At 70.3% G+C, this 55,969-nt stretch carries 56 protein-coding genes and 1 riboswitch (2 of these 57 cut by a window edge); of the genes, 30 read left to right on the forward strand and 26 right to left on the reverse strand.

Annotated features, from left to right (window positions below):
- Both QLQ12_RS00790 and QLQ12_RS00795 read right to left on the reverse strand, forming a co-directional pair.
- Positions 1–99: the 5' portion of a putative bifunctional diguanylate cyclase/phosphodiesterase gene (locus QLQ12_RS00790; RefSeq protein WP_282756371.1), read on the reverse strand. It extends 2,181 nt beyond the left edge of the window; the window shows 99 of its 2,280 coding nt (coding positions 1–99); the start codon lies at positions 97–99; the stop codon falls past the left edge of the window.
- Positions 100–153: 54 nt separating this feature from the next.
- The gene (locus QLQ12_RS00795) at positions 154–1,431 is read right to left on the reverse strand and encodes an aminotransferase class V-fold PLP-dependent enzyme (protein ID WP_282756373.1); all 1,278 of its coding nucleotides are present in this window, start codon (positions 1,429–1,431) and stop codon (positions 154–156) included.
- 16 nt (positions 1,432–1,447) lie between these two features.
- Positions 1,448–1,562: riboswitch (SAM riboswitch) on the reverse strand.
- Positions 1,563–1,634: 72 nt separating this feature from the next.
- Between QLQ12_RS00795 and QLQ12_RS00800 the strand changes: the two genes are divergently transcribed.
- Together QLQ12_RS00800 and QLQ12_RS00805 are read left to right on the forward strand one after the other, a co-directional pair.
- Positions 1,635–2,474 carry a DUF1684 domain-containing protein gene (locus QLQ12_RS00800; RefSeq protein ID WP_282756375.1) on the forward strand — a complete coding sequence of 280 codons (840 nt, stop codon included), beginning with the start codon at positions 1,635–1,637 and terminating at the stop codon, positions 2,472–2,474.
- Between the two features lie 9 nt (positions 2,475–2,483).
- Complete coding sequence (locus QLQ12_RS00805) at positions 2,484–3,548, forward strand: M20 family metallopeptidase (RefSeq protein WP_282756377.1); 1,065 nt, start codon at positions 2,484–2,486, stop codon at positions 3,546–3,548.
- 11 nt (positions 3,549–3,559) lie between these two features.
- Here QLQ12_RS00805 and QLQ12_RS00810 read toward each other — a convergent pair whose 3' ends face one another.
- On the reverse strand, positions 3,560–4,165 hold the full coding sequence (locus tag QLQ12_RS00810) for an HD domain-containing protein (protein WP_282756379.1): 606 nt from the start codon (positions 4,163–4,165) through the stop codon (positions 3,560–3,562).
- A gap of 259 nt (positions 4,166–4,424) precedes the next feature.
- The gene (locus tag QLQ12_RS00815; protein ID WP_282756380.1) at positions 4,425–4,763 is read right to left on the reverse strand and encodes an STAS domain-containing protein; all 339 of its coding nucleotides are present in this window, start codon (positions 4,761–4,763) and stop codon (positions 4,425–4,427) included.
- Positions 4,764–5,155: 392 nt separating this feature from the next.
- Between QLQ12_RS00815 and QLQ12_RS00820 the strand changes: the two genes are divergently transcribed.
- Positions 5,156–6,682 (forward strand): glycoside hydrolase domain-containing protein, encoded by a 1,527-nt coding sequence (locus tag QLQ12_RS00820; protein ID WP_407651392.1) that lies wholly within the window; start codon positions 5,156–5,158, stop codon positions 6,680–6,682.
- Positions 6,683–6,790: 108 nt separating this feature from the next.
- Positions 6,791–7,537 carry a hypothetical protein gene (locus QLQ12_RS00825; protein WP_282756383.1) on the forward strand — a complete coding sequence of 249 codons (747 nt, stop codon included), beginning with the start codon at positions 6,791–6,793 and terminating at the stop codon, positions 7,535–7,537.
- Positions 7,538–7,613: 76 nt separating this feature from the next.
- On the opposite strand, the gene QLQ12_RS00830 is transcribed toward QLQ12_RS00825, so the two are convergent.
- The 3 genes from QLQ12_RS00830 to QLQ12_RS00840 all read right to left on the reverse strand — a co-directional run bounded on the left by QLQ12_RS00830 (position 7,614) and on the right by QLQ12_RS00840 (position 9,104).
- A complete protein-coding gene (locus QLQ12_RS00830; RefSeq protein WP_282756385.1) occupies positions 7,614–7,862 on the reverse strand; it encodes a hypothetical protein in 249 nt (82 codons plus the stop codon).
- A 125-nt stretch (positions 7,863–7,987) separates the two neighbouring features.
- Positions 7,988–8,335 (reverse strand): L-rhamnose mutarotase, encoded by a 348-nt coding sequence (locus QLQ12_RS00835; RefSeq protein ID WP_282756387.1) that lies wholly within the window; start codon positions 8,333–8,335, stop codon positions 7,988–7,990.
- 121 nt (positions 8,336–8,456) lie between these two features.
- Positions 8,457–9,104, reverse strand: coding sequence for a hypothetical protein (locus tag QLQ12_RS00840; protein ID WP_282756388.1), 648 nt, complete (start codon positions 9,102–9,104; stop codon positions 8,457–8,459).
- An 85-nt stretch (positions 9,105–9,189) separates the two neighbouring features.
- On the opposite strand from QLQ12_RS00840, the gene QLQ12_RS00845 reads away from it, so the two are divergent.
- The 4 genes from QLQ12_RS00845 to QLQ12_RS00860 all read left to right on the forward strand — a co-directional run bounded on the left by QLQ12_RS00845 (position 9,190) and on the right by QLQ12_RS00860 (position 12,717).
- Positions 9,190–10,059 carry an alpha/beta hydrolase family protein gene (locus tag QLQ12_RS00845; protein ID WP_282756389.1) on the forward strand — a complete coding sequence of 290 codons (870 nt, stop codon included), beginning with the start codon at positions 9,190–9,192 and terminating at the stop codon, positions 10,057–10,059.
- Complete coding sequence (locus QLQ12_RS00850; protein ID WP_282756390.1) at positions 10,056–10,472, forward strand: MarR family winged helix-turn-helix transcriptional regulator; 417 nt, start codon at positions 10,056–10,058, stop codon at positions 10,470–10,472. Before QLQ12_RS00845 ends, QLQ12_RS00850 begins: the two co-directional genes overlap by 4 nt.
- Positions 10,473–10,546: 74 nt before the next feature.
- Positions 10,547–12,001 (forward strand): NAD(P)/FAD-dependent oxidoreductase, encoded by a 1,455-nt coding sequence (locus QLQ12_RS00855; RefSeq protein WP_282756392.1) that lies wholly within the window; start codon positions 10,547–10,549, stop codon positions 11,999–12,001.
- Positions 12,002–12,087: 86 nt separating this feature from the next.
- Positions 12,088–12,717, forward strand: coding sequence for a thymidine kinase (locus tag QLQ12_RS00860; RefSeq protein ID WP_282756394.1), 630 nt, complete (start codon positions 12,088–12,090; stop codon positions 12,715–12,717).
- A 23-nt stretch (positions 12,718–12,740) separates the two neighbouring features.
- On the opposite strand, the gene QLQ12_RS00865 is transcribed toward QLQ12_RS00860, so the two are convergent.
- Positions 12,741–13,679 (reverse strand): lamin tail domain-containing protein, encoded by a 939-nt coding sequence (locus QLQ12_RS00865; protein ID WP_282756395.1) that lies wholly within the window; start codon positions 13,677–13,679, stop codon positions 12,741–12,743.
- A 154-nt stretch (positions 13,680–13,833) separates the two neighbouring features.
- On the opposite strand from QLQ12_RS00865, the gene QLQ12_RS00870 reads away from it, so the two are divergent.
- The 6 genes from QLQ12_RS00870 (at position 13,834) to QLQ12_RS00895 (ending at position 21,091) form a co-directional block, all read left to right on the forward strand.
- Positions 13,834–14,160, forward strand: a complete 327-nt coding sequence (locus QLQ12_RS00870; protein ID WP_282756397.1) for a hypothetical protein — start codon at positions 13,834–13,836, stop codon at positions 14,158–14,160.
- A gap of 123 nt (positions 14,161–14,283) precedes the next feature.
- Complete coding sequence (locus QLQ12_RS00875; protein ID WP_282756398.1) at positions 14,284–16,857, forward strand: M14 family zinc carboxypeptidase; 2,574 nt, start codon at positions 14,284–14,286, stop codon at positions 16,855–16,857.
- 152 nt (positions 16,858–17,009) lie between these two features.
- On the forward strand, positions 17,010–17,912 hold the full coding sequence (locus tag QLQ12_RS00880; protein ID WP_282756400.1) for a serine hydrolase domain-containing protein: 903 nt from the start codon (positions 17,010–17,012) through the stop codon (positions 17,910–17,912).
- Positions 17,913–18,285: 373 nt separating this feature from the next.
- The gene (locus tag QLQ12_RS00885; RefSeq protein ID WP_282756401.1) at positions 18,286–19,524 is read left to right on the forward strand and encodes an HNH endonuclease signature motif containing protein; all 1,239 of its coding nucleotides are present in this window, start codon (positions 18,286–18,288) and stop codon (positions 19,522–19,524) included.
- A gap of 981 nt (positions 19,525–20,505) precedes the next feature.
- A complete protein-coding gene (locus tag QLQ12_RS00890; RefSeq protein WP_282756402.1) occupies positions 20,506–20,631 on the forward strand; it encodes a hypothetical protein in 126 nt (41 codons plus the stop codon).
- Between the two features lie 226 nt (positions 20,632–20,857).
- Entirely contained in the window at positions 20,858–21,091 is a 234-nt protein-coding gene (locus tag QLQ12_RS00895; RefSeq protein WP_282756403.1) for a hypothetical protein, read from the forward strand.
- Positions 21,092–21,287: 196 nt separating this feature from the next.
- Here QLQ12_RS00895 and QLQ12_RS00900 read toward each other — a convergent pair whose 3' ends face one another.
- Positions 21,288–21,926, reverse strand: coding sequence for a DUF2461 domain-containing protein (locus QLQ12_RS00900; RefSeq protein WP_282756404.1), 639 nt, complete (start codon positions 21,924–21,926; stop codon positions 21,288–21,290).
- A gap of 282 nt (positions 21,927–22,208) precedes the next feature.
- On the opposite strand from QLQ12_RS00900, the gene QLQ12_RS00905 reads away from it, so the two are divergent.
- The 5 genes from QLQ12_RS00905 (at position 22,209) to QLQ12_RS00925 (ending at position 26,426) form a co-directional block, all read left to right on the forward strand.
- Positions 22,209–23,111, forward strand: a complete 903-nt coding sequence (locus tag QLQ12_RS00905) for an isocitrate lyase/PEP mutase family protein (RefSeq protein WP_282756405.1) — start codon at positions 22,209–22,211, stop codon at positions 23,109–23,111.
- Between the two features lie 333 nt (positions 23,112–23,444).
- Complete coding sequence (locus QLQ12_RS00910) at positions 23,445–24,227, forward strand: hypothetical protein (protein ID WP_282756407.1); 783 nt, start codon at positions 23,445–23,447, stop codon at positions 24,225–24,227.
- A gap of 9 nt (positions 24,228–24,236) precedes the next feature.
- Positions 24,237–24,572 carry a hypothetical protein gene (locus QLQ12_RS00915; protein WP_282756409.1) on the forward strand — a complete coding sequence of 112 codons (336 nt, stop codon included), beginning with the start codon at positions 24,237–24,239 and terminating at the stop codon, positions 24,570–24,572.
- A 127-nt stretch (positions 24,573–24,699) separates the two neighbouring features.
- Complete coding sequence (locus QLQ12_RS00920) at positions 24,700–25,506, forward strand: class I SAM-dependent methyltransferase (protein WP_282756411.1); 807 nt, start codon at positions 24,700–24,702, stop codon at positions 25,504–25,506.
- Positions 25,507–25,667: 161 nt separating this feature from the next.
- A complete protein-coding gene (locus QLQ12_RS00925) occupies positions 25,668–26,426 on the forward strand; it encodes a hypothetical protein (protein WP_282756413.1) in 759 nt (252 codons plus the stop codon).
- 109 nt (positions 26,427–26,535) lie between these two features.
- Here QLQ12_RS00925 and QLQ12_RS00930 read toward each other — a convergent pair whose 3' ends face one another.
- The 3 genes from QLQ12_RS00930 to QLQ12_RS00940 all read right to left on the reverse strand — a co-directional run bounded on the left by QLQ12_RS00930 (position 26,536) and on the right by QLQ12_RS00940 (position 29,173).
- Positions 26,536–27,594 (reverse strand): hypothetical protein, encoded by a 1,059-nt coding sequence (locus QLQ12_RS00930; RefSeq protein ID WP_282756415.1) that lies wholly within the window; start codon positions 27,592–27,594, stop codon positions 26,536–26,538.
- Between the two features lie 15 nt (positions 27,595–27,609).
- Positions 27,610–27,984 carry a hypothetical protein gene (locus tag QLQ12_RS00935; protein ID WP_282756417.1) on the reverse strand — a complete coding sequence of 125 codons (375 nt, stop codon included), beginning with the start codon at positions 27,982–27,984 and terminating at the stop codon, positions 27,610–27,612.
- Positions 27,985–28,072: 88 nt separating this feature from the next.
- The gene (locus tag QLQ12_RS00940; RefSeq protein WP_282756419.1) at positions 28,073–29,173 is read right to left on the reverse strand and encodes an NHL repeat-containing protein; all 1,101 of its coding nucleotides are present in this window, start codon (positions 29,171–29,173) and stop codon (positions 28,073–28,075) included.
- 114 nt (positions 29,174–29,287) lie between these two features.
- Here QLQ12_RS00940 and QLQ12_RS00945 point away from each other — a divergent pair, with 114 nt between their 5' ends.
- The gene (locus QLQ12_RS00945; protein ID WP_282756421.1) at positions 29,288–29,851 is read left to right on the forward strand and encodes a hypothetical protein; all 564 of its coding nucleotides are present in this window, start codon (positions 29,288–29,290) and stop codon (positions 29,849–29,851) included.
- Positions 29,852–29,891: 40 nt separating this feature from the next.
- Here the strand turns inward: QLQ12_RS00945 and QLQ12_RS00950 are convergent, their stop codons facing one another.
- Complete coding sequence (locus QLQ12_RS00950) at positions 29,892–31,862, reverse strand: acyl-CoA dehydrogenase family protein (RefSeq protein ID WP_282756422.1); 1,971 nt, start codon at positions 31,860–31,862, stop codon at positions 29,892–29,894.
- On the opposite strand from QLQ12_RS00950, the gene QLQ12_RS00955 reads away from it, so the two are divergent.
- The gene (locus QLQ12_RS00955; protein ID WP_282756423.1) at positions 31,861–32,205 is read left to right on the forward strand and encodes a hypothetical protein; all 345 of its coding nucleotides are present in this window, start codon (positions 31,861–31,863) and stop codon (positions 32,203–32,205) included. The genes QLQ12_RS00950 and QLQ12_RS00955 overlap by 2 nt on opposite strands.
- Positions 32,202–32,606, forward strand: a complete 405-nt coding sequence (locus QLQ12_RS00960; protein ID WP_282756424.1) for a hypothetical protein — start codon at positions 32,202–32,204, stop codon at positions 32,604–32,606. The genes QLQ12_RS00955 and QLQ12_RS00960 overlap by 4 nt, the downstream gene beginning before the upstream one ends.
- 36 nt (positions 32,607–32,642) lie before the next feature.
- Here QLQ12_RS00960 and QLQ12_RS00965 read toward each other — a convergent pair whose 3' ends face one another.
- Entirely contained in the window at positions 32,643–32,927 is a 285-nt protein-coding gene (locus tag QLQ12_RS00965) for a hypothetical protein (protein WP_282756425.1), read from the reverse strand.
- A 271-nt stretch (positions 32,928–33,198) separates the two neighbouring features.
- On the opposite strand from QLQ12_RS00965, the gene QLQ12_RS00970 reads away from it, so the two are divergent.
- Together QLQ12_RS00970 and glxA are read left to right on the forward strand one after the other, a co-directional pair.
- Entirely contained in the window at positions 33,199–34,941 is a 1,743-nt protein-coding gene (locus tag QLQ12_RS00970) for a glycosyltransferase family 2 protein (protein ID WP_282756427.1), read from the forward strand.
- The gene (gene glxA, locus QLQ12_RS00975) at positions 34,938–36,890 is read left to right on the forward strand and encodes a radical copper oxidase GlxA (protein ID WP_282756429.1); all 1,953 of its coding nucleotides are present in this window, start codon (positions 34,938–34,940) and stop codon (positions 36,888–36,890) included. Before QLQ12_RS00970 ends, glxA begins: the two co-directional genes overlap by 4 nt.
- Before the next feature lie 3 nt (positions 36,891–36,893).
- Here the strand turns inward: glxA and QLQ12_RS00980 are convergent, their stop codons facing one another.
- From QLQ12_RS00980 to QLQ12_RS00990, 3 genes are read right to left on the reverse strand one after another with little or no spacing between them, the layout of a single operon-like run.
- Positions 36,894–37,919: a glycoside hydrolase family 6 protein gene (locus tag QLQ12_RS00980; RefSeq protein ID WP_282756431.1), complete on the reverse strand. Its 1,026-nt coding sequence runs from the start codon at positions 37,917–37,919 to the stop codon at positions 36,894–36,896.
- 39 nt (positions 37,920–37,958) lie between these two features.
- Positions 37,959–38,792: a hypothetical protein gene (locus QLQ12_RS00985; RefSeq protein WP_282756433.1), complete on the reverse strand. Its 834-nt coding sequence runs from the start codon at positions 38,790–38,792 to the stop codon at positions 37,959–37,961.
- Positions 38,785–39,345 carry an RNA polymerase sigma factor gene (locus QLQ12_RS00990; RefSeq protein ID WP_282756434.1) on the reverse strand — a complete coding sequence of 187 codons (561 nt, stop codon included), beginning with the start codon at positions 39,343–39,345 and terminating at the stop codon, positions 38,785–38,787. The genes QLQ12_RS00985 and QLQ12_RS00990 overlap by 8 nt, the downstream gene beginning before the upstream one ends.
- A gap of 129 nt (positions 39,346–39,474) precedes the next feature.
- On the opposite strand from QLQ12_RS00990, the gene QLQ12_RS00995 reads away from it, so the two are divergent.
- Positions 39,475–40,671, forward strand: a complete 1,197-nt coding sequence (locus QLQ12_RS00995) for a hypothetical protein (protein ID WP_282756436.1) — start codon at positions 39,475–39,477, stop codon at positions 40,669–40,671.
- A 42-nt stretch (positions 40,672–40,713) separates the two neighbouring features.
- On the opposite strand, the gene QLQ12_RS01000 is transcribed toward QLQ12_RS00995, so the two are convergent.
- Together QLQ12_RS01000 and QLQ12_RS01005 are read right to left on the reverse strand one after the other, a co-directional pair.
- Positions 40,714–41,319, reverse strand: a complete 606-nt coding sequence (locus QLQ12_RS01000) for a class I SAM-dependent methyltransferase (protein ID WP_282756437.1) — start codon at positions 41,317–41,319, stop codon at positions 40,714–40,716.
- Complete coding sequence (locus QLQ12_RS01005; protein ID WP_282756438.1) at positions 41,316–42,377, reverse strand: hypothetical protein; 1,062 nt, start codon at positions 42,375–42,377, stop codon at positions 41,316–41,318. The genes QLQ12_RS01000 and QLQ12_RS01005 overlap by 4 nt, the downstream gene beginning before the upstream one ends.
- Before the next feature lie 186 nt (positions 42,378–42,563).
- Here QLQ12_RS01005 and QLQ12_RS01010 point away from each other — a divergent pair, with 186 nt between their 5' ends.
- On the forward strand, positions 42,564–43,484 hold the full coding sequence (locus QLQ12_RS01010; RefSeq protein ID WP_282756439.1) for an AbfB domain-containing protein: 921 nt from the start codon (positions 42,564–42,566) through the stop codon (positions 43,482–43,484).
- Between the two features lie 139 nt (positions 43,485–43,623).
- On the opposite strand, the gene QLQ12_RS01015 is transcribed toward QLQ12_RS01010, so the two are convergent.
- From QLQ12_RS01015 to QLQ12_RS01030, 4 genes are read right to left on the reverse strand one after another with little or no spacing between them, the layout of a single operon-like run.
- A complete protein-coding gene (locus QLQ12_RS01015; protein WP_282756440.1) occupies positions 43,624–45,615 on the reverse strand; it encodes a beta-galactosidase in 1,992 nt (663 codons plus the stop codon).
- Positions 45,612–46,952 carry an ABC transporter substrate-binding protein gene (locus tag QLQ12_RS01020; RefSeq protein WP_282756441.1) on the reverse strand — a complete coding sequence of 447 codons (1,341 nt, stop codon included), beginning with the start codon at positions 46,950–46,952 and terminating at the stop codon, positions 45,612–45,614. The genes QLQ12_RS01015 and QLQ12_RS01020 overlap by 4 nt, the downstream gene beginning before the upstream one ends.
- 29 nt (positions 46,953–46,981) lie before the next feature.
- Complete coding sequence (locus QLQ12_RS01025) at positions 46,982–47,899, reverse strand: carbohydrate ABC transporter permease (protein WP_282756442.1); 918 nt, start codon at positions 47,897–47,899, stop codon at positions 46,982–46,984.
- Positions 47,899–48,768, reverse strand: a complete 870-nt coding sequence (locus QLQ12_RS01030; RefSeq protein ID WP_282756443.1) for a carbohydrate ABC transporter permease — start codon at positions 48,766–48,768, stop codon at positions 47,899–47,901. Before QLQ12_RS01030 ends, QLQ12_RS01025 begins: the two co-directional genes overlap by 1 nt.
- A 96-nt stretch (positions 48,769–48,864) precedes the next feature.
- Between QLQ12_RS01030 and QLQ12_RS01035 the strand changes: the two genes are divergently transcribed.
- A complete protein-coding gene (locus tag QLQ12_RS01035) occupies positions 48,865–49,926 on the forward strand; it encodes a LacI family DNA-binding transcriptional regulator (protein WP_282756444.1) in 1,062 nt (353 codons plus the stop codon).
- Positions 49,927–50,964: 1,038 nt separating this feature from the next.
- Entirely contained in the window at positions 50,965–51,354 is a 390-nt protein-coding gene (locus QLQ12_RS01040; RefSeq protein ID WP_282756445.1) for a sporulation protein, read from the forward strand.
- A 1,471-nt stretch (positions 51,355–52,825) separates the two neighbouring features.
- Here QLQ12_RS01040 and QLQ12_RS01045 read toward each other — a convergent pair.
- The 3 genes from QLQ12_RS01045 to QLQ12_RS01055 all read right to left on the reverse strand — a co-directional run bounded on the left by QLQ12_RS01045 (position 52,826) and on the right by QLQ12_RS01055 (position 54,894).
- Positions 52,826–53,515, reverse strand: a complete 690-nt coding sequence (locus QLQ12_RS01045) for an ABC transporter permease (RefSeq protein WP_282756446.1) — start codon at positions 53,513–53,515, stop codon at positions 52,826–52,828.
- Positions 53,516–53,746: 231 nt separating this feature from the next.
- Positions 53,747–54,526 (reverse strand): ATP-binding cassette domain-containing protein, encoded by a 780-nt coding sequence (locus QLQ12_RS01050; RefSeq protein WP_282756447.1) that lies wholly within the window; start codon positions 54,524–54,526, stop codon positions 53,747–53,749.
- 41 nt (positions 54,527–54,567) lie between these two features.
- The gene (locus QLQ12_RS01055; protein ID WP_282756448.1) at positions 54,568–54,894 is read right to left on the reverse strand and encodes a PadR family transcriptional regulator; all 327 of its coding nucleotides are present in this window, start codon (positions 54,892–54,894) and stop codon (positions 54,568–54,570) included.
- A gap of 101 nt (positions 54,895–54,995) precedes the next feature.
- On the opposite strand from QLQ12_RS01055, the gene QLQ12_RS01060 reads away from it, so the two are divergent.
- Positions 54,996–55,514, forward strand: a complete 519-nt coding sequence (locus QLQ12_RS01060) for a SigE family RNA polymerase sigma factor (RefSeq protein WP_282756449.1) — start codon at positions 54,996–54,998, stop codon at positions 55,512–55,514.
- Positions 55,511–55,969, forward strand: partial view of a hypothetical protein gene (locus tag QLQ12_RS01065; protein WP_282756450.1) — the 5' portion only. It continues 387 nt past the right edge of the window; only the first 459 of its 846 coding nucleotides appear in the window; the start codon lies at positions 55,511–55,513; its stop codon lies beyond the right edge, outside the window. The genes QLQ12_RS01060 and QLQ12_RS01065 overlap by 4 nt, the downstream gene beginning before the upstream one ends.

Raw genomic sequence — 55,969 nt, forward strand, 5'->3', positions numbered from 1 at the left:
CAGCACCGTCAGCAGCCGGTGCCGGCCCGCCCACTCCTCGTCGGTGAGTCCGCCGCCGGCCGGAAGCCGGTCACGGAGCCACGTCATCCACGTCGCCACGCATCGCATGATCTGCCATGAAAGCGTGCGTCAACGGTCGAACCCGGTAGCAGCTCAGGTGCCGAGGATCCGGCGGAGGCCCTCGACCGCCCGGTCGACGTCCTCCGCGGCGCTGCCCAGGCCGAAGCTGATCCGGAGCAGGCCGGTGGTCCCGTCACCGCAGGCGCCCGCCTGATCGGCTCCGGTCAGGCGGCGGACCAGCGGATGGGCGCAGAACTGGCCGGCCCGCACCCCGACACCGTGCTCGCGGCCGAGTCGCCGCGCCACGACGGCCGGATCCCGGCCGGGCAGGGCGAGGGAGACGATGCCGACGCGCGGGTGGTCCGGGCCGAAGACGCTGACCTCCACCGCGCCGGGAACGCCCGCCAGGCCCTCCCGGAGGCGGGCCAGCAACACCTGCTCGTGCTGGTGGACCGCGGGTCCAGCGCCCATCAGCGCCTCGCAGACCGCGGCCAGGGCGACCGCTCCGAGCAGGTTCGGCGTGCCGCCCTCGTGACGGGCGGCGCCGGTGGCCCAGGTCAGGTCGCCGGGACGGTCACCGACCGCGGCGCTCGCGCCACCACCGGCGAGGTACGGGTCAGCCGCGTCCAGCCAGTCCGCGCGGCCGGCCAGGACCCCGGCGCCGAACGGGGCGTACAGCTTGTGGCCGGAGAAGGCGATCCAGTCGGCGCCGAGATCGTCCAGGCGGGCCGGGCCGTGCGGGGCCAGCTGGGCGGCGTCGACGATCACCCGCACGCCGTACGCGTGCGCCACGTCGGCCAGCTCGCGGACCGGCCACACCTCGCCGGTGACGTTGCCGGCCCCGGTGACCGTGAACACCGCCGGGCCGGTCAGGGTCTCCAGAGCCCGCTGGAGCGAGGCGACGGCCTCGGCCGGCGACGACGGGGTGGGCAGGCGCAGCGGGTTCGGCCAGGGCAGCAGGTTGGCGTGGTGCTCGCCGTCGAACTGAACGGTCGTGGTGCCGGGCGGCAGGGCGCGGGCCAGCAGGTTGAGCGCGTCGGTGGTGTTCCGGGTGAAGATCACCGTATCGCCGGGGCGGGCGCCGGCGAACTCCGCGACCACGTCACGGGCCAGTTCGTAGGCGATGGTCGACGCGCTGGACCGTACCCCCGTGCCCCGGTGGACGCTGCCGTAGCGCGGCAGGAGGTCCTGGACGGCGTCGGCCGCGGCGCGGGCGCAGGGGGCCGAGGCCGCGTAGTCGAGATGCGCGAAACGCACGTGCTCGCCGCTGGGGAGTTCGACCTTGAGATCGTCGCCGACGATGTCCAGAGCGTTGCCGGGCGAGGAGCTGCTGGCCGAAGAGCTGAGAGCCAGAGAGCTGAGAGATGGCATGACCGCGCCTCCACGGGTTCGCCGTTTGCCGGTGTCGGGCGACACACGGCCTGGTCCTCACCCGGGGCACCCGCTCGCGAACGGAGGGTTGCCGGCCAGCAAGCCGGGGCTACGCGCTGGCACTCATGACCTGTCCTGGAAGTTAGCAGATGTCACAGACCCGGTCCATATCCCACTCACCAAGTAGGGTTTAGAGTCCTGGCATGACGATCCCGTCCCCGGCCCAGCCCTCATCCCCGCCCCCGCCCTCGTCTGCCGACGAGCTCTCCTTCCAAGACCGCTGGGACCAGTGGCACGCCGAGCACGAGAAGCGGCGGGCCGACCCGCACGGGTTCCTCGCGATCACCGGGCTGCACTGGCTGACCGGGACCCCGCAGCGCTTCGAGGACGCCCCCGGCGAGTGGAGCACCGGGCCGGCCGGGGTGACCGTCACGCTGGGCGACGGCGAGTCCCTCACCGTCGACGGTGCGACGGTGACCGGGAAGCACACGTTCGCGCCGCTCACCGAACGCGGCGACCTCACCGTGGGTCACGGCGACGCGAAGATCGAGATCGCCCGGCGGGGTGGGTACGACGTGGTCCGCCCCCGGCACCCCACCCACCCGGTGCTGGCCGGATACACCGGCACGCCCGCCTACCCGGCCGACGAGAAATGGGTGGTGACCGGTCGGTACGTGCCGTTCAGCGAGCCCCAGCCGATCACCGTGGGTTCGGTGGCGGAGGGCATCGAGCACGTCTACGAGTCGCCGGGCCGGGTGGAGTTCACGCTGGGCGGGGCGGAACTGTCACTCACCGTGTTCAACGGCGCGACCCCGGGGTCGTTGTTCGCGCTGTTCACCGACGCGACCTCGGGGCTGACCACCTACGCCGCGAACCGGAGCCTGTTCATCGCGCCGCCGCACGCGGACGGCACGGTCACGCTGGACTTCAACCGGGCCACCAACCTGCCGTGCGCGTACACCGAGTTCGCGACCTGCCCGTTGCCGCCGGCCGGCAACCGCCTGGACGCCGCGATCGAGGCGGGTGAGCGGCTCCCCCGGTAGTTTCGGCGGATGGAGGAACTCGCGGAACTCATCGGGATCCGCTCCACCGCGGACCGGCCGGCCGACCTGCGGCGTGCGCTCGACATGGTGCTCGCCCTGGTCGGCCCGGGTTTCCAGGTGCGCCGCTTCTCCTCCGGCGGCAAGCCGAGTGCCCTGGTCACCTCGGGCGACGGCGTGCCACGGGTGATCCTCAACGCCCACCTGGACGTGGTGCCGGGCGAGCCGCATCAGTTCATCGCCCGCCGCGACGGTGACCGCCTGTACGGGCGCGGCGCCCACGACATGAAGGCCGCCGCCCTGGTGATGGCCACGGTGTTCCGGGACCTCGCCCCGGGGCTGCCCTACCCGGTCGCGTTGCAACTGGTCACCGACGAGGAGGTGGGCGGTTTCGACGGCACCGGCCATCAGGTGGCGCGGGGCGTCCGGGCCGGGTTCGTGATCATCGGCGAGCAGAGCGGGCTGCGGATCGTCACCGAGTCGAAGGGCATCATCCGGGCCCGGCTGTCGGCGGCCGGCCGGACCGCGCACGCCGCCTACCCGTGGCTGGGCACGAACGCGCTGCTCGCGGTGACGGCGGCGGTGCACCGGCTGCTCGCGCGCCATCCGGTGCCGCGGGCCGAGGCGTGGGCCACGACGGTGAACGTGGCCCGGATCGAGACCCCGAACCGGGCCGCCAACGTGGTGCCGGCCGAGGCGTCCGCGCTGCTCGACATCAGATTTCCGCCGTCGGACCCGGACCTGGCCGGGCGGACCGCGGACGAGGTGGCCGCGCACCTGCGGACGGTCGCCGGGCCCGGTGTCGAGGTGGTGGTCGAGGCGCTCGGCGCGCCTCACCACGCCGACCCGGACAGCGTGTGGGTACGGCTGCTGCGGGAGGCCGCGCGAGCGGCGGGCTACGACGGGTCGCTGCTGCGCAAGCACGGGGCGGCGGACGGCCGCTTCTACTCGGCCGAGGGCGTCGACGCGGTGATCTTCGGGCCGGGCGGGGACGGGCAGCACGGCCCCGAGGAGTACGTGGATCTGCGCACGCTGGGGCCCTATCGCGACGCCCTCAGCGGATTCCTGAAGAGCTGAACGGTCAGCAGTCAGGCGGCGAGCGGCTGGGCGGCCAGCAGGTGCTCCATGCGGGCGGTGATGGCGCGTAGGTGTGGGCGGCGTTCGGCGCCGACCTTCGCGTTCCACGAGCACGGGCCCTGGCGGTGCAGCATCTCCGCGTACCGCGTCTCGGTGTCGACCCGCACGCCGCTCGGGCTGACGGTCTGGTCGGCGTAGGTGAGGGCGTCGTCCATCACGCTGCGCTCGTCCGGGAAGGCGGCCAGTTGCTCTCCGAAGCCACGGGCGGCGGCGACGAACCGGGCGCCGGAGTGGTAGGCGACCAAGCCGGCGATCCGGGCCGGCCAGCCTTCGGCGCTCAGGTGCACGGCGCCGTCGAGCGGGTGGAAGCCGGTCAGGGCGATCGGATCCGCGTAACCGATGTCGTGCAGCCAGGCGGCCGCGACGAGCACGTCCGGGTCGAGGCCGAGCCGGCCGGCGAGTTCCTCGGCGCGGGCCGCCACCCCGGCGGTGTGCTTCCACCGGTTGCCGCTGTCACCGATCAGCGACTCGGCGAGACGCATCGCCTGCCCGGCGCTCGGGAAGCGCGCTTCCCCGGCCACGAGAAAGCGGGCTGGAGCTGCGAGAACAGCGGTCATGGCGGGATGCTACGTCCGAAAGGGTTAACGGCGGATGTACGAAAAATGACCGCTGACCGAAACTGTCGGCCCTGTGCGATCAGGCCCCATGCGATCAGGCCTCGCGCAACCAGGCCCCGTGTGATCAGGCCCCGTGTGATCAGGCCTCGTGTGATCAGGCCCCGTGTGATCAGGCCCCGTGTGATCAGGCCTCGTGTGATCAGGCCTCGTGTGATCAGGCCTCGTGTGATCAGGCCTCGTGTGATCAGGCCTCGTGTGATCAGGCGCCGCGCACCCGCTGCGCCGGGACACCCGCCGCGTGGAGCCGCGCGGCGAGGAAGCCGCTGGGGTTGTCGAGGAAGACGGCCACCTGATGGTCGTCGCCGAGGTCGCAGGCCGCGACGACGGAACCGAGGTTGATGGGGTCGAGTTCGCGGACGTGCGCGAGATCGACGATCAGCCGCAGGGGCCGGACCCTGCGCACCGTGTGCACCAGGAGTTGCCGCAGTTCCACGGCCTCGTCCGGGCCGAGGGAGCCGCGCGGCCGGATCACCACGCTGCCGTCGGACCGCGTGCTGACTTCGAGACAGCCGCTGACCTCAAGGGTGGAGCCACGCATCGCCGACTGCCTTTCGTAACCGAGCGTTCAGCAGCCTGACCACCATAGGAGTCGCACCTGAGCAGTCCGGCCCAACGCCGGGTGGCCATCGAGTGAACTGTGGGCGCCGTCCACCTTTCGAGTGACCCCGCTCGATGGCCGGGCGTGGAGCAGGCCCCTGACCCCATGCCGCGCCTCCGCCGTCGAGGACCGGAGCCGGAGACCGGCATCGCCGGTCTCTGGCTCTTCGGCGGCGGGGAATCGTCCGAACGGCCCTTTCCGGGCCAAGATCCGTCTGCTTACCTCGATACGCCTCCGAATCGACGAAGCGGGTCTATATGTTGCGAAGAATCACCGCCGGCATTTCTCGATACCGGAGGCGACTACTCGCAGCAGCGGTAGTGACACTTTCCGTGGCGCCGTTGACTCTGATCAACGGCAACGCCACCGCCGAGGCCGCGCTCCCGCCGCAGCCCGGCAACTTCACCGGGTACGGCTTCGACGCCTGCACCGCCCCGTCCAGCGAGGCGATGGCCGCGTGGCTCCAGTCGTCGCCGTACCGGGCCGCCGGCATCTACTTCGGTGGCAACAACCGCGGCTGCACCCAGAAGAACCTCACCGCTTCCTGGGTACGCGAGCAGATCACCCGCGGCTGGCGGCTGATCCCGCTCTACGTCGGCCCGCAGGCCAGTTGCACCACGATCACCGCCAAGCGGAATCTGATCGACAACGCCAACGCCGCCGCGATGGGCCGGGCCACCGCCGAGGACGCGGTCCGGCAGGCGGTCGCTCTCGGGCTCTCCAAGGAGAGCGTGCTGATCTACGACATGGAGTCGTACCGGACGAACGACGCCGCCTGCCGTGACGGCGTGCTCCAGTTCATGAGCGCGTGGACGGCCCGCCTGCACGACTTCGGGTACTTCTCCGGCTACTACAGCAGCGCCGCCTCCGGCATCGCCGACCAGGTCGCCGTCTACAACCAGCCGGGGTACGTCCGTCCCGACTACATCGACTTCGCCCGCTGGGACGAGGCCGTCACGGTCAGCGACAAGGTCCTCCCGGCGGACTACTGGCAGCCGAAGCGCCGGATGAAGCAGTACCGCGGCGACCACAAGGAGACGTGGGGCGGCGTCACCATCAACATCGACAACGACTATCTGGACTTCGCCCAGCTGCCCGGCGCGAAGCTGTCCGACTGGAACCGCAACGGCTGGTCGGACGTCATGGCCCGGACCTCGTCCACCGGCAACCTGTTCGCCTACCCGGGCAACGGCACGGTCGTCACCGAGGGCAGCCGCACCAAGATCGGCTTCTCGAAGACGGCGAACGCACTGCTGCGGATGGACCTCAACCGGGACAGTTACACCGACCTGATCGTCCGTACCAAGGCCGGCGCGGTCAACTTCTACCCCGGTCTCAGCAACGGCAAGTTCGGCAAGCGCAAGCAGCTCTACAAGAACTTCAAGCACATGCGGGAACTCACCGCGATCGGCGACTTCAACCGGGACGGCTACCCCGACCTGCTGGCGCAGCAGACCAGCAACGGCAACCTCTACCTGTACCCGGGGCAGAAGGGCGCCAAGTTCGGCAAGCGCAAGGTCGTGGCGTACGGCAACTGGAACACCCGCAGCGAGTTCACCGGTGTCGGCGACTTCAACCGCGACGGCTTCCAGGACATGGTCATGAAGGTCAACAGCACCGGCGACCTCATGCTGTACCGCGGCAAGTCCGGCGGCCTGCACGGCGGCATGAAGATCGGCAACGCCAAGGGCCTGCGCGACCTGCTCGGCGTCGGCGACTTCGACCGGGACGGGTACACCGACCTGGCCGCGGTTCATGCGTCCTCCGGCAACCTGATGCTCTACCGCGGCAACGGCAAGGGCCTGATCTCGGGTGTACGCATCGGCACCGGCTACAAGGGACGCTCCCCACTGTTCTGACCGAGCCGTTCTGACCGAGCCGTTCTGACCGAGCCGTTCTGACCGAGCCGTTCTGATCCCGCCCGTTCTGATCCCGCGCGGGCGGGTATGGCTCTCTCCGTGAGAGCGATGAGGTTCACCGTGGCCGTGGCGGCCGTCGCCCTTGGTGTGCGCGCCGCCCGGTCCCGCCATCGACGGGCGCTGCATCCGGCCGGCCGCACGTTCACCGGCGAACTCGAGGTCTGGGGCACACCCACGACGGCCGGTTCGGTCCTGATCGACCGGCCGGGCCGGCACCGGGCCACGGTCCGGGTATCCAAAGGGGCCGGCGCCCGCGGAAGCCTGCCCGACGTGCTCGGCCTGGCCATCCGGGTGCACGGCTCCACCGGGCCGGACCGCGACCTGCTGCTGTCCACCACCGGGCGCGGCCGGCTGACCCGGCACCTGCCGATTCCGCGGCGGTCGTTCGACACGGTCTACGGGTCGATCACCCCGTACCGCAATCGCGAGGGCGCCACGGTGTATCTGTCGGCCGGGCCGGACCGGGACGGGACCGCTCTGGGCCGTACCCTCGCCTCGGTCTCCGCCGCTGCCGACGGTGACCGGGACGCCGGCTTCCTCCTCTATGCCGGTGGCGCCCGGCCTTTCGGACGGGTCCGCCTCGGGCCGGCGCTGCCGCCTGAGGCCGATGCCGCCCTGGCCTTCGACCCGGTCGGCAACGCGCCCGCCGATCTGCGTCCGGCCGGTTTGCTGAACGCCACCCGAGCCGTCGCCTACCGCGCGAGCCGGCGGTGGCGGGGCGTCAGTCCAGCAGCCGATTCTCCGGGCACGGTGTCGAAGACGCGGAGCGAGCCGAGGGCGTGCCCTTCCGGGTGACCAGCGGGGCGGAGGCGTAGAACCGGACACCGGCCAGCACCCCGGTGACCCACGGCTTGCGGGCCCGCGGGCCCGGTCAGAACCAGCGGCGCCGGCGGTAGTGGCCGTGGTGCCGGTAATGCCCGTGCTGCCGGTAGTGGCCGTGGTGCCCGTAACCCCCGTGGTGGCCGTAGGCGCCCGGGTGATGGCCGTATCCCTGCTGGCGCGCGATCCGGTGGTTGACCTCACGCAGGAGGCCGTCCACCGCGGGGTTGTGCCGGCCATGGGACATCCGCTGCAACTTCGACGCGACCATCGAGAGCACGAACCGTTTGACAAAGCCCACCGCACGTCTCCTCTACCCGCCCGGCCCGTCGTCGCCGCGGGCCTTCCGGACTCCAGCGTATGCCGCCGGTTCCAGCCCTGACCTGTGCGTTCCCTGGCCGTTCACTGTGTCCCCAAGGGGTCGTCTTACGGTGAATCGATGCCGCTCAGCTGCTCCTCGAGGTGGAAGACCTGGTCGAGGACGACCATGCCCTCATCGGGACGGGCCTCGCCGAGGGCGGGGAAGAACTCGGCCATCGCGGCCTGCCAGCGGGCGTTGACCTCGGTGCGTGCCATCGCCTCCTGGGCCGCCGCGAAGTCGTCGGTCTGCAGGGTGCCGACGAGCAGGCCGTCGGGGCGGAGGAAGAGGCGGTAGTCGCGCCAGCCGGTCGAGGCGAGAGCCCGCAGCATCTCGGGCCAGACGGCGGCGTGCGCGGCCCGGTAGGCGTCGAGCTTCGCGGGATCGACCTGCAGGGTGAAGCACACGTGCGTCATCGGGACTCCTCGCTCGCGGCGGATCATGACTCGCCCGCCATCATGCCGCTCCCTCACCGTGTCAGAAAGCCGGCTGAGGCCCGCAGCCGGGATCAGGGGGCGGAGCCCCGTACCCGGATGCTCAGGTGTCGTAGGTGCCGCAGTCCCATGGCGCCGCGAACGCCATGTAGTCGCCCGGCTCCGCGGTGACCCACCAGATATCGCCGGTGACCTCCGGCCCCTGGCTGATCAGCCCGAACGTCGTGCCGAACCGCTCGACGCGGAACGGCGCGATCGAGATCCGGCCGTACGTCACGTCGCCGAGCTCCCTGACCCGGACCGCGTGGGCCCGATCGGCGGCGACGCTCTCCTCGCTGCCGAACGCGTCGATCCGGGCCGTGATGAACGTCCCGTCCGCCCGGAAGAGATACAGCGCCACGAATTCCCGGTTGTCCCCGTCGACCGGGTGGGTCTCGAACGGGCGGGTGAGGAAGAACTGCCGGCCGTCCGCGGTGTGACCGACGTAGCCGGCCTTGTAGTCGTCGTGGTCGATCGCGATCCGCTCCGGCGGGCCGGTCTCCGGTCCCACCTCGGCGTCACAGGGATCGCCGGTCGGGCTCGCCGAAGCAGGGGCGGTCGCGGGGGAACTGCTCGCTGAAGGGGAACTGCTCGCTGATGCGAGGTTGCTCGCGGCGGAAGGGCGGGACACCGTCGCGCACCCGACCGTCGCTCCGGCGTGCAGAAGCGTGACCAGGGTAAACGCGGCCACTCGCCGCCATCCGGAGATCATGGCCGCAGACCGTAGCGGACGCCCGGCCGGTCCGCGCGGGCCGTGGGGTCTGGATCGCGCGCCGAGCCGGTGGTATTTATGTCGCATGCGAAATACTGCGATCGAGGCCGGCGGCATGAGCGGCACCCTGTGGGAGCCCGACGAGGAACCGGCGGCGGTGCTGGTGATCCATCCGGCGACGGCGACGCCCGCCGGGTTCTACCACGGGCTCGCCACCTACCTGGCGGAGAACCGGATCGCCGTGGTCACCTACGACTACCGGGGCACCGGCCGCTCCGGTTCCCCGCGCGATCACCGCGACGTGGGCATGCGCGACTGGATCGAGCAGGACGTGCCGGCGATGACCGCGTGGGCCGCCGGGTGGGCCGCCGAGCGGTTCCCGGCCCTGCCGCAGCTCGCGATCGGCCACAGCGTCGGCGGGCACGCTCTGGCGCTCGGGCACGGCGGCGCCGGCCTGACCGCGTTCGCGCTGGTCGCCTCGCACATGGCGTCGATCGCCGCCATTGAAGACCGGGTGGAGCGCCTGCGCGTACGCCTCGTGTTGTCCGTCCTCGGGCCGGCGCTCGCCGCCGTGCTCGGCTACGTCCCGGCCCGCCGCCTGGGTCTCGGCGAGGACATCTCGGTGGCCGCGATCCGGCAGTGGTCAGACTGGGGCCACCTGCCGAACTACCTGTTCGACGACCCCGCGATGCAGGCCGCGGAGCGGGCCGCGACCGTCACCCAGCCGGTGCTCGTGATCGGCCTGAGCGACGATCCGTGGGCGACGCCGCAGCAGGTCGACCGGCTCGCCGGGCGTCTGGTGAACGCCCGGCTGGAACGCCGCACCTACACCCCGGCCGATGCGGGCGTGCCGCGCGTCGGTCACCATGGATTCATGCGCCGCACCGTACGCGACACCCTCTGGCCCGACCTGCTGACCTGGTTCCAGAAGCAGGTCGCGAACGCGGCGCCATGAGCGGGAACCGGCTCGTCTTCGAGGTGATGAACGCCGAGCGCTCGCTCCGGCGCTGGATCGACGCGCGGTCCGGGGACAGCGGCATCGGCGCGGCCGGCGCCGGCGTCCTGTTCTATCTGGCCGGCCACGACCACGCGCTGGTCGGTGACGTCAGCGCGGCCCTGTGCGCGTCGCCGTCGGGAATAAGCGGCCTGGTGAGCCGCCTGGAGAAGGGCGGGTTCGTGGCGAAGTCGCCGGACACGGTCGATGCCCGGGCCGTGCGCTTGAGCCTCACCCCGCTGGGCCGGGAGGCCGTCGCGACGGCGAAAGAGGTCGTCAAGGAGTTGAACACCGAGCTGTCGGACGGCTTCACCGATGAGGAGTTGGCGATCGTGGCCCGCTGGCTGGGACAAATCACACAGCGCTTGACCTAGATGCCGGTACTTCCGCTGGGCGGCTGGGCATACCAGAGTGATTGCCGGGTGCCCTGAGGTGTGAGGGAGTACTGATGAGTCATCGAGTGGTAGTCGTGGGGGCCGGGTTCGGCGGCCTCTTCGCGATCAAGGCGCTGCGCCGTGCGGACGTCGAGATCACCCTGATCAACGGTACGGCGTACCACCTCTTCCAGCCGCTGCTCTATCAGGTGGCCACGGGCATCCTGTCCGAGGGTGAGGTGGCACCGCCGATCCGCGAGGTGCTGCGCCGGCAGGAGAACGTCGACGTCCGCCTCGGCTGGGTGCGGGACGTCGACGTCGAGGCGAAGATCGTCTCGGTGGCCGGCCCCGGCATCGACTACACCGTGCCGTACGACACTCTGATCGTCGCCGCCGGCGCCTCGCAGTCGTACTTCGGCAACGACGAGTTCGCCGACCACGCGCCCGGCATGAAGAGCATCGACGACGCCCTGGAGTTGCGTGCCCGGATCTTCGGCGCCTTCGAGGTCGCCGATCTGCACACCGACCCGGAGACGATCGAGCGGTGGATGACGTTCGTGGTCGTCGGCGCGGGCCCGACCGGCACCGAGATGGCCGGGCAGATCGCTGAGCTGGCGCACCGCACGCTGCGTGGCCAGTACCGCCACATCGACTCCCGCAAGGCGCGGATCCTGCTGGTCGACGCGGTGGGGACGGTGCTGAACACGTTCGGCGACCAGCTCTCCGCCAAGGCCGAGAAGCAGCTGGACAAGCTGGGCGTCGAGGTGCGGACCAACACGAAGGTGGTGGCGGTCGACTCGACCGGCATCGAGGTGGAGACGATCGGCGGGGAGGCGGCCGGGCATCGCGAGCGGATCCCGACCATGACGAAGGTGTGGGCGGCCGGGGTGGCGGCCCCGGCGCTGGCCGGGAGGCTGGCGGCGGCGACCGGCGCGAAGACCGACCGGGCCGGCCGGATCCTGGTCGAGCCCGACACCAGCCTGCCGGGCCACCCGGAGATCTTCGTGCTCGGCGACATGATGAACCTGGCCGGCGCCGACGGCAAGCCGCTGCCCGGGGTGGCGCAGGTGGCCATCCAGAGCGGCCGGCACGCGGCCGGCCAGATCAAGCGGCGGCTCAGCGGCAAGGAGACCGGTCAGCCGTTCCGGTACTTCGACAAGGGCAGCCTGGCCACGATCTCCCGCTTCTCGGCGGTCGCGAGCATCGGGAAGCTGCACCTGTCCGGCTTCTCGGCCTGGGTGGTGTGGGTGGCGGTGCACCTGTTCTACCTGGTCGGCTTCAAGAACCGGGTCACCGCGGTGCTGCACTGGTTCGTCAGTTTCCTCGGGCGAGGCCGGTCGGAGCGGGTGGCCACCCAGCAGCAGGCGTTCGCCCGCCAGGCGATCCGGGCATATGGCGACCCGTTCCGACGCGCGGAGGCCGAGCGGGTCGAGGCTGAGCGGGTCGAGGCTGAGCGGGCCGAGGCCAAGCGCTCGGCGGCCCAGCGGACGGCGACGGGCGCTGACCAGGCGACGACACAGGCGCGGTGATCGGGGCGCGGGCCAGGTAGCGTGTACCGGCCCGCTGCAGTTCTGAGAAAGGTCCACCATTGGTTCCGGTCACTGTCAGTAGCCCCGTGGTGGCCAGAGCCAGGACGCTCGCCCCGGTCTTTCACGAGCTGACGCTCTTCCACGGCAGCATGGGCGCGGGGAAGTCGACGCTCGCGCTGCAGAACGCGTACAACCGTCGTGAGGCGGGCCGGCCCGGCATCCTGCTGACCAGCATGGATCGGGCCGGCTCCGGGGTGATGTCGTCCCGGCTCGGCGTGGCGGCGGACGCCATCGAGGTGACCGACGGCACCGACCTGACCGCGCTGATCGCCGAGGAGGTGCCGGCCGGCGGTTTCGTGATCGTCGACGAGGCGCAGTTCCTCCGGCCGGAGCAGGTGGAGCAGCTGGCCTGGGCGGTGGACGAGCTGTGTGTGGACGTCGACTGCTACGCGATCTCGACGGACTTCATGGCCCGGCTGTTCCCGGGCGCGCAACGGCTGCTGGAGCTGGCCGACAACATCGTGTCGCTACAGGTCGAGGTGACCTGCTGGTGCGGCCGTCCGGGGCGGCAGAACGCCCGGATCGAGGACGGCCGGGTGGCCCGCTCGGGCGCGCAGGTGGCGGTCGGTGACACGTCGGACGCGGCCGAGGTCACGTACCGGGTGCTGTGCCGGCGTCACTGGCGTGACGGTGACGCCGGCCCGGCGCACTCGTGATTCCCCGCCGTCCGTAACCCCGTTCAGGGGTAGATCATCCAGGTCCGCAGGTCGCCGTGGACGTCGAAGAGGTAGCCGCCGTCGCCGACGCTGTGCGCGGCCGGGTCGACGTTCGAGAAGATCGGCTTGGTGAGTCCCCAGTACTTGTGGCCGGCGGTGTCCTTCCCCTTGCCGATGTGCACATAGACGTCGCCGCCCGCGGGCGCCACGGTCCCGGCCGGGAAGGTGTACCGGCGCAGGCCTGAGTCGCGGACCCACCAGCCGCCGATCGGGACGTCCGCCGCCGACGGGTTGTGGACCCGGAACCACTCGCCGTTGAGGTTCTTCTCGTCGAGGCCCTCGGCGTCCGCGTTGACGGTGACGGTGAGGCCGCTGTTCTGGGCCGGGCCGGGCTTGCAACTGGCCGGGTCGTAGAGCCCGCGGCCCGCCGCCGCGGCCTCCTTGGCGGCCCGGTGGTAGACCTCGTCCATGGCCCACTCGCCGGGGAACGCCTGCCACAGGGTGAAACCACCGCGGACCATCTGCTCGCCGACGTCCTGCCACTGACCGCCGATCTTCACGGCGACCGAGCGCAGCGGCCGGCTCCCGCTCTTGCTGGAGGCTTTGAGGGCGGTCAGCCGTACGGTGCCGCCGCCCGCCTTGATCAGTTGCTCCAGCCGCGCGTTCGCGGCCAGGGCGTGGCAGTCGCCCTTACGGCGTTCCGGGTAGTGCGAGTAGACGTGCTGTTCCATCGCCTGAATGCCGAGGACCCGCACCGACACCACGTTCCTGGTGCCGTCGCCGGCCAGGTCGACCCGCAGCGTGTCGCCGTCGGGAACCCAGTCGACCTTGCCGGTCCAGACCTGGCAGTGGGGACTGCCCGCGACCGCGCGGCAGGCGGCGCCGGCGGCGTGGGCCGGGGCGGCGAGGCCGGCGAGGGTCAGCGTGACGGCGGTGGCGAGAGTCGTGAGGCGGCGGAACATGCCGTTCCATCGGTCCTGACAGCGGCGGGTTGAGAAACAGTGGCAGGTTGAGAACTCGAACCACATTCACGGTCCCCATGGCAGGTCAGGACCCCGGGGCTGGTTTCGGCACGTCCGGGGCCTTCTTCTCGCACCAGGTCGGGCGCGCGTCTTCGTGGCCGAGCCGAGGGTGGTGGTCCTCGACGAGGCCACGTCCAGCCTCGACCTGCGCTCGGAGTTGCGGGTGGAGGCCGCGATCCAGCGCCTGCTGGAGGGACGCACCGCGATCCTGGTCGCCCACCGCCTCTCGACGGCCCGCCGAGCCGACCGCGTCATCGTCGTCGACGCGGGAGGCATCGTCGAGCAGGGGCACCCACGAGGAGTTGCTCGCCGTCGGAGGCCGCTACACCGCCATGTACGCCACCTGGGAGTCCCACGCGTCGCGCGACCCGCGAGGAAGGCGACGGTGATGGCCTCGGGCAGTGATGTTCTTAGGCAGTGATGTTCCTAGGCAGTGATGTTCCTAGGCAGTGATGACCTTAACGGTATGGACAATGAAGTCATAGATCGTTGCGTATCTGTGGCGAGGCCGGGGAGGGTCGGAGAATCCCAACGGAGGTGCTTTGTGGACCTGTCCCGAACGCTGGCCGGAATCGGTGCCGCGTTGCTCGCCTCGGCGCTGCTCACCGTCCCGCTCACCAACCCCGCGGCGGCTGACCCCGGCGATTCCCCTTCCACCCGTGACTTCGGCAACGGGCCGGAGCGCAACGAGATCGCCGCGATCGGTGCGCTCTCGACACCCGCACCGTTCTCGGCCTCAACCCCGCCCCCGGCGCTGACGGCGGCGGAGCCCGCGAAGGCCTGGACGCTCCAGCTCGGATCACACCAGGGCCGGAAAGGCTTCCCCCGGCAGAACAGCCTGCCCGTCCGGCCGGAGAACCCGGACGACCGCTCGATCAAGCTCGGGCTCATCCCGTACCACGCCATCGCTCCCGCGTTGAACGGGTTGCAGAAGGCGTCGGATCGCGTCTCCGCGGAGATCGTGGGGAAGTCGGCCGGAGGCCGCGATCTCTATCTGGTGACGGTGACCGCGCCGGAGTCGGCCGCCGAGGCGGCCCGGCAGGACCGCTGGCGGGAGCTGATCGAGGAGAACCCGGCCGCCGCCAAGCGCGACGGCCGGCTGAAGGCCGGTTACAAGACGCCGGTCTGGATCAACGCGAACATCCACGGCAACGAGTGGGAGGGCACCGACGGCGCGCTGCGCGTCATCGAGCGCCTGGCCACCGCGACCGACGCCGCGACGAGGGACTTCCTGAAGCGCAGCCGGGTGTACGTGACCGTCAGCAACAACCCGGACGGCCGGGTCACCGGGACCAGGGCGAACGGCGCCGGCTTCGACATCAACCGGGACCACGCGACCAGTTCGCAGCCGGAGTCGCGGGCGGTGCGGGACGTGGTGATCGGGACGCAGCCGTTCGTGATGCTCGACGAACACGGCTACACCGGGACGACGCTGATCGAACCGGCCACGCCGCCGCACGGGCAGAACTACGAGTACGACCTCTACATCAAGCACGCGCTGCCGAACGCGCTCGGCATGGAGGCGGCCATCCAGAGACTGGGGCACGCCGAGACGACCCGCGCCGACATCCCGTTCCGGGACTACGCTCCCGGCGACTGGGACGACTGGCCGCCGATCTTCACCCCGATGTACGCCATGTACCAGGGCGCGATCGGCCACACCGTGGAGATCCCGCTGCGGGTCAACAACGCCGACTACACCAACCTGCCGGTCGACGAGTTGCGGCGCCGGTCCCGGATCAACACCGACGTGGCCGCCGCGACGATCGAGGCGGCGCTGACCTACGCCGACACCCATCGGGCCACGCTGCTCGGCGACCAGATCGAACAGTTCCGTCGCGGCTGGGCCGGCGAGCCGTCCCCGACCATCCCGGACGGGTTCGTGCCCGGCTTCGGCCCCGAGGACCGTTACTCGACCCGGTTCCCGCGCGCCTACGTCATCCCGGCCGGCAGTCCCGCCGCCGCCCGCCTGGTCGACCATCTGATCGCCCACGACGTGCGCGTGACGGCGGCCCGCCACGACTTCTCGCTCAACGGGCGCCGTTACGGCAAGGGCACCTACATCGTCGACATGCACCAGCCGAAACGCGGCCTCGCCAACGTGCTACTGGAAGCCGGCCGGGACATCTCCGACCTGGTCCCCCAGATGTACGACATCTCCGGCTGGAGCCACGGCCTGCTCTGGGGCGCCGCCGTCGACAGCAGCCGCACGGCCGCGCCGCGGGTGCTGACGACGCCGGTCACCAGGGCCGCGGCGACCGGCTCGGTCGACGCGCCGCGCGGGCGCGACCTCACCCTGTCGCTGCGCGACGGCAACCACGTGCGCGCGGTCAACGAGTTGCTCGCCCTCGGCGTCAAGCTGCGGCGTACGGACGCGGGCGCCATCGTGGTCCCGGCCGAGGCGCGGCGCGAGGCCGTCTCCATCGCCAGAACATGGGGGGTACGGTTCACGGCCGCACCAAGAGGCGCAAGAGGCGAAGTCCTGGAACCGCCGGCGATCGCCGCTGCCGTCTCCGCGGACGAGCTGTTCGCCCTGAGGGAGATGGGTTTCGGTGTCCAGACCGTCTCGACCGCGATCCTGAACGCCGGTTTCGACCTGTCCGGCGTGGACACGCTGATCGTCTCGTCCGGCCTGTCGTACACCGCGTTGAACGCGTCCGCCCGCGCCTCCGTCGACGCGTACCTGGCCCGTGGCGGTGGTGTGCTCACCCGCGGCGCCACCGGCGCGAGCTTCAACGCGGCGGCGAAGGTGCTCCCGGCCACCGCGGTCACCGGCCGCAGCGACGCGAACGGCGTCGTCACGGTCGTCAACGAGGGCCCGATCGTGGGCCGCGGTTCGCTGCCGCACTCGTTCGTCTACTCACCGATCTGGTTCACCGGCGCCGGATTCACCGTCGAACAGCGTTACGGCGCGGATCCACTGGTAGCCGGTCACTGGCTGCCGACCGACGCCGGAACCAACGGGCCGGCCCAGGCCGCCGGCCAGGCCGCGGTCGTCTCCGGCGTCACGGCGGGCGGCGGCAACGCGGTGCTGTTCGGCACCGAGCCGCTGTTCCGGGCCCACCCCAAGGGTTTGTACGCCCCGTACGCCCGCGCCCTCTTCTGGAGCGCCGGGTAGCCGCGGCGCAGCCGGTCCCGCCGCACGCGCTCGCGGCGGGACCGGCTGTACGTCACCGATCCACTGCCTCACCCATCCCACTGCCTCACCCATCCCACTGCCTCACCCATCCCGGCCAGGCTCACCCGGGCGGGCCTGGATATCGTCCGCGGGTGACCGACGATCTTCTCGCCGACTTCGTCCGCGCCGACCGCGACCAGAATCTCGGGACGTACGGAATCCACGTCCACCGCGAAGGACACCCACCCGTGGAGCACCGGTTCCGGTCCGACGATCGGGTCAACCTCTACTCGGTGGCGAAGACGTTCACCGGCGTGGCGCTCGGCCTGGCCGAGGCCGAAGGACGGCTCAGCCTGGACGATCGACTGCTCGACCACCTGCCCGAGTTGCGCCCCCTGGCGGTAGCGGGGTTCGCCGACGTGACCCTGCGGCATCTGACCACGATGACCAGCGGGACAGGTCACCGCTGGTTCGCCCACGAGCGCATCGACGCGGCCGACCTGCTGCACGAGATCGTCGCCGCCCCGCTCGTCGCCGCGGCTGGCACGCGGTTCGCGTACACCGGCTCGGGTCCCTATGCGGTGGGCCGGGTGATCGCCCGGGTGACCGGCGCGGATCTCCGCGCGTACCTGCTGCCTCGCCTCTTCCTCCCGCTCGGCCTGCACAATCCGGCGTGGCATACGTGCCCGCTGGGTTTCCCGTTCGCGGAGAGCGACCTCTTCCTGCGCACCGGTGAACTGGCGCGTTTCGCCCGCCTGCTGCTCCAGAACGGCGCATGGGAAGGCCGGCAGGTGATTCCCGCCGATTTCGTCAACCGGATGGTCACCGAGCATGTCGACTCCACCGGCTGGACCCCCGGCGACCGGTACACGCACGGCTACGGCCTCGGAGTCTGGCTGGACAGCGACGGCCGGTACCGCATGGACGGCGCCTACGGCCAGTACGCCGTCATCTCCCCCGCCCAGCGAGCCGCGGTGACCGTGACGGCCCACTCGGAACGCGATGGCGCCCTCCTCGACGCGATCCACGACCTGGTCCTGGCGCGACTGCCCTGACTCCCCTGACTCCCCTGCCCTGACTCTCCCCGACGATCCCGCCCTGGCTCTCCCACCTTGACGCTCCCCGCCTTGACGCTCCCCGCCTTGACCCTTGCCGCGGGTTCTCCCACCCTGACGCTTCCGGCGGAGCGCTCCTGCCCTGACTGCCCGCCGCCACGGTGCCGGGCCATCGTCGGCGCGTCCCGCCGCCTTCCTTGATCACCGCCTTCCTCGACCACAGGGAGCGGCAATTCGTCCGTTTCGGCGGTGTCGGTGGATCGGCGCGATCCTGGCACCCGCAGGCCCGTTTATGTCGTACGCATGTTCGAACATGGGGACCGTGCAGGAGACGACACAGCGGCTCAGTGTTCTCGCGGCGGATTGTGCCTCGATGAGGATGACGCCGCTGTCGCAGGCCGAGTTGCTGGACTTCCTCGACGACGTGCACGCGGCCCAGCAGACGTTGCACGCGGCGGTGCTGCATGCGGTCCGGGAAGTCGAGCGTCGCGGGATTCCCGCCGGCCAGCGGGCTCCATCGTTGCGGGCATGGCTGCGAGGGCGGCTACGCATCAGCACGAAGGCCGCACTCCGCCTGGCGGAGCAGGCAACGCTGGTGGATCGCGACCCATCGCTCGATGCCGCCGTGATCGCCGGAACGGTGAACGCCGAACAATTGGCCACGATCGCCGCCGCGCTGGCCGTCCTCCCGGCATCGGTGGGGCCGCAGGTCCGCGACCAGGCCGGAGAGGTGCTGGCCGGCTGGGCGCCGAGTCTCGGCCCGGCCGCGCTCCGCATCGCCGGGAGAAGGATCCTCGACCATGTCGCGCCCGAGCTCGCCGAGGCCGAGGAGGAGCGGTGGCTGCGTGGCAGCGAGCGGCAAGCCCATGAGCAACGCACACTGACGTTGAGCCCGATCGGTGACGGCCGCGTCCGAGTGCGCGGCATCCTCGACAGCGAGGCGGCAGCGATCGTGACGGCGGCGCTGGATCCGCTCTGCAAACCCGACGCCGCGGCGACCGAGATCGCCGGGACCGGCGAGACCCGCACACCCGGCCAGCGGCGCGCCGACGCGCTCACCGAGGTCTGCCGGATCGCGCTCACCGGGGGCCGGCTGCCCGACAACGGCGGGGACCGCCCGCAGATCGCGATCACCGTCTCCTACGACGCCCTTCGCAACCAGCTACGGGCCGGTCATCTCGACAACGGCGAACCGGTGTCCGCCGAAACGGTGCGCCGGCTCGCCTGCGACGCCCGGATTCTGCCGATCGTCCTCGGCGGCAAGGGCCAGATCCTCGACACGGGCCGCACCAGGCGGCTCGCGACCGGGTCGATCCGCCTGGCGCTCAACGCCCGCGACGGCGGCTGCGTCTTCCCGGGCTGCGACCGTCCTCCGCGCTGGTGCGATGCCCACCACATCATCAGCTGGACCCTCGGTGGCCCCACCGATCTGGCCAACCTGGCCCTACTGTGCGGCTTCCACCACCGGGTCATCCACGACGACACCGGTTGGCAGATCCGCCTCGCTGACGACGGCCACCCGGAGTTCCTGCCGCCAGCGTGGTTGGACCCCGACCGCCAGCCCCGCCGCAACGAGTACCACCACCGCCCCCGCCCTCACCTGAGAACCTGAGTCCACTCACGACACGACGGCCAACGCCACCGCCACCGCCAACGCCACCGCCATTGCCACCGCCGTCAGGACATCACGCTCTGTACGCCGGATCCATTGCCCGGGAGAGCTGTTGCCCCGAAATCCGTTGCCCCGGGTCACTCGTCCTAGGTTCTGTTGCCCAGGATCTGTTGCCGAGGATCGGCTACCTCGTGCTCGGCTACCTCGTCTTCGGCTACGCCCAGGCTCCGTTGCCGGGGATCCGTTGCCGGGGATCCGTTGCCGGGGATCCGTTGCCGAAATCTGAGCGCTGCGGTAGAGGCCCTCATCGACGCCGACTACGTCCGTCCTGAAGGCCACGTCGAAGCGGAGGCGCTTAGACCCATCGCGGAGCACCCCACGATGCCGACAGATTCACGATGCGCCGGCACCTGAAGCCACCGTCCGCGTCACCGAAGTTGGCTCCTGCGCCGGAGACCCTGACGGTGAGTAACCCCGGCGGCGGCAGACCGCGGGAAGCGGGCAGACCCGGCGTGGCTGCCGATCCGGGGAAGCTGGTGCGCCCAGGATCGCGGGCGCAGCCAGGGTCTCTGGCGGTGTGTCCCGCATCCCTGGATCCTTTATCCCTGGTATGCCCTGCATCCCTGGTGTGCTCCACATCCCTGGTGTGCTCCACATCCCTGGTGTGCCGAGGATCCCTGGTGTGCCGAGGATCCCTGGTGTGCCGAGGATCCCTGGCGCACCCGGGATGGCCGGCACACCGGGCCGGGCAATGCAGCGAGCGGTGGACCGCCCCAGATAGTGGGCCGGCACGGTGGCGTCCGTGAAGGAACCGACAATATCGATGGTGGAGCGCAGGTGGCGGCCGCTGTGATCTACGAAGGCGAGGCGGTCCGGCGCGCCCCTATTCCGCGACTTGACCGCCTCGTGAGCACGACTTGTTCCGCAAACGCCACTCGACCCGGCGAGCACGACGTGAGCCCTGAAGAAGGCTCCGATGGCATGAGCGAGCGACTTCCCGTCGACTTCGGGTTCCGTGACTGCCTGGGGAATGTTGCCGGAGTCCCGCAGCACATTCTCACCGAGGAGTTGGACGCGGCTGAGCGCTTCTGGGACACCGCGCTCTGAGGACACCGCAGGGCTGGACGCATACCAGGCCATGTCACGCGCCGTCTGGCCGGTTCTCAAGGAGGCCACCGTGCGTGTTCTAACCGGTTCCCAAGAAAGCCACCGTGCGTGGCGATATCGCGCTCGCGCGACGGTGCATCGCGCTCGTCGAGCGGTTGGTGGCGAGCGGCGACGAGTTGCTGGACGACCTGGTGGAGAGACGACCTGGTGGAGATCCGGGTCATCGATGCGGTCCTCGCTGTGGGAGCGGGTGCCGTCTTCCCGTCCCTTCCTGATCACCGCCGAACTGGCCGAGGTTCGAGCGGTGATGTCGCTGGCAGCCATGACCCCGGACCGCTACATCACCGAGGCCTTCCTGCACGGCATGCTGCCCGGCGCGCTGGAGGCAGTGCTCGGCAACCACGACCTGGAGCTGTCCGACTGGAGCTGTCCGAGCACACGGCGGGCGCCCCTGAGCTGATGCTCACTGACACCAACTGATGCTCACTGAAATCAGCTGATGCCCGCCGACACCGGCATGGCCCCGCTCCTGCACCCACACGCCGCCGAGATCACCGCCGAGATCACCCGAAGCCTACTGCTGCGCGCACGCGGGCCCCAGGCTCTGCGGTCTTCTCACCGGCCAGCCGTGTACCTAACCTCACGGGTCAGTACAGCTAGCGGGCCGCGGCCGGAGGGCCGACGTGGTGGTCGAGCCAGTCGCGGAGTGGGCGGCTCGTGCGGAGGAACATGACGATGCGGTCCTTGGCTGCCGGGGTGTCCATCCACGGGGCCGGGGGCCACTCCTGCCAGGTGGTCAGGCCCTTGTGGCGGAGCAGGTCGATACGGGGATGATCCTTCGGATAGCCGCGCGGGGCCGTCTTCAGGGTGCCGTGGCCATGGACCTGGATGCCGGCCTTCTCGATGGTGCCGATCAGGTCGGCCAATGGCGGACCGAGGCGCGAGTCGGCCACCGTCCGGCGGTAGCGTTCCAGCTGGTCAGGGGTCATCTGGTACATGCCGCAACCGGCGGCCAGGCCGTCGGCGGAGAGCTGGACGTAGCAGCCGGCCTCCATCCAGATGACCAGGTGGGTCTTGTACGGGGTCTTGTCGTGGCTGAACCGGACGTCCCTGTACGGGCGGAACACCTTGCCGGGGCCGAACTCGGGCTCCAGCTCGGCAAGCAGCTCCAGCGCCGGGGCCCGCACCTGCGACTCGTAGACGGCTAGGTGTGTGGTCCAGTAGGTCTTCGAGTTGTCGGCGGCGAGGCCCTCGTAGAACTCGAGCGCCTCACTGGGCCAGCCACGAAACCTCACCGTGCCAGTAGACGTCACCGTGCCAGTAGAAGTCACCGTGCCAGTAGAAGTCACCGTGCCAGTAGAAGTCACCGTGCCAGTTTGCCACCGGTCGCGAGGAATCGGCGTGCCTCGCGGAGCACGGCGAGGCCGACCTTGAACGGTCGTGAGTCTCACCTGTGTACGCTGCGGCCGGCCTGGGGCCTTCCCGGATGCTCCCAAGGGGCATGGCGGAGACGCTTCTCTTCTTCGTCGATCCCGTGTGGCTGGCGTCGAAGACGGTTTCGCGCTACACAGCCGTTCATGACCGCAACTGCCAGACCCGCGTCAACCACGCCGGCATCAGCCCTGCGAGCGCTCCTCGCCTCCGGCCGAGTCACTCACGCGCCCGGCGTCTACGACCCGTTGACCGCGGCACTCGCGGTGCGGGCCGGTCACCGGGCCGCGCATCTGTCCGGGGCGGCCGTCTCGGCGATCACGCTGGGCCGGGCCGAACCCGGATTCGTGCACGGCGCCCAGATCGCCGACCGGGCGTCCACGCTGGCGCCCGCGCTCGACGGGGTACCGCTGATAGCCGACGCGGACACCGGGCACGGCAATCCGCTGCACGCGGTGTGGAGCGCCATGGCGTACGTCCGGGCCGGGATCGCCGGGCTGCATCTGGAGGATCAGGCCGGCCCGAAACGGCACGGTCATCTGGCCGGCCCGGAGCTCATCGGCGCGACCGAGGCGGCCGCGAAGATCACCGCCCTGGCCGACCAGGTGCCGGAGATCGTGGTGATCGCCCGCACCGACGCCTACGCGGTGCGCGGCCTCGACGAGACGATCGTGCGCTGCCGCGCCTACGCCGAAGCCGGCGCGGAGGCCGTACTCCCCGCGGGCGTGGACACGCTCGCGGAACTGACCGCGGTGCACAGGGCGCTTCCCGGCGTACCCCTCGTCGTCAATCGCAGTGAGGCCGGCGGAAGCCGGCCCGCGCTGACCGACGATGAGCTCAGCGAAGTCGGCGTCCGCCTCGTCCTGCATCCGGTGGCGGCGCTGCTCGCCGCGATGCGCGCGGCCTCCCTGGCCTACCGGGCCATCGCCGACAGCGGCACCGCGGAACCCGTCGACCGGATGCCGTGGGCCGCGTTCACCACGCTGGCCGGCCAGGAAGAGGCGTTCGGCCCGGACGCCCGCTACGTCCCCGGAACCTTGCAGACATGAACACCCGGCCCGTCGGCGATGTGAGGCGCTCCCGCTGGCGCCACGAGTAGGCCATGGTTGCCTCGCCGCATACGGCTCAGGGCCGCAGCCATCCATGCCTCGGCCGCGTTCGGCCCTGGCGCTGACCGGGTCGCCGGCGGTCCGTCGGCGTACCCCCGCGGCTGAGAAGCAGACCTCCGAACGGCTCAATGACTGAGCCGAACGGCCACCGCTGACAGCATTTTTACAGGTTGGTGGGCATAAGCGAATTTATATACGATTTGCTCCGGTCTTGAGGAGGCGCCCACACGGGTGAACCCCGGAGGCCGCCCTCCCCGACCCCCGGAGAAACCTGTGCGCATCGACCGCCGCCTGGCCGGCCTGGCCGCTCTCACTGCCGTGACCCTCGGCACTGCCGCCTGCGGGAACGCGGAGGCCGGCACCACCGCCGACGCAGCCCTGCCGACGCCGACGCCGACCGCGACCCTGCGCGCCGCGGTGCCGGACGCGTCCACCCCCGCTTTCGCGTTCGCGGCCAAGGGCGGCTGCTCCGCCTCCTTCACCGGAGTGTTCGATGCGGCGAACAAGGCTGTTCAGACGTCGATCACCCAGCCGATCCCGCAGACGAGCGCCGCCCTCACGATGACGTTTCTGGCCATCGGCGAGGACAAGCCGTTCATCCGGATCGCGTTCGAGCCGGCCGTGCTGGGCACCAGGATGGGCATTCCGAAGACCTGGCTCGCCCTCGACCCAGACAAGATCAAGAACTTCGCCAAGAGCCCGCTCAACCACGACGGCAAAACGGACCCGCTGGGCATGGGCGATCTGATCGAGAACTCGTCGAATGTGGCCCAGGAGGGCTCGAAGTTCACCGGCACGGTGGACCTGACAGCACTGGACAAAGGGGAGTCGGCGATCTCTTCCGCGACCCTGAAGAAGCTCGGCGACGAGGCGAAGACCGTGCCGTTCGAGGCGGAGATCGACGGCAGCTCGGGCAAGCTGACCAGCCTGAAGATCCGCATTCCGTCCGGCAAGGCCTGCACCCTGACCTACGCGGAGTACGGCGGAGTCAAGTCGCTGGCCGCCCCGAAGGCGAAGAAGGCCAATGCCATCGTCTACAAGATGATCAACAGCTGACCGGCCCCGATGGCCGGCGCGTTGTTGCTCGGCACCGCCGTGGCGGCGACTGCCGCACCCACCACCGCCGAGCCGACCCTGCCGCCGGCCACCGGAGCGAAGGCCGAGCACTCAGCCCGTTCGGCCTCGCGCCTCGTGGCGTGCCCGCAGCCGGGACAACGGGTCCAGACGCCGACGTCGTCGGCGGCGTACCTGATCGATCCGGACTTCTACGCGAACTGGATTCCGAACCAGACGATCTACTTCGCTCTCAATGAGGCCGTCTTCAACAAGTACGCGTTCGCCTGGAACAAGATCCGGGTTCAGTCCGTTTCGCCGGTCAGCTCCTTGAACTGGGACCACTGATCGGTTAGCCGGAGTGCTCGGGCCGTCGCCGGTCCGAGCACCCCACCGGCACACTCACGGCCGTCCGGCGCCGTGCCGGGCACTCCGGGCCAGATGGCAGGCTTGCCGGGTGGTTAATCATTCGAGGGTGGGTCGGCTGCTGTCTGAGGCGGCATTGCACGGGTCGTCGGTTGTGGCCAACTGCGCGATGAACCGGGAGCGGCAGCTGGCCGGGGTCAACAGCTACGCGCGGGTGCTCGGGTTCGATCCGGTGGATTGGCTCGCCGCGACCCGCATCGACGGCGCTGACGACACTGCCGGCGCTGACGGCACTGACGGCACTGACGGCACTCGTGGGCCCGCGTGGCTGGATCTCTGTTGTGGCAGTGGGCGGGCCCTGGTCCAGGCCGCGGAGCAGCTGCCGAGCGCCACGATCGTCGGGGTCGACCTCGTTGACGCGTTCGTTTCGGCACGCCCCGGAGTCGAGACATCCGGGACCGGGCAGCCCGCCGACGCCGGGCACCTCGCTGGCAGGGCTGGCGGGACCGGCGGGACCTCGCGTGCCGAGGGCGGAGTCAGCTTCGTCGTCGCGCCGGTGGAGGCCTGGGAGCCGGACCGGGCGTTCGACCTGATCACCTGCGTGCACGGGCTGCACTACGTGGGTGACAAGCTGGCGGTTCTCGCCCGGATGGCGCGGTGCCTGCGGCCGGGCGGCAGGTTCGTCGCGGATCTGGATCTGGACGGGATCCGGCTTGCTGACGGGCAACCGGCAGGACGGCGCCTCGTCACCCGGCTGCGTGGTGCCGGGCTGGCCTACGACGCGCGCCGTCGCCGAATCAGCTGCACCGGGCCGGTCCAACTGGATCTTCCCTACGCCTATCTCGGTGCCGACGACCGGGCCGGGCCCAACTACACCGGCCAGCCGGCCGTCCACTCGTTCTACGATCTGCTCTGATCACGATCTGCTCTGGCTACGGATCTACTCTGACGCCTCGGCCAGGCCTGTGCGATATGCCTCAGCTCCGGCGAGGCGATTGGTGATCGTTTCGTTGCCGGGTACCGATAGGTTCACCCGGCTCGACAACATGATCGCGCGGGAATCGAGAAGAGACACCGATGAGGAAGATTTCGCTGCGGGCCGGCCTGGCCGCCGTCGCCACCGCCACCCTACTGCTCGCGGGCTGCGGCAGCTCCGACAGTGCGAAGCCCACCGCGGCGGCCACGTCACAGGCGCCCACGTCGCAGGCACCCACCGACAACGGGATCGCCGCGCTGAGCGCCGACGAGATCCTGGCCAAGTCGAAGGCGGCCCTCAAGAAGGCCGGCTCGTTCCAGATGAAGGGCAACGCGATCGTCGAGAAGGACACCATGGCGGTGGACTTCCGGGTTTCCGGCGCGGACTTCGTCGGTTCGATGACGATGGGCAAGGACGCCGAGGTCAAGGTGATGCTGGTCGGCGGGAAGCAGTACATGAAGCCGAGCGAGGGCTTCTGGAAGATGCTCGGCCTGGGCGAGATGGCCCAGACGATGGCGAAGACGGCCGGTGACAAGTGGCTGCTGGTGCCGGCCGGCGACGACAGCATCGGTGGCATCTTCGACGCTGCCGATCCCGACGTGCTGCTGAAGTCGACCGGCACGATTGGCAAGGGCGCAACGACACAGATCGGCGCCCAGCCGGTGATCGCCCTGACCGACACCGGCGAGAAGGAGGCACAGCTGTTCGTGGCGACGACCGGCGAGCCGTACCCGATCAAGCAGGGCACCGCGACCGGTGACGGGATCATCTTCAGCGACTTCGGCGCCACCTTCGACACCCTCACGGCGCCGACCGCCGAGCAGATCCTGGACCTCACCAAGGTGACCGGCCAGCAGTAGCCACGGATCTGGGTGTGGGGCCGGCCGCCGCGCGCAGCCGGCCCCACACCCCGAGTGTCTCCACCTGGGCGATCCCGGGTGCCGCCGGCTCCGACAACGGCAGCCGGCATCAGTTGGGACGCAGCCCGCGGATGATCTGTGCCGGCGTGGCCGTGGAGAGGGCGGGCGCCGCAACGGAGAACGCGCTCGGTCCATTCGCCACTCGGGCGCGCTTGCGTATCTGCTCCAGCAACTGCTGTTGCGAATGAAACGCTGCGGCGGCCTTCGACTCCGACAGGGCGACATCCGCGTTGAGTTTGCCCATCGCGGTGTTCACGTTGATCGCCACCTCTGTTGCGGTGGCGCCCGCCAGCGGCAACTTCTCCTCGTCCGGAGGATCATCGAGAAAGCCCTGACCCACCGTCCCGACCGTCTCCATGATGAGAGCCGAAGCCAGAATCCCCACCCCTGGAGCGAATGCCCCGGCCACGGTTCCGGCGACGACCAGAATGATCGAACCCCATTTGAAGGCTTCGTTCCCGGAGAATGAGCCCTTACCGAGAGCCTGCGTTGCCGCAAGCGACTGGTCGAGCAGGGTAAGCACCGACTTCCGCCGCCGCAGGTAGATCAGTCGCGCCATCTTCACCTCCGCACGGGCGAGTCGCGCGAGCTCCCGGTGGTTCGGAAAGGTGTTCTGCAGGGGAGTCACGAACTCGTCAATGAAGGCATCCCGGAAGTCGCCCTGCCAATTTCCCATCTCTTCGCGGACGTCGTTGATCCGGACCAGGGCCGGCTCGGAACCGACCCAACTGCCGGAGGCGTCGGCATCGCCACCGAACATCGCCTCGACCCCGGCCAGCGTGTCGATGATCGGATCGAATCGCCCTGGGTCCGGGTCGAGAAAACTGTCGAAGGCCGGAACGATCCACTCGTAGTCCTCGTGACGGACCCGTTGCCGGTACTGCTCGATCTCAGCCTCGGAGATGGGAAAGATGGGCGCCAGATCGGGATGGGCCTGAGCCCACTTGTCGTCGACCGCTTTCCGCCAGGAGGCCAGGTCCTCGAGGGTCTGCCGAATCAATTCGTCTTTCAGCCGGCGAGCTTTCTGGCGAACTGCCGACTCGTAGGCTTGACCGCTCAGATGGGCTGGCACGGCCAGATCCGGCAGGTCCGTCACTGTTTCGGCCACGATCTCGGTCCTTCCTCACGCAGCGCCGTCAGGAAACCGGGTCGGCCGGACGGGACGGTCCTCGGCCGTGGGTGACGGTGGGCTGGAGGCTGTGCCCGGATCGGGATGCCATTGCTCCCGGTGCGCTTCGAGAATGCTCTTACCGTTCGCTGCGTCGACATGATCGAAAACCTCGGTGGCGACACGCACGCCCTGTGCGGCGTCCAGGATCACGTCGCCCACCTCGATCACGAGATTCTGCATCTCGGCGCGCAGTCCCTCCCACCCCGCGGTGACGGGATTGGCGGTCGCTCTGGGCCCCGGAAAGCCATGGTTGTCCGCGGCGAAGTAGGGGCTGTCGGCCGCCGTGCTGCCGAGCATCCGGCCGGCGTCGTAGAAGACGCCCGCCACACGGGGCAGATGAACCTCTGACACCCTCCACAGGTGATACAGGTCGCCGCCGGTGACATCCTCAGCCATCGTTCCCCCGTTCTGCATATCAAGACGTTCGGGTCCGCTGACGGCGCACAGCCGCGAGTGCGAACGCCAGAAGGACCACCACAGCACCGCCGCCCAGCACCCATTGCCAGAGCGGTGTCTTCTCGGCGGATGGGGCGGGCGCTTGCGCGGGAACATCGACCGCGAACACTCTGCTGCCCGCGAAGTCGATCAGATAGAGCGGCCCTGCCGAGGTAGCGCCGACAGCGAGTTCCACCGGATCGCCGCCGAGAGACTCCCTCGCCAACTCCGCTACGGCGTGGACCACTCCGTCGGGACTCAACCAGCGCACGACCAAGCGCTGATCGTCCATGAGGTAGACACCGGCGGGGCCTACCCCCATCGATCTCACCAGGCCCCAATCGCCGCCGCTCGACCGGCCGTCACCGACGGCCCACCGTCCAGGCTCCGAATGGCGAATCGTGGCCACGGCGTCACCACGCACCCGATACAGAGAACTCCCCAGGATCCACAGGTCGCCGCCGCTGTCCACGGCGAGATCGTCCGGTCCGGAGACCACATCACCGGCGACCACCCGGCTCACGCCATCAATCGCGAACGCTACAACGCGGTTGTTCTGGCGGTCGGACACATAGATGGTGCCGTCCGGGCCGACGGCCAGCCCGCGCAAATCTCGCATCGGCTTCTTGAGAATTTCCCTGCCGGTGGAGACGTCCACGCGAACCGAGATGGCCCCGTCCGGCGCCAGGGCGTACACCCTGATCGCGGCCTCGTCGGCGATGTAGAGCGTGCCGTCCGGGCCGACCGCGAGTTCGGTGGGCACGCCCAGGGAGATCGCCGTGCCCGCGGTTCCTTTCTTGATGGAACCGGTCTCGCCGGTCTCGTTCCCGTTACCCGCAACCGTGCGGATGGCGCCGTCCGGCGTAACCGCCCGAACCCGGTGGTTGACCGTATCCGCGATGTAGAGCGTGCCGTCCGCACCCACGGCGCCACCGAACGGTTTGTTCAGCCTCGCCGCCGCTGCGGGCCCGCCGTCACCGGAGAAGCCCGCATCACCATCGCCGACCACCAGTTTGAGGGAACCGTCGCTCGGCGCCGCGACCGCTGGCGCCGACATGACCACGGCTGACAGAAGTGCCACCGCACATGCCGCAGAACGTAGCGCCGTCACTGATTTTGTGTACCACACACCAGCGCATACGTTGGCTCTCATCGATCGGTTCGGCGCTGGCGCCCACTGACGGGGGATTGACACATGAACTCGCATGAGCCCGACTTCGGCGAGCGGCTTCGCGGCATGACGGTCACCGGGGCCTCGCCGGACGGGCAGATCCGGGCGACGATCTCGGGTGAGCTCAGCCTTCAGATCCGGTTCCAGCCCCGCACCTACGAGTGGTACGACGAACGAGGCCTGGCCAGGCAACTCGCCGGCCTGGGCACGAGCACCTGGGTAGCCTGGGAACGGGAACGCCGCGAGATCTACCGTCTGTCGCAGTCGCTGAGCCGCGATGAGGCCGACCAGGAGCGGCGCGCCCGGGGCGATTCGCGGCACGAGCGATACGCGGAAGGGCTACGCGCCCTGGAGTGCCGCAGTGTTTCGCCATCTGAAGTAGTACACATCCGGACCGTCGGCATCATCGAGTGGCACGTGGACATCGAGGCGGGGACCTTGCGGCGGCTGCGTGAGCAGGAATTCCTCGGTGAGCTGCGAGCGGCCTTCGCCGGGCTGATGCGGGACCGGGAGCGCGAGCTCATCCTGCTCAAGGCCGAACACTTCGACCTCGGTATCCCACGTTCCTGGGTGGACCGGGTGCGCTGACCGGTGACGCGCCGCAGTGCGCGTCACCGGGGCGGGCGGGTCAGCCGGCGAGGACCGAGCGGACGGCCTCGTCCTCCTTGGCCATGGCCTCCTGGCGGCCGGGCTCCTCGCGGAGGATGGCCGCGTTCAGCCACTCGTCGGGGATGGCGAAGGCGTCGACGAGTGTCCGCATGTGCGGGCGCAGTTCGCGCAGCAGGTCGTCGATCACGGCGGTGATGGCCTTGGAGCGGGCCGGGGTGAGGCGGCCGTGTTCCAGGAACCAGCCCTTGTCCGCCTCGATCGTGGTCAGCGCGTACAGGTCGCAGACCTTCGCCAGCAGGGCGCGCGCTTCGGGGTCGCCGGTACGGTCGATGCCGGCGACGAACGCTTCCAGGGTGATCCGGTCGATATGGGCGGTCGCCGCGGCGAGCACGTGGTCTTGGACGTCGTTGAAGATGTCGAACGGCCGGTCCTTCTTGGTGGCGGCGCCGTTGCGGAGGCGGCGGATCGCGCCGTCCAGGATGTGCTTCTCGCGGTCCTCGAAGATGGCGAGGTGCCAGCCGCGGTCGGTCACCGCCACCTCCTCGTCGCGGCCGGGGACGGCGCTGACGAGGCGCTGGATCAGGGTGCGCGCGGCCGTACGCTCCAGCATCATTTCTCTGACCTGCTCGGCGACGAAGGTCGCCCGGCCCCAGCCGTCGAGCGAGCCGAAAGCGTCGCGGTAGCCGGTGAGCAGGCCTTTCGCGACGAGCTGGAGCAGGACGGTGTTGTCGCCCTCGAACGTGGTGAACACGTCGGTGTCGGCTTTGAGGCCGGGCAGCCGGTTCTCGGCGAGGTATCCGGCGCCGCCGCACGCCTCGCGGCACATCTGAATGGTGCGGGTGGCGTGCCAGGTCTGGACGGCTTTGAGGCCGGCGGCCCGGGATTCGAGTTCCCGCTGGCGATGTTCATCGGGCTCGGCGAGGGCGAACACCTCGGCCATGGTGACGGCGAGTTCCTCCTGGGCGAAGGCGTACGCGTACGACGCCGCCAACGCGGGGAGGAGTTTGCGCTGGTGGGCGAGGTAGTCGTTGAGGACGATCTCACGGTCGTCGCCGGGTCTGGTGAACTGGCGGCGGTTGTCGCCGTACCGGACGGCGATGGTGAGGGCGTTGCGGGTGGCCGCGGAGGCGGCGGCGCCGACGGTGACGCGGCCGCGGACCAGGGTGCCGAGCATGGTGAAGAAGCGCCGGGTGTCGTTCTCGATCGTGCTGGTGTAGGTGCCGTCCGGGGCGACCTGGCCGTACCGGTCGAGGAGCATGTCGCGAGGGACGGTGACGTGGTCGAAGGAGAGCCGGCCGTTGTCGACGCCGAGGAGGCCGGCTTTGGCGCCGGCGTCACCGATGGTGACGCCGGGCATCGGGTCGCCGTGCTCGTCGCGGATCGGCACCAGCCACGCGTGCACGCCGTAACGACGGCCGCCGGTGATCAGCTGCGCGAAGACCACGGCCATCCGGCCGTCGCGGGCCGCGTTGCCGATGTAGTCCTTGCGCGCGGCCTCATGTGGGGTGTGCAGGTCGAATGTGCCCGACGACGGGTCGTAGGTGCACGTCGTCCGGAGCTGCTGAACGTCCGAGCCGTGACCGGTCTCGGTCATCGCGAAGCAGCCCATCACGTCGGCGGAGATGATGTCGCGCAGGTATTCGTCGTGGTGCCGGGCGGTGCCCAGGGCCACGACGGCGCCACCGAACAGGCCCCACTGCACACCGGCCTTCACCATCAGTGACAGGTCGACCTGGGCGAGCATCTCGGCGGCGACGGTCGAGCCGCCGGGGTCGGCCGAGCCGCCGTATTCGACGGGGAACGCCGAGGCGACTCCGACGTCGGTGGGCAGGGAGCGGATCAGCCGGGAGACGCGCTCCCGGGCCTGGTCGCCGGTCTCGCCGGGGACGGTGACGAATTCGGCGCCGAGTCGCTCACGCACGGCCTGCCGGATGTGCGCCCACCGACCGTCGAGGACCTCGGTGAGGGAAGCGGAAACCCGATTGATCATGCATCGATATTACCCACCAGTAACCACCGCTGAACGTGAGAAGCGGCATCCCGCGGAAGCAAGAGGGACTGCATCGCCCGGGGCCGGCGGCGCGGCCCGGCTACGCCGCCGGGCGAAGTGCCGCGAGCTGCTGCAGGCGACGCGGGAGGCGGCGCTTTCTCGCCAGCGGGAGTACGAGGCCCTCCTCGCCCAGTTGAGCGCGTCGGAGGGCGACACCCCCGACTGGCCGTTCATCCAGATCACCATCCGGGCCGGCATCCATCACTCGCGCTCCACGGCGGCGTGGGCCGACGAGTCGCTGGCAGCGCTGCAAGCGGAAGAAAGTGGAAGAGGAACCCCATGACCGGTAGAGCCCGGCTCAACTTCGCACTCTTCTCTCTCGCCGTGGTCGGCTCCGGCTGGCTCGGCGTTGCCGTCGACCGGGCCACGGGCGCCACGACGGCCACCGGCACCGCCACGAGCAGTGGCGGCGGCACCACCGGCATGCTGTTCTTCCTGTTCGGGCCGGTGATCGCGGCCCTGGCGCTGCACGCGTTCACCCGGAACCGCGACGGTGGCGGCCCGCGCGGCCTCACGCCGCGGATCCCGCACCCCGTCCGCTGGCTGGCCGCGGCGGCCGTCTTCTATCCCGCGGTCACCCCGATCGCGGTCGGTCTCGGCGTCGCGGCCGGCCAGGTCACCATCAACGCGGCCCGGCCGGCTGGACGCAGCCCGGCCGGCTGTCAGTGCCGCCTCAGAAGCTGAGACGACTCTGACAGCCGGCCGGGTTCCGCCGCCGGGTCAGTCGTCGTAGCCGGGCACGGTGAGCGGGTGCCGCTCCTCGTCCCGGGCGGCGATCCCGGCCATCGAGCGCATGTACTGGCCGCGGGTGATCTCGCCGTCCAGAAGCTGGGCGCAGAGCACCCCCTCCAGGCTCTCCGGCGCGAAGAGCGCCTCCGGAACGGCCAGCGGGTCCGCCTCGGCGGACGTGTCCGCCCGGACCCCACGCACCGCGAGGACGCAGGCGGCGGCCAGCACCAGGATGAGCAGGGACAGGATCAGCATCGCCACCGCCTTGTCGGTCATCGCGGGACGTTCGTGCCCCGCGTATCAGAGAGAACGGATCACAGGGCGTGTCGGTTCGACGAATTCTGTCACTGACCGCTACGAAGTTTCGCGCCGTCTGACGCCGACACGACACGTTCGGGGTACCGCGCATGCCCCCTTTTCCGCGAATAATCGCTATCTTGCTTCGGTGACCGGAAAGCGTGCTATATCCCGTCTGCCGGATTATGATGGCTTCAGTCGGCTCGCCGGCGATCCCGAGCCCGTCCCGGAAGGCGACTATCGAGTCCGGTTGAGACCGTTGTCCCGGCGCCGCCCCGTCCTCTCCGCACTGATCGCGGCCTTCGCGTTCGCGTTCGAGTCGACCTTCTTCGGCTGGTTGCTCGCCAAGGTCGAGTTGCCGGACCGGCGGATGCAGACCGTCCTCTTCGTCACCACCATCTTCATGATCGTCGCGACCGCCCTGATCGAACTGTTCCGCCTGGTCAACGTCGTGACTCTGTGCCTGGCCACGCTGCGGGCCCGGGACCCGGTCCCGGTGCCGCCGGACCAGCGGCTGCGCGTCGCGTTCCTCACCACGATCGTGCCCGGCAAGGAACCGGTCGAGATGGTGGAGAAGACGCTGCGGGCCGCGAAGCGGATCCGCCATCAGGGCCGGTACCACGTGTGGCTGCTCGACGAGGGCGACGACCCCGAGGTCAGGGCGATGTGCCGGCGGGTGGGCGCGCACCACTTCAGCCGCCGGGGCGTGCCGGAGTGGAACACCGCGGCCGGCGCCTTCAAGGCGAAGACCAAGCACGGCAACTACAACTCCTGGATGGACCGGCACGGCGACTCCTACGACGTCTTCGTCTCGGTCGACCCCGACCACGTGCCACTGCCGAACTTCTGCGAACGGCTCCTCGGCTACTTCCGTGACCCGGACGTGGCGTTCGTGATCGGGCCGCAGATCTACGGCAACTACGACAATGTGATCACCAAGTGGGCCGAGTCCCAGCAGTACCTGTTCCACTCGCTGCTGCAGCGGGCCGGCAACACCCTGGGCATCCCGATGCTGGTCGGCACCAACAACGCGGTACGCATCGCGGCGCTCAAGTCGATCGGCGGACTCCAGGACTCGATCACCGAGGACATGGCGACCAGTCTCGCCCAGCACGCCACCCGCAACCCGGCCACCGGCCGCCGCTGGACGTCGGTCTACACGCCGGACGTGCTGGCCGTCGGGGAGGGACCGTCGTCCTGGACCGACTACTTCAGCCAGCAGCACCGCTGGTCACGCGGCACCGACGAGGTCTTCGTGGCCGGGTTCGCCCGGATGGCACACCGGCTCGGGGTACGCCGCGCGTTGCACTACGCGCTGCTGATGGCGTACTACCCGCTCACCGCGATCGCGTGGCTGCTCGGCGCGGCCACCGCCGCCTTCCACGTGGTGCTCGGGATCAAGGGCGTGCAGGTGCCGCAGCAGGTGTGGCTGATGCTCTATGTGGACGCCGCGATCTTCCAGGTCGGCCTCTACCTGTGGAACCGGCGGCACAACGTCAGCCCGCACGAGGAGGCCGGGTCGTCCGGGCTCAGCGGCATGCTGCTGTCCACGCTGTGCGCGCCGATCTACGTCACCTCGTTCCTGCAGGCGGTGCTGCGCAGGCGGTCCGGGTTCGTGGTGACGCCGAAGGGTGACTCCGCCAGCCCGGATCGGCTGCTCACCTTCCGTACCCATCTGCGGTGGGCCTTGTTCTTCGCCGTGCTGCTGGTGGTGGCCGCGGTGACCGGTCACGCGCACGGGTTCATGTGGCTGTGGCCGTCACTCAACCTGGCCTTGTGCCTCACCCCGCCGGGAATCTGGGCGCTGCAGGCGCATCACCGCCGCCGGCGCGCCCGCCACCGGCCCGCGGAGATCTACGCGGTCCCCGACGAAGCGGTGACGGGCGAAGCAGCGCCCGGCGAGAAAGCAGCGCCCGGCGAGAAAGCGGCGCCCGGTGAGAAAGCACTGTCCGATGGAAGGGAACCGCTCATGACCAGGGATGTGGCCGCATGACGGCGCGACGACAGCGGCCCACCCTCACACGGCGGGTGCTCACCATGCTGGTGACGCTGCCGCTGATGGCGGCCGTGGTGGTCGTGAACCGGCCGATCGTGGGTTTCGCCGCCGAGCGCTACCACGAGTTCACCATCAACCGGCTGTCCTACAAGCAGCGGTTCGGCCACTGGTCGATGCTGCACGTTCCCGGCAAGTTCAAGGTCAACGCCATCCACGCCGCCCTGCTGCGCACCGGGAAGGTGCTGATCATCGCGGGGTCCGGCAACGACCGGGAGAACTTCGAGGCCGGCACGTTCCGCACCGTCCTGTGGGACCCCCGCACCGACACGTTCCGGGACGTGCCCACCCCGACCGACCTGTTCTGCGCCGGGCACACGTTCCTGCCCAACGGCAATCTGCTGGTGGCCGGCGGCACCAAGTCGTACGAGGTGCTGGAGGCGGACATCACGAACGCCGCCGGGGTCATGAAGATCAAGAACGAGTCGCCGGACTCCGGGCCGCGCACCTTCGGCAAGGGCACCCGCCTGCTCGGCGCCAACGGCCGTGTCTATCTGACCCGGGCCGAGGTGACCGTGCCGGCCGCCACCAAGATGACGCACGGCAACCGCACGATGGTGCACGCCGGCGAGGCCGAGGTCTGGGTGGACGCCCTCGACGCCGGCGACGGCGCACTGGTGACGGAGCCCGGCCAGTACGCCATCGAGGGCCTGGGCGGCGACGACGCGCGCAACCTCTACGGCATCGCCGAGAAGATCACCAGAGAGAAACAGGAGTACGGCGGGGACAAGACGTCGTACGAGTTCGACCCGATCGCCGAACGCTACGTGCGCACCGGCGACATGGTGGAACACCGCTGGTACCCGACCCTGGCCACGATGCCGGGCGGCGACATCCTCGCGGTGTCCGGGCTCGACGAGTTCGGCCGGATGCTGCCCGGCGTGAACGAGCGCTACCAGGTCGCGAAGCGCCAGTGGACGCCCGCGCCCGAGTTGCGGCGGGTCTTCCCGACCTATCCGGCGCTGTTCCTCACCGAGGACGAGAAACTGTTCTTCTCCGGCTCCAACGCGGGGTACGGCTCGGACACCGAGGGCCGCGCCCCCGGCCTGTGGGACGTCGCGAAGAACGAGTTCACCACGGTGCCCGGCCTCGAGGACCCCGGCATGACCGAGACCAGCGCGTCGGTGCTGCTGCCGCCCGCGCAGGACCAGAAGGTGATGATCCTCGGCGGCGGCGCGGTCGGCGACTCGCCGGTCTCCACGGCCCGGACCGCGATCGCCGACCTCGACGACGGCGAGCCGCGGTACCGGCCGGGGCCCGACCTGCCGGCGCCCACCCGCTACCTGAACACGGTGGTGCTGCCGGACGACACCGTGTTCACCAGCGGCGGCTCGTCCGGGTACCGGGGTGGGCCGTACCAGGGCCGGGCTCGCAGCGACCTGCTGACCGCGCACCTGTACGACCCGCGGCGCGAGGAGTTCCGCGAGGTGGCGGCTCCGGACGTGGGGCGTAACTACCACTCGGAGGCGCTGCTGCTGGCGGACGGCCGGGTCGTCACCATGGGCAGCGACCCGATCTACGACACCACCGGGACCAACCCGGGCAGGTTCGAGCAGCGGATCGAGATCTACAGCCCGCCGTACCTGTTCCAGGGCGACCGGCCGGCGCTCGGTGGCGGGCCACGCACGGTCAAGCACGGCCGCACCGCGCCGTACGCCACCGGCGACGCGGACCGGATCGCGGCGGCCCGGCTGGTCCGGCCGAGCGCGGTCACCCACGGCACCGACGTGGACCAGCGGTCGGTGGAACTGGGCGTCCGCCGTACCCCCGGCGGGGTGACCGTGACGATCCCGGAGGAGCCGGGCCTAGTCCCGTCCGGCTGGTACATGCTGTTCCTGATCGACGACAAGGGCGTGCCGTCGCGCGCCCGCTGGGTCAGGGTGGCCTGATCGTCAGTTGGTGGCGAGCCCGAGCGCGTACTCGGGCCACCACTGACCGGCCGGCGGGGCGTCCGGGAGGCACGCCCCGTCGGACTCCCCCGGCCGTTTCACCCAGAGGTAGGCGGCGACCCGCGGCGTCCCGGTGTCCGTGGTGGGCGCCGGCCCGAGCGCCCGGCCCGGCGGATTGCACCAGTGCCCGTCCGCGTCGCGCGCGTCGACCGGGGCCGGCCCGTTGCCGTTGCGGCTGGTGTCGATCACGAACGGCAGCCCGCCGACCCGGTCCGACACGGCGGTGCCGTAGGCGATGTTGGCCTCGGTGGTCTCGAAGTTCGCCACGTTCAGGCTGAACCCGTCGGCCTGGCGGATCCCGGCGTCGCCGAGCGCCGCGGCCACCCGGTCCACGTCCTTGATCCAGCCGGGGTTGCCGGCGTCCAGGTAGACGCGCACCCCGGGCTGCTGCTTGAACCGCTGGATCGCCTCGCCGAGCAGGGTGAGCCGCTCCTTCGCGGCGGCGGGGTCGAGGCAGCCGTCGACGAGGTGCGGGACGGCGTCGGGTTCCAACACGACGATCGCCGGGTTGCCGCGCACCACGGCGGCCAGGTCGGCGATCCACGTCCGGTACGACGCCGCGTCCGGAGCGCCGCCGCCGGAGTGCCCGCCGCAGTCGCGCTGCGGCACGTAGTAGGGCACCAGCACCGCCGTACGCCCGGCCGCCGTGGCCGCCTCGACCAGCCGCCGGGCCCGGTCCTGGAAGCCGGGGTTGGCGTCGGCGAACCAGACGGCCGTCGGCGATCCGGCGATCCGGCGTAGCGCCGCCGCGTCCCTGGTCCGGCCCTCCGCCTCCCACGCCGCCACCTGTTGCGCCGCGGGCGCGTCCGGCTCCACGTAGAACCCCGCCGACTCCGGCACCGCCGTCGCCGGAGTCGGTTTGCCCGAAGGAGCCGTGCCGGGGGACGAGGTGCAGCCGGCGAGGACGACGACGGCCGCGAGACCGCACAGCGAAGGCACGAGACGGCACAGCGAAGGGAAGTTTCTCATCTGGACGAACGGTACCGACCCGACATACCCGATCGTGACTCAGCGCACCGACGTTGCCACCGCAATCGCCTCTTCGAGTGTCACGATTCCCTCCAACCGGTAGGTGACAGGGCCGGTGGTCCAGATCAGCGCCGGACCGGCGAGCCGGGCGGTCTCGGTCCGCTCGACGCCGTCGGAGCCCACATAGGTCACCGGGTGCGGGCCCGGCACCCAGGCGGCGCCGGTCACCGCGCCGCCGATCTCCACGAACCGCGCGTCCGGCGAGGTCTTGAAGAACGTGGTGTCGAGACGCCCGTCGAACTGGTCGAACCGCACGGCGCCACCGGAGTAGGAGAACGTCACCACCCGGTCGGCGAGCAGCACCCGCTCCGGCTCGCCCAGCGCCGCCGGCACCCCGAGCGGGAATCCGGCGACCCGGCGGGCCTCGTCCAGGGCGGTCACCCGCGACGACGGCAACGCGCTCGGGGTGGCGGGCAGCGGATCGCGGGGCGGCTCACGGCGTACCTCGACGCCAGCGACGCGCAGCAGGTCGCCGATCACCTCGACCACCGCGGCGCGGGCCGGCGCGACAGCGGCGACCGACGCGGCGAGCGCGGCCGCCAGGGCCGCCACACGCAGACCCACGCGACGCCGGCGCGGCGCGGGAGCCGTCAAGCGCGCCCGGACCGCTTCCCTCTGATCGACAGCCGGGGGTACGCGCAACCGCACGCCGAGATCACGAAGTTCCAGGGCCAGATCGTCGCGGGCCAGATCGTCACGGGCCAGATCGTCACGGGCCAGATCGTCGCGGGCCAGATCGTCACGGGCCAGATCGTCGCGGGCCAGATCGTCACGGGCCCGATCGTCACGGGCCCGATCGTCGCGCTCAGACACCGGGCACCTCCTGCGGCAGCCGGTGGCGCAGTCGTGCCAGCGCCCGCGCGGTCCGCGACTTGACCGTCCCCTTCGGCAGGTTCAGCGTCACCGCGGTCTCCGCCTCGGAGAGGTCCAGCAGATAGCGGCAGACCAGCACCTCCCGGTCCCGGCCGTCCATCGCGCGCAACTGCTCGACGAGGAGCCGCCGCCGTTCGCCGGCCAGCGCCGACTCCGCCGGATCCGGTTCCAGCGGCAGCGGATCCGCGACCGCCGCGGCCCGCAGCCACAGCCCGTCCCGGCGGCGGCGGGACCGGACCAGGTTGCGGGTCTCGTTCGACACGATCGCCAGCAGCCACGACTTGAACCCGGCCTCGCCGCGGAACCGGCCCAGTTGCCGGTACGCCTTCACGAACGACTCCTGCACCACGTCGTCCGCGTCCGCGCCGGCACCCAGCAGCACGGCCGCTCGGTGTGCGGGCACCGTGAAGCGCGCGACCAGGACCTCGTAGGCGTTCAGGTCACCGGCCCGGGCCCGGGCCACAGCGGTCGCCTCATCGATGTCGATGGCCACCCCCTCTGACAACACACCCTAGAGACACCGCCCGCCGGGAACCGGTTCCCCCGGCTGTCCCGCTGGTGGGGAGACGGCGCCCCGAAGCCGGCCCGGGAACCGGATCCCGGCGGGCGGTGTCTTCGAGACATGACGACCCGCCGTTCGATCCTGCTTCTGGCCGGCTCCGGCCTCGCCCTCGCGGCGGCCGGCTGCCGGGAAACCGTCCAGGCGGCGGCCACCACGGCGCCCGACGTCCTGCTCGCCGACTCCGACCACGGCCTGCTGCGGCTCGGGCCGGCCGGGGAGCAGTCCCTCGGCGCGGCGGTGGCCGCCTTCGACGGCTCGCACCTGTACGCGGCCCGGCCCGGCGCCCTGGACCAGGTGAATCCCGCCACCGGAGAGGCGGTCCGCAGCACCGCTCTGGCCGAGGGCTGGCTGCCCCGGGTCGTCTCCGCCGACGGCCGGGTGTGCGCGCTGAGCCGGACGGGGGCCTCCGACCGGCCCACCGCGCGCGCCCGGACCACCCTGCTGATCACCGCGCCGGCCGGGCCGAAGCAGCACGAGCTGCCCGGAGTGATCGAGCCCGACGCTTTCACCGCCGACGGCACCGGCCTGTTCGTGCTGGAGTGGCTGCCGGCGACCGCACCGGACCGCTACCGGGTGCGGCTGCTCGACCTGGCCACCGGCGACATCCAGCCGCTCGCCACCCGCGCCAAGACGCCGGTGCCGCCGGGCGCCGAGGAGGAGATGCGCGGTGACGGGCGGCAGGCGGTGCTCTCCGCCGACCGGCAGATGCTGTTCACGCTCTACACCCACCAGCCGGGCCATCAGCACACCCGGGACCTGCTGTCCGGGCGGCCGGGCAACGCGCACGCGTTCGTGCACGTGCTGCATCTGACCGAGCGGTGGGCGTACTGCCTGGACCTGCCGCACCCGTTCGGTGAGGGGCCGGCGGCGGGGCACGCGCTGGCGGCGGACGGACGGAACCTGATCGTCGCCGACGTCACCTCGGGCCGGCTGGCCTATGCGAGCCCGGAGTCACTGTCGATCGAGCGGGTGGTGGACGTGCCGGTGGCGGCCGGATCCACCGCGGCCCTGGCTCTCACCACGGACGGGCGGATCCTGCTCGGGGCGGGCGGTGTGACGGTGCTGGACCGGGCCTCGGGCCGGCCGGCCGGCGACTGGGCGCTGCCGGGGCCGGTGCGCGGGCTGGCCCTGAGCCGGGACGGCAGCCGTCTCCACGCCGGCGGCGCCGGGCGGATCACCTGGCTGGACACCGGCACCGGGACCCGGCGGGGTGATCTGGCCGTTCCCGGTCTCACCTGGTTGCGGCACGCGCTCTGACCCGCGAGTTCAGCGACCCGCGAGTTCAGCACCGAGCGCTGGTCAGCTCGTCCGCCTGAGCACGTCTAGCAGGAACCACTCGTCCTCGTGGCGCACGACGTGCTCCAGCCCGCGCGTGGCGATCAGGGCGGCGTGCGCGTTGAAGCCGTCGTAACTGCCGCCGTTCTCCCGGTCGCGGAAGTGCACCGCGACCAGGTCGCCGCCGGGCTCCAGACACGCCACCAGCCCGTCCAGCGTCGCCGTCAGATCGTCACCGGAGAGGTAGTAGAGCAGGTCACCGATGACGACCAGGTCGAACACACCGTCCGGCAGGTCGGCCGGCAGCTCGGCCCGCTCGACCCGGACGTTCGGCAGGTCGGCGGTGTTCTTCGCGGCCAGTTGCACGGCCTCGTCGACACTGTCCGTCGCGACGACCTCGTCGCAGCGCTCGGCGAGCATCCGGGTGAGCGAGCCGATCGAGGCGCCCGGCTCGTAGCAGCGGCGGTAACGCTCACGGGGCAGGCTGGCCACGGTGACCGCGAACTTGCGGCGGTCGTGCCATTTGGTGCCGATGTCCCACGGGTCGTCCTTCGCCAGGTAGAGCCCGATGAAGTGGTCCAGGGAGACGGACGTCTCCGGTGGTACGGCGTCGCCTGCTGCTCGTGTCACTCCAGCAATTCTGCCCCGTCCTGGCCGGCCGCCACCGTCAGGGTCCCGACGCCCTCGTCCGCGATCAGGTCGATGCCGCCGGTTCCGCCCGCGACGGTGAACCTGGTGCCTTTGTCCACATCCTTGTCACGGGAACCGTAGAGGACCACGGCGCCGGCTCCCCGTTGCAGAACCGCCGTGACGGGGCCCCGGCCACCGGTGCTGATCCGCCAGTCGCGGATGCCTCCGGTCATCGAGATCGGCACGACCGTGTCCTGCCGGGGCAGCGCGAGATCGAGTTCAGCGGCGCCGCCGAGCAGGTCCACCCGGCCGGCCCGGCCGCCGGTGAGGTCGATCGAGGCGGTACGGACGCCACCGCGCATCAGCACCGACCAGGTGACGTCCCGGCTGAGCACCACGTCGATCTTGCCGTTGCCGGTGCGGCCGGCCCCGTCCACGAACAGCCGTACGGTGCCGCCCTCCAGCACGGCCCGCGGTGTGACGCCGCTGCCCGCCGGGCTGGACACCTGGAACCAGCCGCCCTCGGTCTCGCCGATCCGGACGCCGAGCGTGGTGGTGCCGTCGGCCAGCTCGAAGGTGGCCGCGCCGGGCGGGGCGCCGGGCAGAGCCGGGTCGTCCGCCGACGGGCTCGCCTCGATGGAGACCGGCGGGGCGTCCGGCGGAGCAGCCTGCGGGCCGGTCGGCGGCGCCGTGATCATCGGGCCGGCCACCAGCGACGGGGGACGGCCGGCGTACCAGGCCATCACGCCGGCCACCAGCACCGCGGCGGCCAGCGCGGTGACCGGCTTCCAGGCGGCGACCGATCGCCAGCCGGTGCGGCGCGGCGTCCGCGGAGTGATCCTCAGTTCCAGGGTGGGCCGCTGCGATCCCCGTGCCTGCCAGGCGGGTGCGGTACGGGCGGCCTCGGCATCCTCCGTCTCGTAGTGGTCGGCGGGCGGCCCGGCCCGGTGCGGCGCGTCGGGCCAGTATCCGGTGATGTCGGGCCACTCTTTCGAGGGAGCGGCGCCGGACTCGCTCTCAGGTCCGGACTCGCGCTCAGGGACGGCAGAACTTTCCACGTTGTTCTCCTTGAAGGGCACGGAGACTCCGCACACCGGTACGGAGGTGAAGCCGCTTCAGTTCAAAGGGAGCGCTCCCAAAAAATTGGGACATCGTTACCACTTGCCCTCACATGCCCCGAGCGTGTAGATCCTTATCGAATCCTTAAGCGGTTCTATGTGAACGTTCCCCCAGAAAGCGAATAGATGCCGGAAGACGACACCCGTAGCGGTCTGCGGGTCGGCGGCTGGATCCCGCCGTATGCACCCGGCGGTAACCCCGCCGCGCCGATCCGGCCCACCGTCAGACCCGCCCCGAACGCGCCCCGTAATCGCGACGCGTTCCCCCGCCTCCGCGGTGAGGGCTCGATGCGCCCCCGCCTGGTCCTCGCCGCCGCACTCTGCCTAGCCTGCGCGGCCACCGCGGCGATAGCCGTCATCCTCGACTCCGGCCGGAGCCCCGAACCGGTCGCCGCCGAGTTCACCTTCCCCGCCGGAGCCGCACCGCAGCCGCCCCTGACACCCGACCTGGGCTCGACGAACGCTCCGGCCAGTGTGGAACCGTCACCGCCGCCGAGCGCGGCGGCGGCGATCACCACCACCCCGGCGCGGGCCTACTCGTCACCGCCGCCGAGATCTCCGGCAGCCACTCGCACCACCGTCGCACCGACGAGGACGGCCACCACCGAGCCGGTGACGCTGACGGTCGGATCGACGGCCGGGCTGGAATCAGCCGACCACCCCGGGCAACGCCTCCGGCATCGCAACTTCCGGGGACGCCTGGACCCGATCGGGCCGGCGAGCAGCGCCGGCGACCGGGCCGACTCAGGGTTTCGGGTACGCTCCGGGCTCGCCGGCTCCGGCTGCGTCTCACTCGAATCCGTGAACTTCGCCGGATATTTCGTCCGGCATCGAAACTTCGAAATACGTCTCGAACGGAACGACGGATCACCGCTATTCCAGCAGGACGCGACTTTCTGTCCGGTGACGATTCGTCAAGGCGCCGCACTGGCGTTGCGTTCCACCAATTACCCGCAGCACCATGTCGTCGCCGCCGACCAGTGGCTGAGGCTCGCGCAGACCTCCGCCGAGCACGCGACGGCCTTCACGCCGCGCCCTGCGCTCTGACCGACCCCGCGCCCTGATCGGCCCCACACTCGGATCGGCCCCACACTCTGATCGGCCCCGGCTGGCCCATCCAGCCGGGGCCGATCAGGCCCTCACCCCTGAGGCAACGCATCGGCGAAGGTTTCGACCACTGCAGGTGCTAGCCCCGGTGGAGGACCACCACACCACGCGGTTCGAGGATCCCGGCTCCCGGCAGGGCGCTGACATCCACCGCCTCGTCGGTCCGGTTGATCAGGAACCAGTGGTCGCCGCGGATCGCCAGTTCCACCCGGCCGCCCCACTCGGGCGGCAGCTCACCGGTCACCCCGGCCGGGCCGAGCAGCTCCGGCAGCAGCGCGGCGAGCCCGTCCGGGCCGAGACGGGTGGAGACGTACGCCGCAGACCCGGAGCCCACCTCGCGGCGGGTGACCGCCGCCCGCTCCGCCTGCTCCCCCGTCTTGTAATGGGCCAGCACCTCGACGTCGTCGCCCACGTCGATCCGGTCGGTCCAGAGGGAACCGGTCGTGCCGTTGTCCAGTTCGACGCTCTCGTCGTCGAGCAGCGGCCCGAACTCCTCGATCCGGATGCCCAGCAGGTCGCGCAGCGCCCCCGGGTACCCGCCCAGCCAGATGTGGTCGTTCTCGTCCACGATTCCGGAGAAGTACGTGGTGACCAGGTGCCCGCCGCCGGCCACGAAGTCCCGCAGCCGGTCCGCGAGGGCCGCCGGGACGACGTGCAGGATCGGCGCGATCAGCAGCCGGTACTCCTGGAGCGGACCGTCGGCCGGCAGCACGTCCGCGCGGATCCCGGCGTCGAGCAGCGCCGTGTACCAGTCCAGCGCCTCCTGCGGGTAGTTGAGCCGGTCGGTCGGGTGCGAGTCGTGCTCGGCCACCCACCACGACTCCCAGTCGTGGATGATGCCGACGTCCGCGCGGCGACGGTGCGAGCCGGCGACGGGCGCCAGCTCGTGCAGCCGCTCCCCCAGCCGGGCCACGGCCCGGAACAGGTCGCTGTCGGTCCCGGCGTGCGGCAGCATCGCCGAGTGGTACTTCTCCGCGCCGGCCTTCGACTGCCGCCACTGGAAGAAGCAGACCGCGTCGGCGCCGTGCGCGACATGGGTGAGCGAGTCGCGGGCCAGCTCGCCCGGCTTCTTCGCCACGTTGACCGGCTGCCAGTTGACCGCGCTGGTGGAGTGCTCCATCAGGAACCACGGCCGGCCGCCGGCGATGTTGCCGGTCAGGTTGGCCGAGAAGGAGAGCTCGTCACGGGCCTGCGGGCCGGGCAGCACGTAGTGGTCGTTGGAGACGAAGTCGACCTCGCCCGCCCAGTCGGCGTAGTTCATCGGCTTCTGCTGGCCCATCACCATGAAGTTCGTGGTGACCGGCACCTCCGGGGTCAGTTCCCGGAGCAGGTCCCGTTCGGCGCGCAGGTGATCCTTCAGCGCGTCCGAGGAGAACCGTTTGAAGTCGAGCTGCTGGGTCGGGTTCGGGTGGGAGGCTGCCAGCCTGGGCGGCAGGATCTCCTCGAAGTCGTCGTAGCGCTGCGACCAGAACGCGGTGCCCCACGCGTGGTTGAGCGCTTCGACGGTGCCGTACCGGTGGCGCAGCCAGATCCGGAAGGCCGCCGCCGCGTCGTCGGAGTAGTCGTAGACGTTGTGGCAGCCCAGTTCGTTGTTGACGTGCCAGGCCACCAGGGCCGGGTGGTCGCCGTACCGGGTGGCCAGCTCGCGGACCAGGCGCAGCGCGTGCTCCCGGAAGACCGGCGAGGTCGGGCGCCAGTGCTGGCGGGCGCCCGGCCACAGGGTCTCACCGGTCCGGGTGACCGGCAGGATCTCCGGATGCTCGCGGGTCAGCCAGGGCGGCGGGGAGGCGGTGGCGGTGGCCAGGTCGACCGAGATGCCGCCCGCGTGGAGCAGGTCCATCACCTCGTCCAGCCAGGTGAAGTCGAACTCTCCGGCCCGCGGCTCCAGCCGGGCCCAGGAGAAGATGGCGAGGGAGACGATGGTGACGCCGGCCTCACGCATCGCGCGTACGTCGTCGTCCCAGACCTCGCGTGGCCATTGGTCGGGGTTGTAGTCGGCGCCGAATTCCAGACGCGCCGATCCGGCGCGGCGAAGCCAGCGCCGGATCGGCAGTTCGTTGCTCAGAGTCATTTAACTGTGAAGCCCTGTTCCTGGCCGTACTTGACCGACGCTTCCTGCCAGGACTTCAGCCCGTCCTGCAGGGTTCCCTGCCCGATGTAGGCCTTGCCGACCGTGTCGCCGTAGATGCTGTTGGCGTACACCTGGAAGGGCAGGTACGACCAGCCGGAGACGACCTGCCCGGCGGACGCGGCGAGAACCTCGTTGACCTTCTGCCCGCCGAAGTACGGGAACTCCTTGCTCAGGAACTCCGGCGCGTTGAGCTCGGCGTTGGTGGCCGGGAAGGCGCCGTTGTCGACCCGGCTCTTCGCACCCTCACCGATGGCGGCGTACTTCAGGAACCCGTACGCCAGGGTCTTGTTGGTGCTCTTGTCCGGGATCGCCAGGGAGCTGCCGCCGTTCTCGGCGGTGGACTTGCCACCGGCCTCCCACTGCGGCATCGGCGCGACCCGCCACTTGCCGTTCGCGGCCTTCGCGCCGGACTCCAGGTTGCTCGGCATCCAGGCGCCGGTGACCAGGCTGGCGATGGTGCCGTCGCCGAGGCCCTTGTACCACTCGTCGGTCCAGCCGACGACCGGCGAGAGCAGCTTGCCGTCAATCAGCTTCTGCCACTGGGCGGCGAACTTCTGGGTGCCGGCGTCGGCGAAGTTGACCGTGACATCAGTGCCCTTGACCGTGTACGGCTTGCCGCCGGCCTGCCAGATGAGGCTGGTGGTGAACCCGGCGTCGCCGGAGTCGCTGGTGATGTACGACTTGGCGTCGGCCTTGTGCAGCTTCTCGGCGGCCGCCGCGTACTCCTCCCAGGTCGTCGGCACCGCGATCTGGTGCTTGTCGAAGACCTCTTTGTTGTAGAAGAGAGCCATCGGGCCGGAGTCGATCGGGAACCCGTAGATCTTGCCGCTCGAGCGCACCGCGTTCCAGGTGCCCTTGGTGAACGTGCTCTCCAGGGACGCCGCGCCGTACGTGTTCAGGTCGGCCACCGACTTGACCAGCGCGAACTGCGGCAGCGCGTAGTACTCGATCTGCGCCACGTCCGGCAGGCCGGTGCCGGCCGCGATCGCGTTCTGCAGAGCCGTGTACTGGTCGTTGCCCTGGCCCGCGTTGACCAGCTTGACCTTGACCTTCGGGTACTTGACCTGGAAGTCGGCGACGACCTTGGTGAGCGTGGTGTCCCACGCCCAGACGGTCAGCTCGCCGCCGGCGGTGAGAGCGGCCTGCACGTCCGCGTCGGAGACGGTGGTGGCGGCGGCGCCACCGGCCTCCGGGTCGTCGGCGTTCGAACAGCCGGTGGCCAGCAAAGTTATCGACAACGCGGCGCCCACGAGCGCGCGCCGGCGGGTGATCATCATGACGCTGTCCCTTCAGGGGGTGGGGAGATTTACTGCTTGACGCTTCCCGCGGCCAGACCTGACTGCCAGTAACGCTGGAGCAGCAGGAAGGCCACGGCGAGCGGCACGATGGTGAGCAGGGAACCGGTGATCACGAGGTTGAAGACCACCTCTCCACCGACCGTGTTGGCCTGCCGTGTCCACGTGTACAGGCCGAGAGTCAGCGGGTAGAGCTCGGAGTCCTTCAGCATGATCAGCGGGAGGAAGAAGTTGTTCCAGGTGGCGACGATGTTGAACAGCAGGACGGTCACCAGGCCGGGCGCGAGCAGCGGCAGCGAGAGCTTGAAGAAGCTGCGGAACTCACCCGACCCATCCACCCGGGCCGACTCCAGGATCTCGTTGGGCACGGCATCGGTGGCGTACGTCCACATCAGGTAGAGGCCGAACGGCGACACCAGCGACGGGATGATGATCGCCCACGGGGTGTCGGTGAGCCCCATCTTGGAGAACATCAGGAACGTCGGGACGGCGAGCGCGGTCGGCGGGACCGCGATGCCACCCAGGACCACGGCGAAGACCGCCCGCCGGCCCAGGAAGTCGAACTTGGCCAGCCCGTACCCGGCCAGCGCCGCCAGCAGCGTGGCGCCGCCGGCTCCGACCAGGACGTACAGCAACGTGTTGAGCAGCCAGCGCCCGAAGATGCCGTCCTGGTAGGTGAAGGTGTCGGCGATGTTGTCGAAGAGCGCGAAGTCGCCGGAGAACCAGAGCCCGAACGTGCTGAGCAGGTCCTCCTGGGACTTGGTCGCGCTGATCAGCAGCCAGGCCAGCGGAAGGATCGTGTAGATCAGCATCACACCGGTGACGGCCGTCAGGGTGACGCTGCGTTTGCGCTGCTTGCGGCCCGGCCGCGGCACCACGGGGCGGACCGGACGGCGCGCCGCCGCCCGGATGGTGGGCGTGGCGGTCATCAGGCCACCCCTTTCAGGGAACGGCGCTGGAAGACGTACGCCACGATCATCGTCGCCACGCCCATGATGAGGGCGATCGTCGCCGAGTAGTTGATCTGCTGCCCCAGGAAGGACAGCTGGAACGCGTAGACGTTCGGCGTGAAGTAGGTGGTGATCGAGTTCGGCGCCAGGCTGTCCAGGATCTGCGGCTCGTTGAAGAGCTGGAAGCTGCCGACGATCGAGAAGATGGTGGCGACGACCAGGGGACCCCGCAGCGCCGGCAGCTTGATCGCCCGGATGATCCGGAACTGGCCGGCCCCGTCGATGGCCGCGGCCTCGTAGAGCGCGGTGTCCACGACCCGCAGCCCGGAGTACAGAATGAGCATGTTGTAGCCGATGAACTCCCAGGTCACGATGTTGCCGATGCTGGTCAGGATGTGGTCGGGCGAGAGGGGTTCGGGCAGCGTGACGCCGAACGCCTCGTTGAGGTTGCCGACCAGACCGAACCGCGTGCTGTAAAGGAAGCCCCACATCAGGCAGCCCACGACGGCGGGCACCGCGTAGGGCAGGAAGATCGCTACCCGGAAGAACCCGGAGCCGTAGAGCCGCCCGCTGTCGATGGCGAGCGCCACCAGAAGCGCCAGCCCCAGCATGATCGGCACCTGGACGGCCAGGAAGAGCGTGACTCTGCTCAGCGCCTCCCAGAACTGCGGATCACTCAATGCCTTGGTGTAGTTCTCCAGGCCCACGAAACTGGTGCCGCCGACCAGGCGGGTGCGGAACACGCTGAGGTACGCCGAGTAGCCGATCGGCGCGAGGAACACCAGCGCGAACACCGCCAGGAACGGACCGGTGAACTGCCACCCGATCCATGAACGCCGGGTCACCATTGCCCTCCTCGTCGGATGTTTACGTAAACATCTACGCCATGTTTACGTAAACATGACTGCCGTATAGTGGCACGGGCCACAAATCACGGTCAAGGAGTGATCAAGATCGAACCGCCCCGGCTCCGCGCCGCCCTGGACGTCCCCGGCGGCCGGCGCAAGCAACGTGTATCGATGGCCGACGTGGCCCGGGTCGCCGGCGTCTCCTCGCAGACCGTCTCGCGAGTAGCCAACGGTCTGCCCGGGGTCGTCGAAAGCACCCGCGAACAGGTTCTCGCCGCGATGCGCGAGCTGGGCTACCGGCCCAACAGCGCCGCCCGGTCCCTGCGATACGGCCGGTTCAACACCATCGGCGTCATCCTCTTCGGCCTGGCCTCCACCGGCAACAGCCGCACCGTCGAGGCGATCGCCACCCAGGCCGCCTCCGAGGGCTACGCGATAACCCTCATCCCGGTCGGCGCGCCCACCCAGGACAACGTCATGGGAGCGTTCACCAGAATGGGTGAGCTCGCGGTCGACGGCGTGATCCTCATCATCGAGGTGCACCTGCTCGACGCGACCGCGGTGGCGCTGCCGCCCGGCGTCCACGTCGTGGTCGTCGACTCCGACGCCGGCGACCGCTACCCCGTCGTCGACACCGACCAGGCCGACGGCGCCCGGCAGGCCGTCCGGCACCTGCTCGACCTCGGGCACCGCACGGTCTGGCACGTGGCCGGTCCCGCCGAGTCGTTCGCCGCCGAACGCCGCGCCGGCGCCTGGCGCCGCGCCCTCGAAGAGGCCGGCCGGCCGGTCCCGCCCCCGGAACGCGGCAACTGGTCCGCCGACTCCGGCTACCTCGCCGGCCTGCGCCTGGCCGACGACGATGCCTGCACCGCGATCTTCGCCGCCAACGACCAGATGGCCCTCGGCGTCCTACGCGCCCTGCACGAACGCGGCCGCCGCGTCCCCGCCGACGTCAGCGTCGTCGGTTTCGACGACATCGCCGACGCCGGCTCCTACCTTCCCCCACTGACCACCGTCCACCAGGACTTCGCCGAAGTCGGCCGCCGCTGCGTGGAGGCCCTGCTCAGCCAGATCCGTGACGAGCCCGCCGGCCCCGGCACCGACCTGGTCCCCACCCGCCTGGTCGTCCGCGCCAGCACCGCGGCGCCCCCACCCTGACCACCCGCGGACCCCGCCCCTGAATCACCCGCTCCCCACTTCCCCACCGCCCCACCGCACTCCCTGACCGCATCCACCCCGCGCCTTGCCCTACAGCTCCACCGCCCCACCGCACTTCCCCTACGGCGCCCTGCCCGCTGCCGGCCCTACAGCTCCACCGCCCTACCGCACTTTCCCTACGGCGCCCTGCCCGGTGCCGGCCCTACAGCTCCACCGCCCTACCGCACTTCCCCTACGGCGCCAAGCTCTACAGCCCCACCGCACTTCCCTTGACCGCCCCACCCTTCCCCGCCACACCCGCTTTCCTGACCGCCCTGCCGCGACCGCCCTGTCGCACCCCGGTTGAGTGCCCGCTCCACTGACCGCCCGTCGCGCCTCGGTTGAGTGCCCGCTCCGCTAACCGCGCCCTCACCTCGCAGACCCTGCCGCGCCTCGTACAGACCTTGCCCCGCCTCGCAAACCTTGGCATGCACCGCAGACGTTGGCTCGCACCGTTGACGGGAGCGTCTCGGCAACGGTGTGAACGCGACAGCAACCTCGCGCCTGGTGGCTTCTCGGGTGAGTGAGTGCATCTGCTGGCCGTGCGGAAGCGCTGTCTCGCGTCCGTTTTGACCGCGGATTCGCACGGCCAGCAGATCAACAACCGGCGTGAGCGGCCGCGATCACGGGAAGCGCGCGAGCTCGGTGGGTCTTGCCTGGTTCTGCCGGGGATCTTGACTGCTTCTGTCGGGGATCTTGACTGCTTCTGTTGGGGATCTTGACTGCTTCTGTCGGCTGGCCGGGAGTGCTGCCGCGATCCGCTCGGGACCGCGCTCACGACTAGCTGGCGGAAGTCGGATTGGCTGCCACCGTGTGCCCATGGACGGACACTTCCCTCGGCCACCGTGCGCCCGGGGGCACTCCCCCGTTGCCCGCCGGCCCTGCTCCCGCTGACCGCCGGGCACCGACGTCGGACCGCCGATCGCGCCGTGCAGAACGGCGTGACTTGACGCTGGGCGGACCCTGGAGGGAGAACCTCGACGCGGAGGGATGATTCCCATGCCATCGAAGCTCAGCGCCAGCGAGATCCTGGAACGAGCCCACACCGGCACCGAAGCCGCCGTGGTGGGCCGAGTCTTCGGCGCCCCGATCGAACGCGACGGAGTCACCGTCGTCCCGGTCGCCGTCATCAGCGGTGGTGGCGGCGGAGGAGGAGGCGGCAGCGGCGCGAGCCCCAATCCGTCACCGGACGGCGAGACCCCGCAGGGCGAGGGCTCCGGCGGAGGTTTCGGCTTCTCCGCCCGTCCGGCCGGCGTCTACGTCATCCGTAACGGCGACGCCTGCTGGCGTCCCGCCGTCGACGTCAACAAAATCGTCGCGGGCGGCCAGCTCATCGCCATCATCGCCCTCCTGGTCACCCGCTCGATCGTGCGCCGCCGACGCCGCTGACCCGCGTCCTCTGCCGGCCGCGGCCCGCTTCGCCTCCGGGCCGCGGCCACTCACCCTCAGGCGCCTCCTGTCCCGATTTCTTCTGCTTGCCCGATGTCGCCTGCTCAAGGCGCTTCCTGCCCAGACACCTCCAACCCAGCCGCCTCCAATTGAGGAACCGCCTGACCAGGCACCTCCAGCCCAGCTATCTCCAGCCCAGGTATCTCTTCTTCAGCCTTCTCTTGCACGCCCGCCGCCGCGCCCACTCATGACCATCTCACCGCGAGCTTTACCGTGACGTCCGCCTATCTCGTGCAACAACCCGCTCGCCGAGGGACTCAGGGAATCCGATCCCGGACAGATCAGACAGCCCGGCAGCGGGTCTACATGCTCGACTTGCCCAGCCGAAAATCCGGCTGGCCTCGCCATTCGGGAGTGTCCGTCCACGAGCACACGGTGGCAGCCAATCCGACTTCCGCCAGCTAGTCGTGAGCGCGGTCCCGAGCGGATCGCGGCAGCACTCCCGGCCAGCCGACAGAAGCAGTCAAGATCCCCGGCAGAACCAGGCAAGACCCACCGAGCTCGCGCGCTTCCCGTGATCGCGGCCGCTCACGCCGGTTGTTGATCTGCTGGCCGTGCGAATCCGCGGTCAAAACGGACGCGAGACAGCGCTTCCGCGCGGCCAGCAGATGCACTCACCCGAGAAGCCAACAGGCGCGAGATTGCTGTCGCGTTCACGCCATTGCCGAGGCACCGTCATTCCGCGATACCACTTGCCTTGAGACACGACACCCGTTGTGGGTGTCGGGCACACCCACAACGGGTGTCGAGACTTCCCAACACCTAATGCATCCGGAGCCACCTGAGCGGGACTGAGACTGGTCTGGGATGGCCGTCCACGGGAGCGCGGTGGCTAAGGCCGATCTTGACACCAATGAATCCACTGCTAGGAGTGGCCGCCGAAGGACACCGAAGGACACCGAAGGGTCGATGAAAGGTCGAGGAAGCCCCGCTCGGTCAGGGAACACAGGGCAATGGCCTACACGAGCGGCCGGATCGCCAGGCGGCATCCTCGACGGCCGAAACGGAGGCAAGCGAACTTGCTGAAAGGGCCGGAGCAGCAAACGGCGGCTCAGCCCGGCAGCCGAGCTGCGTGCCGAGCAGACCCGCAACGTGCCGAGCGAAGCCGAGCCCGGAGGCCAGGTGCGGCTGCCGGACGTCGCGTGCTGAGCGCCGAGCCGAAGCCGATCGCTGCGTGCCAGGTGCCGGGCCCGAACCGCTCCGGGCGCCGGCGCCGGCCGGTTGGCGAGTGCCGGTTGCCGGTTGCCGGTTGGCGGTTGCCGGTTGCCGGTTGCCGGTTGCCGGTTGCCGGTTGCCGGTTGCCGGTTGCCGGTTGCCGGTTGGCGAGTGCCGGTTGGCGGTTGGCGGTTGGTGGTTGGTGGTTGGTTGGTGGTGGCCGGTGGCGCGTCTTGTGGTGGCGCGGGACGGCGCGTTATCGGCTGTCCGGGACTGGCTCGGGGTAGCGAGCGAGGCGGAGCCGGCGGGCGAAGACGGCCAGGGTCAGGCCGGTGCAGAGGGCCCAGACCAGAGCGCCGTGGGCAAGGCCGCGCCAGAGGAACTCGATGCCGGTGCCGTCGACCGCGTAGGTGCCGATTTCCCGACCCGACCAGAACGGCATGAACTTGGCGGTGAGACCAGCCGGGTCGGCGAGCATCTGGACGGCGCAGACCGAGAGCAGGGCCAGGGCGCCTTCGAGTTCGCGGGGCAGCAGGGCGCCGACCAGGCTGCCGAACGGGGCCGCGATCAGGGCGGTGATCAGCATCGTGACGGCGATCGCCCAGAAGCGCTGGATGTCCTGGTCGATCGCGACGAGGATCAGGTAGGCGGTGGCCAGCAGCACGCCGAAGCCGCTCATCGCGATCAGCCGGCCGCCGATGATGCCGGCGACCGAGGCGCCGGAGACGCGCAGCCGGGGGTCGACGCCGCGGGAGGCGTTCACCACGAAGAGCGTCAGGGTGGAGACGGCCCAGGCGATACCCAGGGTCAGCATGCGCATCGACTGGCCGGTCAGGTCCCGGCGGACCAGGTAGAACCAGAGCGGCAGCGAGATCACCAGCAGCATCGCGGTCCGGCGTCGGGTCACCTCGCGGGCCGACAGGCCGGCCACCACCAACGCGGTCATGCGACACCCCCAGCGACAAGACCCAACCCGTATCGCGAAGCGACAAGCAGCGCGGTCATGCGACCTCCAGCGACAAGAGCCGACCCGCACAGCGAAGCGAGAAACAGCGCGATCATGCGACACCTCCGAAGACACAGCTCAACCCGTATTGCGAAGCGACGGCCAGCGCGGTCACGCGACACCCCCGAAGACACGGCACCACCCGCGTCGGCGAAGCGACGGGCAGGGCGGTCACGCGACGCGTCCGGCGACTGCGCCCAGGTCGAGCACGTGGTCGACGTTTTGCAGTTCGTGCAGCAGGTGGGTGACGACCACGACCGCGCGGCCGGCGTCGCGCCAGGAGCGCACCTGGCGCCAGAAGTCGAGGTAGGAGCCCTGGTCGAAACCCTGGTAGGGCTCGTCGAGCAGTAGCAGGTCGGGGCCGTGCAACTCGCCGAGGACGAGGTTGAGTTTCTGCCGGGTGCCGCCGGAGAGTTCCTGGACCGGCTGGACGCGGCTGGGGCGCCAGGCGAGGAGGGACGCGAGGTGCGTACCGGTGGAGATTGCCTTGCGCGGAACCATGCCGGCGGCCGCGCCGAAGAGAGTGAAGTGTTCTTCGGCGGTGAGCCAGCCGGCCGTGCCGCCGTCCTGTGGCACGAATCCGACCCGCCGGGTGCGGTGGACGGTGCCGCAGGACGGCGGCGTGAGCCCGGCGCAGATGCGCAGCAGGGTGGATTTGCCGCAGCCGTTGGCGCCGACGATCGCGGCGACCTCGCCGCCGCGGACGGTGAGGTCGACGCCGGAGAAGACGGCCCGTCGCCGGTAGCGTTTCCCGACACCGCTGAGCTGAAGCATCACCTGGCCGGGGACGCAGCGTTCCGGGGCGGTGCCCGCGGCAGGGGTCTGCAACTCGGCGACCAGGTGGCGGGCGTACAGGTGGGCGGGGCCGAAGAAGCCGTCCGGATCGGCGTCGTGCTCACCGGCCTGCGCGGCGGTGTCCGCGGTGAGACGCCGAGCCACAACCGGTTGCACGCCGAGACGGACCAGTTCGGCTTCGAATCGCTGTGGCCAGTTCACCGGACCGGGGCCCCGATCAGGAGGTCGACCCCGTCGCGGAAGGCCCGCCACTCGGCGGCCTGCGCCTGCAGTGCGGCGAGCCCGGCCGGGGTGATCTCGTAGTACTTCCGGCGGGGGCCGCTTTCCGACGGCGCCCAGCTTGGTGAGGCGAGGCCTTGCTGTTCGAGGCGCAGCAGCGCGGGGTAGAGCGTCCCGCCCGGGATGTCGGCGACGCCGGCCGCGGCGAGGCGCTGGGCCAGTCCGTAACCGTAGTCGGGCCGCTCGCGGAGCATGGCGAGCAGGCACAGATCGAGGAAGCCGTGCAGCCACGGCCGCGGAGTCATGCTAGGCAGGCTAACTGCTTAGCAGACTGCCTATCTAGCTGATCCGCAAAAATTCTTGGGATCCGACTGCACATTCAGGTCCCGGCATGCGTCGATGATGTGTGACCTTCGAGCAATTCGCGTTGGCCCGCCTGCCCAGCCTGCTGCGTTACGCGGTCGTCCTCACCGGCGACCGGGACCTGGCGCAGGATGTCGTGCAGGAGGTGCTGGCGCGGGCCCAGGTCCGGTGGAAGCGGATCAGCGAGGCCGACGCCCCGGAGGCGTATGTCCGTCGCATGGTGCTCAACGAGTACCTGTCGTGGCGGCGCAGCTGGGCCGTGCGGCACATCCACTCCGCCGGCGAACGGCTCATCGAACTCGACGACGCCCGTGGTGGCGTGCGCGATCACGCCGACGGCGTGGTCGAGGCGGACGCGCTGTGGCACCGGCTGTCCGCGCTAGGGCGCAAACAACGCGCCGTGCTGGTGTTGCGCTACTACGAGCAGCTCGACGACGACTCGATCGCCGACCTGCTCGGGTGCGCTCCGGCCACGGTCCGCAGTCACGCGTCGAGGGCACTGAGGATACTCCGGCTCGATCACGAGTCGGAACAACGAATCCACGCCGAGGAGAGGTCGTGACGGAGCACGGAGACCGGCTGCGCGAAGCCTTCACCAAGCACGAGAACGAGACGCCTGACCCCGCAGCGGTCTACGCCCGCGTCGAGGAACTCGCCCGCAAGTACACATGGCGCCGCAGGGGCGCGCAGGCCGCGGGCGGGGTGGCGCTCAGCGCCGGCCTGATCGCGGGCGTGACCCAACTGCCCGCGGTTCTGCCCGCCGGCCCGGCCTCCCAGAGCTCCTCCGCCTTCCAGCCCGCCGCCCCGGTGGCGACACCCAGCGCCCGGGCCACGCTCGACCCCTCGGCGCCCCTCACCGATGACGAGAGCGACAGGGGTATCGCCGCCTACTTCGAGGCCGGGTTCGGATATGACAACGCGGTCGAACTGGCCGGGTTGTGGAAGCTGGGCACCGACCAGATCGCCCGAGCCAAGGCCGTCGCCGGCCAGAAGCTGCTGGCCGGGGAGACCCTGCCG

The sequence above is a fragment of the Actinoplanes sandaracinus genome, assembly GCF_030009775.1.
Taxonomy (GTDB): domain Bacteria; phylum Actinomycetota; class Actinomycetes; order Mycobacteriales; family Micromonosporaceae; genus Actinoplanes; species Actinoplanes sandaracinus.

Coding starts and splice junctions, on each gene's coding strand:
- QLQ12_RS00795 (WP_282756373.1), bottom strand. CDS start 1,431: ATGCCATCTCTCAGCTCTCTGGCTCTCAGCTCTTCGGCCAGCAGCTCC.
- QLQ12_RS00800 (WP_282756375.1), top strand. CDS start 1,635: ATGACGATCCCGTCCCCGGCCCAGCCCTCATCCCCGCCCCCGCCCTCG.
- QLQ12_RS00805 (WP_282756377.1), top strand. CDS start 2,484: ATGGAGGAACTCGCGGAACTCATCGGGATCCGCTCCACCGCGGACCGG.
- QLQ12_RS00810 (WP_282756379.1), bottom strand. CDS start 4,165: ATGACCGCTGTTCTCGCAGCTCCAGCCCGCTTTCTCGTGGCCGGGGAA.
- QLQ12_RS00815 (WP_282756380.1), bottom strand. CDS start 4,763: ATGCGTGGCTCCACCCTTGAGGTCAGCGGCTGTCTCGAAGTCAGCACG.
- QLQ12_RS00825 (WP_282756383.1), top strand. CDS start 6,791: ATGAGGTTCACCGTGGCCGTGGCGGCCGTCGCCCTTGGTGTGCGCGCC.
- QLQ12_RS00835 (WP_282756387.1), bottom strand. CDS start 8,335: ATGACGCACGTGTGCTTCACCCTGCAGGTCGATCCCGCGAAGCTCGAC.
- QLQ12_RS00840 (WP_282756388.1), bottom strand. CDS start 9,104: ATGATCTCCGGATGGCGGCGAGTGGCCGCGTTTACCCTGGTCACGCTT.
- QLQ12_RS00845 (WP_282756389.1), top strand. CDS start 9,190: ATGCGAAATACTGCGATCGAGGCCGGCGGCATGAGCGGCACCCTGTGG.
- QLQ12_RS00850 (WP_282756390.1), top strand. CDS start 10,056: ATGAGCGGGAACCGGCTCGTCTTCGAGGTGATGAACGCCGAGCGCTCG.
- QLQ12_RS00855 (WP_282756392.1), top strand. CDS start 10,547: ATGAGTCATCGAGTGGTAGTCGTGGGGGCCGGGTTCGGCGGCCTCTTC.
- QLQ12_RS00865 (WP_282756395.1), bottom strand. CDS start 13,679: ATGTTCCGCCGCCTCACGACTCTCGCCACCGCCGTCACGCTGACCCTC.
- QLQ12_RS00885 (WP_282756401.1), top strand. CDS start 18,286: ATGAGGATGACGCCGCTGTCGCAGGCCGAGTTGCTGGACTTCCTCGAC.
- QLQ12_RS00890 (WP_282756402.1), top strand. CDS start 20,506: ATGAGCGAGCGACTTCCCGTCGACTTCGGGTTCCGTGACTGCCTGGGG.
- QLQ12_RS00895 (WP_282756403.1), top strand. CDS start 20,858: ATGCGGTCCTCGCTGTGGGAGCGGGTGCCGTCTTCCCGTCCCTTCCTG.
- QLQ12_RS00905 (WP_282756405.1), top strand. CDS start 22,209: ATGACCGCAACTGCCAGACCCGCGTCAACCACGCCGGCATCAGCCCTG.
- QLQ12_RS00915 (WP_282756409.1), top strand. CDS start 24,237: ATGGCCGGCGCGTTGTTGCTCGGCACCGCCGTGGCGGCGACTGCCGCA.
- QLQ12_RS00925 (WP_282756413.1), top strand. CDS start 25,668: ATGAGGAAGATTTCGCTGCGGGCCGGCCTGGCCGCCGTCGCCACCGCC.
- QLQ12_RS00945 (WP_282756421.1), top strand. CDS start 29,288: ATGAACTCGCATGAGCCCGACTTCGGCGAGCGGCTTCGCGGCATGACG.
- QLQ12_RS00955 (WP_282756423.1), top strand. CDS start 31,861: ATGCATCGATATTACCCACCAGTAACCACCGCTGAACGTGAGAAGCGG.
- QLQ12_RS00950 (WP_282756422.1), bottom strand. CDS start 31,862: ATGATCAATCGGGTTTCCGCTTCCCTCACCGAGGTCCTCGACGGTCGG.
- QLQ12_RS00960 (WP_282756424.1), top strand. CDS start 32,202: ATGACCGGTAGAGCCCGGCTCAACTTCGCACTCTTCTCTCTCGCCGTG.
- QLQ12_RS00965 (WP_282756425.1), bottom strand. CDS start 32,927: ATGACCGACAAGGCGGTGGCGATGCTGATCCTGTCCCTGCTCATCCTG.
- glxA (WP_282756429.1), top strand. CDS start 34,938: ATGACGGCGCGACGACAGCGGCCCACCCTCACACGGCGGGTGCTCACC.
- QLQ12_RS00980 (WP_282756431.1), bottom strand. CDS start 37,919: ATGAGAAACTTCCCTTCGCTGTGCCGTCTCGTGCCTTCGCTGTGCGGT.
- QLQ12_RS00995 (WP_282756436.1), top strand. CDS start 39,475: ATGACGACCCGCCGTTCGATCCTGCTTCTGGCCGGCTCCGGCCTCGCC.
- QLQ12_RS01010 (WP_282756439.1), top strand. CDS start 42,564: ATGCCGGAAGACGACACCCGTAGCGGTCTGCGGGTCGGCGGCTGGATC.
- QLQ12_RS01015 (WP_282756440.1), bottom strand. CDS start 45,615: ATGACTCTGAGCAACGAACTGCCGATCCGGCGCTGGCTTCGCCGCGCC.
- QLQ12_RS01020 (WP_282756441.1), bottom strand. CDS start 46,952: ATGATGATCACCCGCCGGCGCGCGCTCGTGGGCGCCGCGTTGTCGATA.
- QLQ12_RS01025 (WP_282756442.1), bottom strand. CDS start 47,899: ATGACCGCCACGCCCACCATCCGGGCGGCGGCGCGCCGTCCGGTCCGC.
- QLQ12_RS01030 (WP_282756443.1), bottom strand. CDS start 48,768: ATGGTGACCCGGCGTTCATGGATCGGGTGGCAGTTCACCGGTCCGTTC.
- QLQ12_RS01040 (WP_282756445.1), top strand. CDS start 50,965: ATGCCATCGAAGCTCAGCGCCAGCGAGATCCTGGAACGAGCCCACACC.
- QLQ12_RS01045 (WP_282756446.1), bottom strand. CDS start 53,515: ATGACCGCGTTGGTGGTGGCCGGCCTGTCGGCCCGCGAGGTGACCCGA.
- QLQ12_RS01055 (WP_282756448.1), bottom strand. CDS start 54,894: ATGACTCCGCGGCCGTGGCTGCACGGCTTCCTCGATCTGTGCCTGCTC.